The sequence below is a fragment of the Flintibacter muris genome (assembly GCF_943192995.1).
Lineage (GTDB): Bacteria > Bacillota > Clostridia > Oscillospirales > Oscillospiraceae > Lawsonibacter > Lawsonibacter muris.
Genome location: NZ_CALPCP010000005.1, coordinates 56,940 through 113,599, shown reverse-complemented (window position 1 = coordinate 113,599; position 56,660 = coordinate 56,940). Strand labels below are relative to the sequence as shown.

The 56,660-nt window shown below is 60.0% G+C and carries 58 protein-coding genes (2 of these 58 cut by a window edge); 50 read left to right on the top strand and 8 right to left on the bottom strand.

What is annotated here, in order from left to right; all coding sequences use genetic code 11:
* The 47 genes from NFS22_RS06840 to spoIVA all read left to right on the top strand — a co-directional run.
* Positions 1–675, top strand: the 3' portion of a protein-coding gene (locus tag NFS22_RS06840; protein WP_251316969.1) for a metallophosphoesterase. 12 nt of this gene lie to the left of the window's left edge; 675 of the gene's 687 nt are visible here — the last part of the coding sequence; the start codon falls outside the window, past its left edge; it ends in the stop codon at positions 673–675.
* Positions 676–1,061: 386 nt separating this feature from the next.
* A complete protein-coding gene (tig, locus tag NFS22_RS06835; protein WP_251316968.1) occupies positions 1,062–2,438 on the top strand; it encodes a trigger factor in 1,377 nt (458 codons plus the stop codon).
* Positions 2,439–2,553: 115 nt separating this feature from the next.
* The gene (gene clpP / locus NFS22_RS06830; RefSeq protein WP_251316967.1) at positions 2,554–3,135 is read left to right on the top strand and encodes an ATP-dependent Clp endopeptidase proteolytic subunit ClpP; all 582 of its coding nucleotides are present in this window, start codon (positions 2,554–2,556) and stop codon (positions 3,133–3,135) included.
* A gap of 26 nt (positions 3,136–3,161) precedes the next feature.
* Complete coding sequence (gene clpX / locus NFS22_RS06825; protein WP_251316966.1) at positions 3,162–4,484, top strand: ATP-dependent Clp protease ATP-binding subunit ClpX; 1,323 nt, start codon at positions 3,162–3,164, stop codon at positions 4,482–4,484.
* 119 nt (positions 4,485–4,603) lie between these two features.
* Entirely contained in the window at positions 4,604–7,036 is a 2,433-nt protein-coding gene (gene lon, locus NFS22_RS06820; protein WP_251316965.1) for an endopeptidase La, read from the top strand.
* A gap of 9 nt (positions 7,037–7,045) precedes the next feature.
* Positions 7,046–7,639: a ribosome biogenesis GTP-binding protein YihA/YsxC gene (gene yihA, locus NFS22_RS06815; RefSeq protein ID WP_251316964.1), complete on the top strand. Its 594-nt coding sequence runs from the start codon at positions 7,046–7,048 to the stop codon at positions 7,637–7,639.
* Between the two features lie 374 nt (positions 7,640–8,013).
* On the top strand, positions 8,014–8,808 hold the full coding sequence (locus tag NFS22_RS06810; RefSeq protein WP_251316963.1) for a segregation and condensation protein A: 795 nt from the start codon (positions 8,014–8,016) through the stop codon (positions 8,806–8,808).
* 41 nt (positions 8,809–8,849) lie between these two features.
* The gene (scpB, locus tag NFS22_RS06805) at positions 8,850–9,491 is read left to right on the top strand and encodes an SMC-Scp complex subunit ScpB (RefSeq protein WP_251316962.1); all 642 of its coding nucleotides are present in this window, start codon (positions 8,850–8,852) and stop codon (positions 9,489–9,491) included.
* The gene (locus NFS22_RS06800; RefSeq protein ID WP_251316961.1) at positions 9,488–10,138 is read left to right on the top strand and encodes a DUF2953 domain-containing protein; all 651 of its coding nucleotides are present in this window, start codon (positions 9,488–9,490) and stop codon (positions 10,136–10,138) included. Before scpB ends, NFS22_RS06800 begins: the two co-directional genes overlap by 4 nt.
* Positions 10,139–10,141: 3 nt before the next feature.
* Entirely contained in the window at positions 10,142–10,570 is a 429-nt protein-coding gene (locus tag NFS22_RS06795; protein ID WP_251316960.1) for a GerW family sporulation protein, read from the top strand.
* A 76-nt stretch (positions 10,571–10,646) separates the two neighbouring features.
* A complete protein-coding gene (locus NFS22_RS06790; protein WP_251316959.1) occupies positions 10,647–11,765 on the top strand; it encodes a D-alanyl-D-alanine carboxypeptidase family protein in 1,119 nt (372 codons plus the stop codon).
* Positions 11,766–11,798: 33 nt separating this feature from the next.
* Positions 11,799–12,521, top strand: a complete 723-nt coding sequence (locus tag NFS22_RS06785) for a pseudouridine synthase (RefSeq protein ID WP_251316958.1) — start codon at positions 11,799–11,801, stop codon at positions 12,519–12,521.
* Positions 12,522–12,626: 105 nt separating this feature from the next.
* Positions 12,627–13,490, top strand: a complete 864-nt coding sequence (locus NFS22_RS06780; RefSeq protein ID WP_251316957.1) for a MurR/RpiR family transcriptional regulator — start codon at positions 12,627–12,629, stop codon at positions 13,488–13,490.
* Entirely contained in the window at positions 13,487–14,761 is a 1,275-nt protein-coding gene (locus NFS22_RS06775) for a BaiN/RdsA family NAD(P)/FAD-dependent oxidoreductase (RefSeq protein WP_251316956.1), read from the top strand. The genes NFS22_RS06780 and NFS22_RS06775 overlap by 4 nt, the downstream gene beginning before the upstream one ends.
* Positions 14,762–14,787: 26 nt before the next feature.
* On the top strand, positions 14,788–15,009 hold the full coding sequence (locus NFS22_RS06770; RefSeq protein ID WP_251316955.1) for a helix-turn-helix domain-containing protein: 222 nt from the start codon (positions 14,788–14,790) through the stop codon (positions 15,007–15,009).
* A gap of 162 nt (positions 15,010–15,171) precedes the next feature.
* Positions 15,172–15,849, top strand: coding sequence for a (d)CMP kinase (gene cmk / locus NFS22_RS06765; RefSeq protein ID WP_251316954.1), 678 nt, complete (start codon positions 15,172–15,174; stop codon positions 15,847–15,849).
* Entirely contained in the window at positions 15,846–16,508 is a 663-nt protein-coding gene (locus NFS22_RS06760) for a lysophospholipid acyltransferase family protein (RefSeq protein WP_251316953.1), read from the top strand. The genes cmk and NFS22_RS06760 overlap by 4 nt, the downstream gene beginning before the upstream one ends.
* Positions 16,505–18,466: a bifunctional 4-hydroxy-3-methylbut-2-enyl diphosphate reductase/30S ribosomal protein S1 gene (locus tag NFS22_RS06755; protein ID WP_251316952.1), complete on the top strand. Its 1,962-nt coding sequence runs from the start codon at positions 16,505–16,507 to the stop codon at positions 18,464–18,466. Before NFS22_RS06760 ends, NFS22_RS06755 begins: the two co-directional genes overlap by 4 nt.
* A gap of 162 nt (positions 18,467–18,628) precedes the next feature.
* Positions 18,629–19,363 (top strand): stalk domain-containing protein, encoded by a 735-nt coding sequence (locus tag NFS22_RS06750; protein WP_251316951.1) that lies wholly within the window; start codon positions 18,629–18,631, stop codon positions 19,361–19,363.
* 208 nt (positions 19,364–19,571) lie between these two features.
* On the top strand, positions 19,572–20,048 hold the full coding sequence (locus NFS22_RS06745; RefSeq protein ID WP_251316950.1) for a CarD family transcriptional regulator: 477 nt from the start codon (positions 19,572–19,574) through the stop codon (positions 20,046–20,048).
* A gap of 113 nt (positions 20,049–20,161) precedes the next feature.
* A complete protein-coding gene (locus tag NFS22_RS06740) occupies positions 20,162–20,446 on the top strand; it encodes a hypothetical protein (RefSeq protein ID WP_251316949.1) in 285 nt (94 codons plus the stop codon).
* Positions 20,446–21,198 (top strand): 2-C-methyl-D-erythritol 4-phosphate cytidylyltransferase, encoded by a 753-nt coding sequence (gene ispD / locus NFS22_RS06735; RefSeq protein WP_251316948.1) that lies wholly within the window; start codon positions 20,446–20,448, stop codon positions 21,196–21,198. Before NFS22_RS06740 ends, ispD begins: the two co-directional genes overlap by 1 nt.
* Positions 21,195–21,665, top strand: a complete 471-nt coding sequence (gene ispF / locus NFS22_RS06730; RefSeq protein ID WP_251316947.1) for a 2-C-methyl-D-erythritol 2,4-cyclodiphosphate synthase — start codon at positions 21,195–21,197, stop codon at positions 21,663–21,665. The genes ispD and ispF overlap by 4 nt, the downstream gene beginning before the upstream one ends.
* Before the next feature lie 975 nt (positions 21,666–22,640).
* On the top strand, positions 22,641–22,853 hold the full coding sequence (locus NFS22_RS06725; protein ID WP_251316945.1) for a hypothetical protein: 213 nt from the start codon (positions 22,641–22,643) through the stop codon (positions 22,851–22,853).
* A gap of 84 nt (positions 22,854–22,937) precedes the next feature.
* On the top strand, positions 22,938–23,192 hold the full coding sequence (locus tag NFS22_RS06720) for a putative Se/S carrier protein (RefSeq protein WP_251316941.1): 255 nt from the start codon (positions 22,938–22,940) through the stop codon (positions 23,190–23,192).
* The gene (locus NFS22_RS06715; RefSeq protein ID WP_251316940.1) at positions 23,189–24,316 is read left to right on the top strand and encodes an aminotransferase class V-fold PLP-dependent enzyme; all 1,128 of its coding nucleotides are present in this window, start codon (positions 23,189–23,191) and stop codon (positions 24,314–24,316) included. The genes NFS22_RS06720 and NFS22_RS06715 overlap by 4 nt, the downstream gene beginning before the upstream one ends.
* A gap of 184 nt (positions 24,317–24,500) precedes the next feature.
* A complete protein-coding gene (gene cdaA, locus NFS22_RS06710) occupies positions 24,501–25,394 on the top strand; it encodes a diadenylate cyclase CdaA (protein WP_338147946.1) in 894 nt (297 codons plus the stop codon).
* The gene (locus tag NFS22_RS06705; protein ID WP_251316939.1) at positions 25,391–26,614 is read left to right on the top strand and encodes a CdaR family protein; all 1,224 of its coding nucleotides are present in this window, start codon (positions 25,391–25,393) and stop codon (positions 26,612–26,614) included. Before cdaA ends, NFS22_RS06705 begins: the two co-directional genes overlap by 4 nt.
* A 12-nt stretch (positions 26,615–26,626) precedes the next feature.
* Positions 26,627–27,049, top strand: coding sequence for a SoxR reducing system RseC family protein (locus NFS22_RS06700; RefSeq protein WP_251316937.1), 423 nt, complete (start codon positions 26,627–26,629; stop codon positions 27,047–27,049).
* 12 nt (positions 27,050–27,061) lie between these two features.
* Complete coding sequence (locus tag NFS22_RS06695; RefSeq protein WP_251316936.1) at positions 27,062–27,925, top strand: DUF5685 family protein; 864 nt, start codon at positions 27,062–27,064, stop codon at positions 27,923–27,925.
* Entirely contained in the window at positions 27,925–28,515 is a 591-nt protein-coding gene (locus NFS22_RS06690; RefSeq protein WP_251316935.1) for a DnaJ domain-containing protein, read from the top strand. Before NFS22_RS06695 ends, NFS22_RS06690 begins: the two co-directional genes overlap by 1 nt.
* Complete coding sequence (locus tag NFS22_RS06685; RefSeq protein WP_251316934.1) at positions 28,516–29,046, top strand: hypothetical protein; 531 nt, start codon at positions 28,516–28,518, stop codon at positions 29,044–29,046.
* A 14-nt stretch (positions 29,047–29,060) separates the two neighbouring features.
* Positions 29,061–29,939, top strand: coding sequence for a YicC/YloC family endoribonuclease (locus tag NFS22_RS06680; RefSeq protein ID WP_251316933.1), 879 nt, complete (start codon positions 29,061–29,063; stop codon positions 29,937–29,939).
* Between the two features lie 18 nt (positions 29,940–29,957).
* On the top strand, positions 29,958–30,221 hold the full coding sequence (locus NFS22_RS06675; RefSeq protein ID WP_251316932.1) for a DUF370 domain-containing protein: 264 nt from the start codon (positions 29,958–29,960) through the stop codon (positions 30,219–30,221).
* On the top strand, positions 30,218–30,823 hold the full coding sequence (gmk, locus tag NFS22_RS06670) for a guanylate kinase (RefSeq protein ID WP_251316931.1): 606 nt from the start codon (positions 30,218–30,220) through the stop codon (positions 30,821–30,823). The genes NFS22_RS06675 and gmk overlap by 4 nt, the downstream gene beginning before the upstream one ends.
* A gap of 70 nt (positions 30,824–30,893) precedes the next feature.
* Positions 30,894–31,103 carry a DNA-directed RNA polymerase subunit omega gene (rpoZ, locus tag NFS22_RS06665; RefSeq protein WP_251316930.1) on the top strand — a complete coding sequence of 70 codons (210 nt, stop codon included), beginning with the start codon at positions 30,894–30,896 and terminating at the stop codon, positions 31,101–31,103.
* Between the two features lie 100 nt (positions 31,104–31,203).
* The gene (priA, locus tag NFS22_RS06660) at positions 31,204–33,672 is read left to right on the top strand and encodes a replication restart helicase PriA (protein WP_251316929.1); all 2,469 of its coding nucleotides are present in this window, start codon (positions 31,204–31,206) and stop codon (positions 33,670–33,672) included.
* Between the two features lie 15 nt (positions 33,673–33,687).
* Positions 33,688–34,221, top strand: a complete 534-nt coding sequence (gene def, locus NFS22_RS06655; protein ID WP_251316928.1) for a peptide deformylase — start codon at positions 33,688–33,690, stop codon at positions 34,219–34,221.
* Positions 34,218–35,141 (top strand): methionyl-tRNA formyltransferase, encoded by a 924-nt coding sequence (gene fmt, locus NFS22_RS06650; protein ID WP_251316927.1) that lies wholly within the window; start codon positions 34,218–34,220, stop codon positions 35,139–35,141. Before def ends, fmt begins: the two co-directional genes overlap by 4 nt.
* Positions 35,141–35,509: a hypothetical protein gene (locus NFS22_RS06645; RefSeq protein WP_251316926.1), complete on the top strand. Its 369-nt coding sequence runs from the start codon at positions 35,141–35,143 to the stop codon at positions 35,507–35,509. Before fmt ends, NFS22_RS06645 begins: the two co-directional genes overlap by 1 nt.
* An 89-nt stretch (positions 35,510–35,598) precedes the next feature.
* Positions 35,599–36,927: a 16S rRNA (cytosine(967)-C(5))-methyltransferase RsmB gene (gene rsmB, locus NFS22_RS06640; protein WP_251316925.1), complete on the top strand. Its 1,329-nt coding sequence runs from the start codon at positions 35,599–35,601 to the stop codon at positions 36,925–36,927.
* A 5-nt stretch (positions 36,928–36,932) separates the two neighbouring features.
* Entirely contained in the window at positions 36,933–37,958 is a 1,026-nt protein-coding gene (gene rlmN / locus NFS22_RS06635; protein ID WP_251316924.1) for a dual-specificity RNA methyltransferase RlmN, read from the top strand.
* 33 nt (positions 37,959–37,991) lie between these two features.
* A complete protein-coding gene (locus NFS22_RS06630; RefSeq protein WP_251316919.1) occupies positions 37,992–38,711 on the top strand; it encodes a Stp1/IreP family PP2C-type Ser/Thr phosphatase in 720 nt (239 codons plus the stop codon).
* A 61-nt stretch (positions 38,712–38,772) separates the two neighbouring features.
* A complete protein-coding gene (gene pknB, locus NFS22_RS06625; protein ID WP_251316916.1) occupies positions 38,773–40,833 on the top strand; it encodes a Stk1 family PASTA domain-containing Ser/Thr kinase in 2,061 nt (686 codons plus the stop codon).
* On the top strand, positions 40,830–41,723 hold the full coding sequence (gene rsgA, locus NFS22_RS06620) for a ribosome small subunit-dependent GTPase A (RefSeq protein ID WP_251316912.1): 894 nt from the start codon (positions 40,830–40,832) through the stop codon (positions 41,721–41,723). The genes pknB and rsgA overlap by 4 nt, the downstream gene beginning before the upstream one ends.
* Positions 41,724–41,725: 2 nt before the next feature.
* Positions 41,726–42,892: a tRNA uracil 4-sulfurtransferase ThiI gene (gene thiI, locus NFS22_RS06615; RefSeq protein WP_251316908.1), complete on the top strand. Its 1,167-nt coding sequence runs from the start codon at positions 41,726–41,728 to the stop codon at positions 42,890–42,892.
* Between the two features lie 278 nt (positions 42,893–43,170).
* Entirely contained in the window at positions 43,171–44,649 is a 1,479-nt protein-coding gene (gene spoIVA, locus NFS22_RS06610; RefSeq protein WP_251316907.1) for a stage IV sporulation protein A, read from the top strand.
* 365 nt (positions 44,650–45,014) lie between these two features.
* Here spoIVA and NFS22_RS06605 read toward each other — a convergent pair whose 3' ends face one another.
* The 3 genes from NFS22_RS06605 to NFS22_RS06595 form a co-directional block, all read right to left on the bottom strand.
* Entirely contained in the window at positions 45,015–45,875 is an 861-nt protein-coding gene (locus NFS22_RS06605; RefSeq protein WP_251316906.1) for an AraC family transcriptional regulator, read from the bottom strand.
* A 16-nt stretch (positions 45,876–45,891) separates the two neighbouring features.
* Positions 45,892–47,721: a DNA helicase RecQ gene (gene recQ / locus NFS22_RS06600; RefSeq protein ID WP_251316905.1), complete on the bottom strand. Its 1,830-nt coding sequence runs from the start codon at positions 47,719–47,721 to the stop codon at positions 45,892–45,894.
* Between the two features lie 133 nt (positions 47,722–47,854).
* On the bottom strand, positions 47,855–49,186 hold the full coding sequence (locus tag NFS22_RS06595; protein WP_251316903.1) for an MATE family efflux transporter: 1,332 nt from the start codon (positions 49,184–49,186) through the stop codon (positions 47,855–47,857).
* A gap of 277 nt (positions 49,187–49,463) precedes the next feature.
* Between NFS22_RS06595 and NFS22_RS06590 the strand changes: the two genes are divergently transcribed.
* Positions 49,464–50,291 carry a hypothetical protein gene (locus NFS22_RS06590; protein ID WP_251316902.1) on the top strand — a complete coding sequence of 276 codons (828 nt, stop codon included), beginning with the start codon at positions 49,464–49,466 and terminating at the stop codon, positions 50,289–50,291.
* A complete protein-coding gene (locus NFS22_RS06585) occupies positions 50,288–50,881 on the top strand; it encodes a metallophosphoesterase family protein (RefSeq protein ID WP_251316901.1) in 594 nt (197 codons plus the stop codon). The genes NFS22_RS06590 and NFS22_RS06585 overlap by 4 nt, the downstream gene beginning before the upstream one ends.
* Positions 50,882–50,926: 45 nt before the next feature.
* Here the strand turns inward: NFS22_RS06585 and NFS22_RS06580 are convergent, their stop codons facing one another.
* From NFS22_RS06580 to NFS22_RS06565, 4 genes are all read right to left on the bottom strand, one after another.
* Positions 50,927–51,250 carry a helix-turn-helix domain-containing protein gene (locus tag NFS22_RS06580; RefSeq protein WP_251316900.1) on the bottom strand — a complete coding sequence of 108 codons (324 nt, stop codon included), beginning with the start codon at positions 51,248–51,250 and terminating at the stop codon, positions 50,927–50,929.
* A 119-nt stretch (positions 51,251–51,369) separates the two neighbouring features.
* Positions 51,370–53,514, bottom strand: coding sequence for a hypothetical protein (locus NFS22_RS06575; protein WP_251316899.1), 2,145 nt, complete (start codon positions 53,512–53,514; stop codon positions 51,370–51,372).
* Positions 53,511–55,259 (bottom strand): Hsp70 family protein, encoded by a 1,749-nt coding sequence (locus NFS22_RS06570; protein WP_251316898.1) that lies wholly within the window; start codon positions 55,257–55,259, stop codon positions 53,511–53,513. Before NFS22_RS06570 ends, NFS22_RS06575 begins: the two co-directional genes overlap by 4 nt.
* Before the next feature lie 96 nt (positions 55,260–55,355).
* On the bottom strand, positions 55,356–55,514 hold the full coding sequence (locus NFS22_RS06565; protein WP_338147945.1) for a helix-turn-helix domain-containing protein: 159 nt from the start codon (positions 55,512–55,514) through the stop codon (positions 55,356–55,358).
* 153 nt (positions 55,515–55,667) lie between these two features.
* Here NFS22_RS06565 and NFS22_RS06560 point away from each other — a divergent pair, with 153 nt between their 5' ends.
* Positions 55,668–55,823: a hypothetical protein gene (locus tag NFS22_RS06560; RefSeq protein ID WP_251316897.1), complete on the top strand. Its 156-nt coding sequence runs from the start codon at positions 55,668–55,670 to the stop codon at positions 55,821–55,823.
* A gap of 675 nt (positions 55,824–56,498) precedes the next feature.
* On the opposite strand, the gene NFS22_RS06555 is transcribed toward NFS22_RS06560, so the two are convergent.
* Positions 56,499–56,660 carry the 3' portion of a hypothetical protein gene (locus tag NFS22_RS06555; RefSeq protein WP_251316896.1) on the bottom strand. It continues 30 nt past the right edge of the window, so 162 of the gene's 192 nt are visible here — the last part of the coding sequence; the start codon falls outside the window, past its right edge; it ends in the stop codon at positions 56,499–56,501.

Here is a 56,660-nt window from a genome sequence, read left to right as displayed (position 1 = left end):
GTCATTGGAGACACCCACCTGTCTCTGGCCTCGGACAAGCCCATGGACGTGTTCGGGGGCGGATGGACGGGCTATGTGGACAAGCTGCGGGAGGGCTTTCAAATTGTGTCCCCGGAGGACACCGTGGTGGTCTGCGGAGATATTTCGTGGGGCATGAGCCTGGAGGAGGCCCGGGAGGACTTTGCCTTTCTGGATGCCCTGCCCGGAAGACACAAGCTCCTGCTCAAGGGCAACCACGACTACTGGTGGACCACCGCCAGCAAGATGAAGACCTTTTTTGAGGAGAACGGATTTTCCACCCTGGACATTCTGCACAACAACTGCCATTTTTACGGGGACACCGCCCTGTGCGGCACCCGGGGCTGGTTCTACGAGGAGGACCGGGGGGAGCACTCCACGAAAATCTTCAACCGGGAGCTGATCCGCCTGGAGGCCTCATTGAAGGCGGCGGGGGAGAGGGAGAAGCTGTGTTTTCTCCACTATCCGCCCCTGTATCAGGGTTACCGCTGCCAGGAGATTATTGACCTGCTGGAGGGATACAAGGTGAAGCTGTGCTGCTACGGCCACCTCCACGGGGGAAGCCACCGCCTGGCCGTCACCGGCCGCCAGGGGACAGTGGACTACCGCCTGGTGGCCGCCGACTATGTGGGCTTTAGGCCGGTGTGTATCCTGTAGGAGCAAAAAAGCCTCCCTTCGCAAAGGGAGGCGTCATTTGCGAAGCAAATGACAGAGGGTTTGCTCCAATGGAAATGCGCCCGTTTTCGTTAAGAATCCCCCCACCCGGCTGCGCCGGGAGCCCCCTTTGTGAAGGGGCCTTAGAGGAGGCTTTCGATGGGAGCCCCTCTCTGCAAAGAAAACCTTTTGGGGCGCAATTTCGAAGCTGTCCCCGTCAAAATGCCTGATTCCAGGGTTCACAGAAAGTGAATCAGGAAAAAATCTGGAAAATTTCAAAAAAAGACTGTTCAAACCGCCGCATATCTGATAGAATATCGTGGCGAAAGTAAAAGGGCCCCTCCGCCGGCCGTTTCCGGAGGCGGGACCGACAGGAGGAAATTGTACAAATGAAGGTCACCAGTGTTGAGAAGAAAGAGAAGAGCACCGTAGAGCTCACCATCCAGGTGGAGGCCGAAGCTTTTGAGGCCGCCGTCCAGAAGGTCTATCTGAAAACCCGCGGGCGCATCAACGTCCCCGGCTTCCGCAAGGGCAAGGCTCCCCGGAAGATTATTGAGGGTATGTATGGCTCCGGCGTGTTCTATGAAGACGCCATCAACGACGTCTACCCCGCCGCCTATGAGGAGGCCGTGAAGGAACAGGGCCTGGACGACGTGGGCTACCCCAAGATGGAGGTCGTGGAGGTGGGCAAGGAGGGCTTCACCTTCAAGGCGCTGGTCTCCGTCCGTCCCGAGGCCGTGCTCAGCGAGTATAAGGGCCTGACCGCCCCCAAGGAGGAGGCCAAGGTCACCGACAAGGATATCGACGAGGAGCTCAAGCCCTATATCGACCGGGCCACCCGTCTGGTCAGCGTAAAGCGCAAGGCCAAGAAGGGCGACACCGCTGTCATTGATTTTGAGGGCTTTGACAACGGCACCCCCTTTGAGGGCGGCAAGGGCGAGAACTACGACCTGAAGCTGGGCGCGGGCATGTTTGTCCCCGGTTTTGAGGAGCAGGTTGTGGGCATGAAGGCTGGAGAGGAGAAGGATATTGACATCACCTTCCCCGAGGATTACCACGCCGACCTGGCCGGCAAGGCCGTGGTCTTCCATGTGAAGGTCAATGAGGTAAAGGAGTCCCAGGCCCCCGAGGTGGACGACGAGTTTGCCAAGGACGTGTCTGAGTTTGAGACTCTGGCCGATTTCCGCAAGGATCTGGGCGACAAGCTGCTGGAGCGGAAGAAGACCCAGGCTCAGGCTGACTTTGAGAACGCCGTGATGGAGCAGCTGGTGGAGAACATGGAGTGCGAGATCCCCGACGGTATGGTGGAGAGCCAGACCGACCGGCTGATGGACGACTACGCCATGCGCCTGCAGAGCCAGGGCATCCCCATGGACCAGTACATGTCCATGATGGGGATGACCCCTGAGATGATGCGCGCCTCCGCCAAGCCCGCCGCCCTGAAGCAGGTGCAGATGGAGCTGGCCCTTACCGCTGTGGCCAAGGCGGAGAATATTGAGGTTTCTGACGAGGAGTATGAGGCGGAGATCGCCAAAATGGCCGAGCAGTACAACATGGAGGCCGACCAGGTGAAGGCCATTGTCCCCATGGACGGCTTGAAGAAGGACTTGGCTCTCCAGAAGGCCCACAAGCTGGTAATGGACAACGCCAAGGAGGGCAAGGCCAAGAAGAAGGCCGCCCCCAAGAAGGACGGCGAAGAGGAAACGGGCGAGGAAAAGCCCAAGCGCACCCGGAAAAAGAAGACTGAGGAGCCTGCTGAGGAGTAAACAGATACACGTCCCGGGGCGGCTGCGACCGCCCCGGGCGTACGAATATCCCAAGGAATGAATTTCCGCTCCAATGGGTATAATCAGGTATCCCAACTGAAAAAGGAGTATGATTATGAGCTTAGTTCCCTATGTAGTAGAACAGACCAACCGAGGCGAGCGGTCCTATGATATTTTCTCCCGCCTGCTTAACGACCGTATCGTCATGCTGTCAGAGGAGGTCAACAGTACCACTGCTTCCCTCATTGTAGCCCAGCTGCTGTATCTGGAGGCTCAGGACCCGGACAAGGAGATCCAGTTCTACATTAACAGCCCAGGTGGTTCTGTTACTGACGGCATGGCCATTTACGACACGATGCAGTATATCAAGTGCGACGTGTCCACCATCTGTATCGGCATGGCCGCCTCCATGGGGGCCTTCCTGCTGTCTTCCGGAGCCAAGGGCAAGCGGCTGGCCCTGCCCAACGCCGAGATTATGATCCATCAGCCCTCCGCCGGCACTCAAGGCCAGATTACCGATATGGCTATCCACCTGAAACGGCTGGAGATTGTCAAGAGCAGAATGAACCGCATCCTGTCTGAGAATACCGGCAAGCCCATTGAAATTGTCACCGCCGACACAGAACGGGACAACTTTATGAGCGCCCGGGAGGCTCTGGAGTACGGCCTGATCGACAAGGTGATTGAAAAGCGGTAATTTTCCCAAGAAATTGAGGTGTATCCATGGCTAACAACGACGAGAGAAAGGTCCGCTGTTCCTTCTGCGGCAAGCACCCGGACCAGGTGCAGCGGATGATCGCCGGTCCTGGAGTCTATATCTGCAACGAGTGCGTCAACCTGTGCATGGAGGCGATGGGGGCCGAGCCCCTGCTGCTGGACGACCTGGACCAGTTCCCCGGAGAAATCCCCGACGCCATCCCCACCCCCAAGGAAATTCACGCCGTGCTGGACCAGTATATCATTGGCCAGGAGAAGGCCAAGGTGGCCCTGTCGGTGGCGGTGTACAACCACTATAAGCGCATCTACTTCGGCGGGGCGGAGGACGTGGAGCTGCAAAAGAGCAACATCCTCCTTATGGGCCCCACCGGCTGCGGCAAGACCCTCTTCGCCCAGACCCTGGCCCGGGTGCTGAAGGTCCCCTTCGCCATTGCCGACGCCACCACCCTCACCGAGGCGGGCTACGTGGGCGACGACGTGGAGAATATCCTCCTGCGCCTGGTTCAGGCCGCCGACTACGACATTGAGCTGGCCGAGCGGGGCATCATCTATATCGACGAGATGGACAAAATCGCCCGGAAAAGTGAGAATACCTCCATCACCCGTGATGTGTCCGGCGAGGGCGTGCAGCAGGCGCTGCTGAAAATTTTGGAGGGCACCGTTGCCAACGTCCCCCCCCAGGGCGGACGGAAGCACCCCCATCAGGAGTTTATCCAGATTGATACCCACAACATTCTGTTCATCTGCGGCGGAGCCTTCGACGGTATTGACAAAATTATCGAGCACCGTCTGGACAAGCGCTCTCTGGGCTTCGGCGCTGAGATCAAGAGCAAAAAGGAGCGCAATGTGGGTGAGCTGATGAATGAGATCCAGCCCCAGGATCTGCTGAAGTACGGCATCATCCCCGAGCTGGTGGGCCGTATGCCCGTGGTTACTACCCTGGAGTCGCTGGACCGGGACCAGATGGTGCGCATCCTCACCGAGCCCAAGAACGCCCTGGTGAAGCAGTACCAGGTGCTGCTCAACTACGACGAGGTGGAGCTGGAGTTTACCCGGGAGGCCCTGGAGGCTGTGGCCGACCGGGCGGTGGCCCGGGAGATCGGAGCCCGCGGCCTGCGGGCCATCCTGGAGGAGGTCATGAATCAGATCATGTACGACATCCCCTCCGAGCCCACTATTGTCAAGGTGACCATCACCGGCGAGTGCGTCCGGGACGGCGCGCCCCCTGAGCTGATCCGGGACCCGGAGCGGACCCAGCGGCCTAAGCTGGGCAGGGCCAGCTTGCAGCTGGAGCAGCCCCGGCGGCGGGACCACGGTCGAGCGGGTTGACATAATAAGAATCAGGCGCCCCGCGGCGCCCCCACAGCGGGGCACGGGGCGTCTGTCCTGCTTCGAAAGCCTCCCTCGCTGAGGGAGCCTTATATTGTTCTAGAAGGGAAGTGAAAACCATGTCAAAAGAATGGGATATCCTCCACACCACTACTATGCCAACCATCGCCCTGCGGGGGCTGACGGTGTTTCCCAATGTGCTGATTCACTTTGAGGTGGCCCGGGAGGCCTCGGTGAGGGCGCTGGAGGCGGCTATGACCGCCGGGAGCCCGGTATTCCTGGTGGGGCAGAAGGATATTGCGGTGGAGGAGCCCGGGCTGGACGACCTGTATCAGGTGGGCACCATCTCCAACATCCGCCAGATTCTCCGCATGCCGGGGGACAACGTGCGGGTGATGGTGGAGGGGGTAAGCCGGGGCAGGGTGCTCCAGCTGCTGCGCACCCAGCCCCATCTGGAGGCGGAGGTGCAGGAGATTGCGGTTCCCGCTCCTCCGGCCCGGGGAAGCGCCAAAACCGAGGCGCTGATGCGTGCCACCTACGACCTGTTTCAGGACTATGCGGAGCTGTCTCCCAAGCTGTCCCCCGATCTGATGATCCACGTGCTGGCCAGCCAGGACCCGGGGCATATCGCCGACTATATCGCCCAGAATATCCCCATGCGCAACAGCGACAAGCAGTCCATTCTGGAGGAGCTGCGCCCCGCCAGGCGGCTGGAAAAGCTCCACCGCCTGCTGGAGCGGGAGGTGGAAATTCTCTCCCTGGACCAGGAGATTCAGGAGCGGGCCCGGGAGCAGATGAACGACCACCAGCGGGACTACTACCTCCGGGAGCAGATGAAGGCAATCCAAACCGAACTGGGGGAGGAGGCCGACGAAATTGAGGAATACCGGGAAAAGATCGCCCAGGCCAAGCTCCCCGACGAGGTGAGGGAGAAGCTGAACAAGGAGCTGGGCCGGCTGGCCAAGCAGCCCTACAGCTCCTCGGAGAGTACCGTTCTGCGCAGCTATCTGGATATCTGCCTGGAGCTGCCCTGGGGCAAAACCACTAAGGAAAAGGTGAACGTTGCCGCCGTACAGAAGGTACTGGACCAGGATCACTTCGGCCTGGACAAGGTGAAAAAGCGGGTGCTGGAGTTTGTGGCCGTCCGCCAGCTGGCCCCCGAGCTGAAGGGGCAGATTATCTGCCTGGTGGGTCCGCCGGGGGTGGGCAAGACCTCTATCGCCATGTCCATGGCCCAGGCCATGAACCGGAAGCTGGCCCGTATCTCTCTGGGCGGCGTCAGCGACGAGGCCGAAATTCGAGGCCACCGGAAGACCTATGTGGGGGCCATGCCCGGCCGCATCATCTCCGCCATCAATCAGGCCCAGAGCTGCAATCCTCTCATCCTCCTGGACGAGATCGACAAGCTGGGCCGGGACCACCGGGGGGACCCCTCCTCCGCCCTGCTGGAGGTGCTGGACGGGGAGCAGAATGCCACCTTCCGGGACAATTTTTTGGAAATCCCCTTTGACCTGTCCCAGGTGATGTTCATTACCACCGCCAACACCACTGACACCATCCCCCGGCCCCTGCTGGACCGGATGGAGGTTATTGAGCTGTCCAGCTACACCGACGAGGAGAAGGTGCAGATTGCCAAAAAGCACCTGCTGCCCAAGGAGCTGGAGCGTCACGGCCTGTCCAAGGGGCAGCTCAAGGTGTCTGACGGGGCTGTGCGGGAGGTAATTGCCTCCTACACCCGGGAGTCAGGCGTCCGTGTGCTGGAGCGCCGTCTGGCCGCCATCTGCCGCAGGGCGGCCATGAAGGTGGTGGCTGAGGAGGCGAAAGCTCTCAAGGTCACCGATAAGGATCTGGAGGAATATCTGGGCGTGCCCAGATACCACCCCGAGCGCCAGGCTCTGGAGGAGCGGGTAGGGGTGGTCAACGGTCTGGCCTGGACCTCTGTGGGGGGCGAGTTGCTGGAGGTGGAGGTCAATGTGGTCCCCGGCTCCGGCAAGGTAGAGCTCACCGGCAACCTGGGGGACGTGATGAAGGAGTCGGCCCACGCCGCCCTCAGCTTCATCCGCAGCCGGGCCAGCCAGTTGAACGTGCCCGACAGCTTCTACAAGGAGAAGGACATCCATGTCCACTTCCCGGAGGGCGCGGTGCCCAAGGACGGCCCCTCCGCCGGCATTGCCATTACCACTGCCATGGTGTCCGCCCTCACCGGGGTGACTGTACGCCGGGGGATCGCCATGACCGGAGAGGTCACCCTCCGGGGCAGGGTGCTGCCCATTGGCGGGCTGAAGGAGAAGACCATGGCCGCCTTCCGCAGCGGGATCAAAACTGTAATCATCCCCGCTGACAACGCCAAAGACCTGGAGGAGATCGATCAGACTGTGCGCAAAGCCCTCCAATTTATCCTGGTGGAGCGGGCGGACCAGGTGCTGTCCAACGCGCTCAACCGCTCAGCCGAGGCCCCTGCCGTTCGGAAACGGGGCCGCCCCAAAAAATCGGAGGCGCTGCCCCCCGTCCCGCCTGAGCAGGACAGCGGCGGCTCCCTGCTGCGCCAGTGAGGAGAGGCTATGACTGTCAATTTGCAGAAGGCGGAATTTGTGCTGTCCGCCGTCTCCCCCAGGAACTTTATTCAGGACGGCCTGCCTCAGGTGGCCTTTGCCGGGCGTTCCAACGTGGGCAAATCCTCCGTCATCAACCGTCTGCTCAACCGGAAGAACTTCGCCCGGGTGGGGGCCGCGCCGGGGAAGACCGTCCATGTGAACTATTTCAATATCGACAGAACCTTCTACCTGGTGGACCTGCCCGGCTACGGCTACGCCAAGGTGTCCAAGGCGGAGCGGGACCGGTGGGGGCGGCTGATGGAGGACTACTTCGCCCGTCCCGACCTGCTCACTTTGGGGGTGATGATTGTGGACTCCCGCCACAAGCCCACCGCCGACGACTGTACTATGTTCCGTTGGTTCCGGGACACGGGCTGTCCCCTGATTATCGTGGCCAACAAGCTGGATAAGCTGAAAAAGCGGGAGGTTGAACCCAATTTACAGCTCATCCGGGACACCCTGGAGCTGCGAAATGAGGACCGGCTGATCCCCTTCTCCGCCGAGAAGGGCACCGGCCGGGAGGAGCTGCTGTCGGCCATCCTGACGGGGATTGAAAGATGAACGCCTCGCCCTTGACAGGGAGGCGGCCGGGTGGTAAAATAAAATTATAAAAGGGTGCCGCAATAAAGTGGTCAACCCTTTAAGCGAAGGATTATTTTAAGTAACAACCGTCACCGTGCAGGGTGGCGGTTGTCCCTTTTTACCTTGATGGTGATGGTAAAACTACACCAATGCCAGGTAATGGTAAGGGGCATATGCACACCCCCTTTCGGATGGTGTGGCTGACCGCCATGAAGACGAAACTTTTATTGTGACACCCAGTCCCTTTTGGGGCTGTTTTTATTGTAGCAGAAAAGGGAAACATTTGCTTGTCTTTTGCTCCACAAACTGGTATAATAAACAGAAAGATGAATCTAAAATGGGGAGGTGGGCCCTTGGAGGCACCCATTTACCACCTGGAAGGGGTGGTGAAGGCAAAAGAGGAAGCCATGGAGGACTTTGTGGGGCCGCTGGACCTGATTCTCCATCTGCTGAGCAAAAACAAGCTGGAGATCAAGGACATTCAGATTGCCCTGATTCTGGACCAGTACATGGAGTGGATGAATCAGCGGCGTGAGCTGGACCTGGAGGTTGCCAGTGACTTTGTGACCATGGCCTCCCACCTGGTTTACATCAAGACCAGAATGCTGCTGTCCATCAACGACGAGGAGGCCATGAGTGAGATGGAACAGCTCATTGCCACACTGGAAGCCCACCAGCGCAACGAAAATTATCTTAAAATCAAAGCGGTTGCCCCCGCCCTGGACAGCCGCTATCAAATTGGCCGGGATTACCTGACCAAACAGCCCGAGGCGGTTCAGCCTGACAAAATATACCGCTATGTCCACGATAAGGCTGACCTGCTCAAGGCCATGAACGCCGTGCTGAGCCGGCTGGACAACAAGTTGCCTCCGCCGGTATCGGCGTTTCAGGGGATTGTGGGCCGGGAGCCCTACCCTGTGGCCGACAAGGCGGGGGAGATTGTGAAAAGACTGGTCCGCTTTGGCGTCACCCGGTTCCGGGCGCTGTTCAAGGGCAGCCGCAGCCGGTCTGAGGTGGTGGCCACCTTTCTGGCTGTGCTGGAGCTGTGCAAGGCCCGCCGCCTGCTTCTGGCGGGCACTGAGTCAGACTGTACCGTCACCTGTACTCAGGAGGAGGGGGCGGTGGAGTTTACGTCGGAAAATTATTAGCCTCCCTCAAGGAGGGGGCCAAGGGCAGAGGGGGTGAGGTCATGGAAATCAAAGAGCTGGAATCCGCCCTGGAAGGGGTGCTGTTTGCCGCCGGGGAGCCAGTGCCGGTGGAGCGGCTGTGTCTGGGTCTGGAGGTGGACAGGCCCACGCTGGACGCGGTGGCCCAGCGGCTGATGGACCAGTACAGCTATGACCGCCGGGGTATCCGGCTGGTAAAGCTGGACACCAGCTATCAGCTGTGCTCCGCACCGGAGTTTGCCGGATATATCCGAAAAACCCTGGAGAGCCGCAAGCCTGCCCGGCTGTCCCAGCCGGCGCTGGAGGTGCTGTCCATTATCGCCTACTACCAGCCTGTGACCCGGGCCTATGTGGACCAGGTCCGGGGGGTGGACAGCTCATACACCATGGGACTTCTTCTGGAGCGGGAGCTCATTGAGGAGGCGGGCCGCCTGGCGGTGCCCGGCAGGCCGGTGCAGTTCAAGACCACCAAAAATTTCCTGCGCTCCTTTGGCCTGTCCAGCCTGGACGAGCTGCCTGAGCTGCCCAACCAGTCCCAGGAGGGCAGCCAGCTCACCCTGGAGCTGGAGGCCAGTCTGGCTCGTCTGCGTGAGGCAGAGACGCTGGAGGAGGGCGAAGGGGAAGCTCAGCCCGAGCCGCCGGAGTTACCGGCGGAGGGACCGTGAAGGCCCTGTTTATCCTGGCCGTCGTTGTGCTGATTCTGCTCCTGATCGGGCAGGTCCGGGTGGGCGGCCGGGCGGAGTTTAACAGGTCGGGCTTCTTTTTGCGGGTGAGGCTGGGGAAATTTTGGGTCAATATTCTCCCCATGAAACCCAAGGAGGAAAAAAAGCCTAAAAAAGCTAAAAAGCCCAAGGCGAAAAAGGAGCCCAAAAGACCAAAGAAGGAGAAACCTCCCACCCCGCTTCCGGAGAAGCTTGGGGGCGCTTTGGAGTATGCCAAGGCCCTGCTGCCTGTGGCCCTGGAGGCCGCAGGAGGAATGTGGCGCGGCCTGCGGGTGGACACACTGGAGCTGGAGCTGACCGCCGGCGCGCCCGATCCGGCGGATGCGGCTATGCTCTATGGACAGGCTAACGCCGCCCTGGGGGCGCTGTGGTATCCGCTGACAAAGGCCTTCCATGTGAAGGACGGCTCGGCCCGGGTGAAGCTGGATTTCGACGCCCCGGGTATGACGGTGTACGGAACTGCGGAGCTGTCCATTAAAATTGGAACAGTGGTCTGGATTGGCCTGCGGGCGGGCTGTAAGGCGTTATTCGGAGCTCTTGCCGCACGAAAGCGGCTGAAACTAAAACGACGGCAGAGAAAGGCGGCATGACCTATGGAACAGGAGAAGAAAAACTCTCTCGGTGAGCTGATGAAGATTACTATGGAGCATATTAAGGCAATGGCGGATGCCAACACCATCATCGGTACCCCCATCCAGGCGGAGGGCGTCACGCTCATCCCCGTGTCCCGGATGTCCTTCGGTATGGGGGGCGGCGGCACTGAGTTTACCACCAAGGCGGGAGCTCTAAAGGACGGCTTCGGCGGCGGCAGCGCCGCCAGCGCCAAGCTGGAGCCGGTGGCCTTTCTGGTGGTCCGGGAGGACGGCAGTGTGAAGCTGCTCCCCGTAGCCCCGCCCCCTGCCACCACCGTGGACCGGGTTATTGAGACGGTGCCCGAGGTGGTGGATAAGGTCACCGGTTTTATCGAAAAACAGCAGGAGAAGAAGGGCCGGAAGGAATCCGGGGAGGACTTCGCCGAATAAAACAAAAATTTACCTGGAAAAACGGGACAAAAGCCGCAGTATACTAATACCATCGACTGAAAAGAAGGTGGCAAGGATGAAGCGGCTTTTTTCTATAGTGCTGACAGGACTTCTTTTGTATAGGGCGCTGCCCGCTGTTCGGGCGGAGGGGGCGGCCCCGCCCCAAATTTCCGCCGCCAGCGCGGTTTTGATGGACGCCGGCACAGGGCGGGTACTGTATGAAAAGGACAGCCATACCCACCGGCTTATTGCCAGCACTACCAAGCTGATGACCGCCCTGGTGGCCCTGGAGTCGGGGCACAGCCTGGACGAGACGGTCACCGTCGCCTCTGAGTGGGCGGGGGTGGAGGGCTCCTCCATCTATCTGAGCCCGGGGGAGGAAATTTCTCTGGAGGCGCTGCTCTACGGTCTTCTGCTGCGCTCAGGCAACGACGCCGCCCTGGCCATTGCCGGTCACTGCGGCGGTACGGTGGAGAACTTTGTGGCTCAAATGAACCGGAAAGCCGGGGAGCTGGGGATGGCGGACAGCGGCTTTGCCAATCCCAACGGCCTGGACGCTGAGGGGCACTACTCCTGCGCCTATGACATGGCCCTTTTGGCCGCGGCCTGCCTGGAGAACGAGGAGCTGGCCAGGATTGCGGCCACCAAGTCCATCACCCTGGGGACTCGAACTTTTACCAACCACAACAAGCTGCTGTGGCGGTATGAGGGCTGTATTGGCATGAAAACGGGCTATACCGAGCATGCGGGGCGCACCCTGGTGTCTGCGGCCCGGCGGGACGGCGTCACCCTGATCTGCGTCACCCTCAACGCCCCCAGCGACTGGGCGGACCACACCGCCCTTTTCGACTACGGCTTTGCTGAATATCAGGCCTGTCCGCTGACCCGGACGGGGGAGAGGGCCGGCCAGCTGCCCGTGTACGGCGGACTGGAGCCTGTCTGTCCCATTGAGATGGCGGAGGACCTGACCGCCGCTCTGTCCGCCGGTGAAAGGGCGGAAGTGAGCTATGAGCTGACACAGACCACGCTCACCGCCCCAGTGTCCGCCGGGACACAGGTGGGGGAGGCTGTTTATTATGTAAACTCGGTGGAGCTTGCCAGGGTTCCGCTGGTGACGGGGAAAACTGTCCCCTGCGATTTGGCGGAGCCCTCCAGTCTGCTGGGCAAGATTTGGGAGCGGATAACCGGGCTGTAGTTTGCCCACAGGGGGAGAGAGGAGGAGTGGCCTGTGGAGGAACGTCTGCAAAAATTGATTTCCGCCTGCGGGCTGGCCTCCCGGCGGGCGGCGGAGGAGTGGATTGCCGCCGGGCGGGTGACGGTCAACGGTGAGAAGGCCCACCTGGGGGACCGGGCGGACCTGGACCGGGACACAGTCCTGGTGGACGGAAAGCCGCTGAGACCGGGGGGAGGACGGACCTACCTGATGCTGAACAAGCCCCGGGGATATGTGACCACCCTGTCCGACGAGAAGGGGAGGAGGACCGTCTCCGATTTGACGGCGGACTGCGGGGCCCGGGTGTGGCCGGTGGGCCGGCTGGATATGGACTCGGAGGGCCTTCTGCTGCTTACCGACGACGGCGCCCTTACCCACCAGCTGCTCCACCCCAGCCATCAGGTGGAAAAGGAGTATCTGGTGTGGGTGACGGGCAATGTGAACAAGGCCCTGCCCATCCTGTCCGCCCCCATGGTACTGGACGGGGAGGAGCTGGCCCCCGCCCGTGTGCGGCGGGGCCGGGACAGCGGGGGCGTGCATCAGCTCTCTATCACCATCCACCAGGGAAAAAACCGCCAGGTGCGGCGGATGTGCGCCCAGGCCGGACTGGAGGTCCTGCGGCTCAGGCGTATCCGGGAGGGGGCTGTGTTTCTGGACCGCTCCCTGAAAGCGGGGCAGTGGAGGCCTCTCACCGACAAGGAACTATTGGAGCTTACCAAACCTTTAAGTGACACTTGAGAGATTTTTGTGGGAGAGGTACGAAGCTCCCGCAAAAATCTCTTGCATTTTGTCCTGGAATCGGGTATGATGAAGAATGTTGAATTGACCGGAGGGATGGGAGTCATGAGCCGAGATATTTTGACCAAAATCCAGGACAATCTGCATACCTTTTCCAAGGGACAGCGGAAGATTGCCAGCTTCATCCTGGAGTCCTATGACAAAGCCGCTTTTATGACGGCCAGCCGCCTGGGCAAGCGGGTGGGGGTCAGTGAGTCCACTGTGGTCCGCTTCGCCTTTGAGCTGGGCTATGACGGTTACCCGGATATGCAGCGGTCTTTGCAGGAGATGATCCGCAACCGGCTAACCACCGTCCAGCGCATTGAGGTTACCAAAGACCGCCTGGGGGACCAGGATCTGCTGTCTGTGGTGCTCCAGTCGGACATTGATAAAATACGCCTGACGCTGGAGGAGCTGGACCGGGGGAGCTTTAACAGCGCGGTGGACGCCATTGTGTCCGCCCGGAAGATTTATATTATCGGCGTGCGCTCCTCTGCGGCGATCGCGTCCTTTCTGCATTTCTATTTTAATCTCATCTTTGACAATGTGGTGCTGGTGTCCGCCAGCACCGCCAGCGAGATTTTTGAGAGCCTGCTCCGGGTGGGGGAAGGGGATGTGGTAATTGGCATCAGCTTTCCCCGGTACTCCAGCCGCACTGTCCAGGCCATGAGCTTTGCACGGGACCGGGGAGCTACCACCGTAGCCATCACCGACAGCGAATCCTCCCCTCTGGCCCCCATCTCCCGCTGTGCCCTGATGGCCCGCAGCGATATGGCCTCCTTTGTGGACTCCCTGGTGGCCCCGCTGTCGTTGGTGAACGCCCTGCTGGTGGCGGTGAGCCAGCGGAAGAATGAGGACCTAGCCCATACCTTCCACACGCTGGAGAAAATCTGGGACGAGTACGGCGTGTATGAAAAGGTGCAGGAATGAGTGATATAAGCGATATTGTGGTTGTGGGCGGCGGAGCCGCCGGCATGATGGCGGCCATCACCGCCGCCCAGCTGGGGGCGTCCGTCACGCTGATTGAGCGCAATCAGAAGGTGGGCCGCAAGCTGTATATCACGGGGAAGGGCCGCTGCAACGTGACCAACCACTGCTCCCCGGAGGAGGTCCGGGCCGCTGCACCCCGGAACGGAAAGTTTTTATACAGCGCCCTGGAGCACACCCCACCCGCCTGGGTGGAGGAGTTTTTTGAGTCTCTGGGGGTTTCCTTGAAGGTGGAGCGGGGGAACCGGGTGTTTCCCGCCTCGGACAAGTCTATCGATATCATTGACGCCCTGTTTCGAGAGCTGAAACGCCTGAAGGTGACTATGACCACCTGGCAGCGTGTGTCCAGTGTGTCCTTGAAGGACGGAGCGGTATCCGGTGTGGAAATTGGTACAGCCGGGGACAAATGGGGTTGGAGAGAGCCCTGCAAGGTGGTTATCCTGGCCACCGGCGGGCTGTCCTACCCCGCCACCGGCTCCACCGGGGATGGTCTGTGGATGGCGGAGGAGCTGGGACACACCGTCGTGGACCCGAAACCCTCTCTGGTGCCTCTGGAGTCCCCGGATGCTTTCTGTGCTCAAATGCAGGGGCTGGCCCTTAAAAATGTGGCGCTGACGGTAAAAAACCAGAAAAAAAAGCCGGTTTTCCAGGAGCAGGGGGAGCTGCTGTTCACCCATTTCGGCCTGTCCGGTCCGCTGGTACTGTCGGCCAGCGCCCATATGCGGGACTTTGAAAAGGATCAATACACCTGCGCCATTGACTTAAAGCCCGCCCTGGATGAGCCCACCCTGGACGCCCGTTTAGTCCGGGAGCTGACAGCCGGGGCCAACAGGGACATGGACAATCTTCTGGGGGCGCTGGCCCCCCGGCTGCTGGTGCCTGTCCTGCTGGAGCGTGCGGGCATCCCGGGGGACAAAAAGGCCCACGACCTGACAAAGCAGGGGCGCCGCCGCCTGCTGGAGCTGTTCAAGTGCTTCCCTGTGGCGGTGTCCGGCCCCCGGCCTATCGACGAGGCTATCATCACCTCCGGTGGGGTGAAGGTGTCTGAGGTGGACCCCAAAACCATGCAGTCCAAAAAGGTGCCCGGCCTGTTCTTCGCCGGGGAGATGCTGGACGTGGACGCCTATACCGGCGGGTTCAACCTCCAGATCGCCTGGGCCACCGGCCGGGCGGCGGGAGAGGGGGCGGCGGCCTTTATACATGACATTTTGTGACATGTCAAGGGGTTGAAGAAATTTTTATGGAAAAAGAATTTTTAGCAGGATTTGGGAATCGACTCAAGGAGCTGCGAAGGAGAAAAAACTTGACACAGCAAAATATGGCTGACGCAATGGGGATTACTATGCGTAATTATCAGCGCTATGAATATGGAAAGATAAACGTCCCCGCTACGACGTTGAACTTCTTCGCCGATTTCTTCGGCGTGACTACCGACTACCTCCTGGGTCGAGGAGAAGAATAAAGGCCCCCTTCGCAAAGGAGGCTCCCGGCGAAGCTGGGGGAGGGTTTTCTCCTAACAGAGATAAACGCGTTTCGGGAGGGGAAAACCCTCCGTCACCGCCTTCGGCGGTGCCACCTCCCTTTGCGAAGGGAGGCTTATGAAGCAAGGAACGGAGCGATCAGCATGAGGTTTAAAAGTGTTGCCATTGACGGCCCTGCCGGGGCGGGGAAGAGCACTCTTGCCCGTCAGCTGGCCCAAAGGCTGGGGTATTTGTATGTGGACACCGGGGCCATCTACCGCACGGTGGCGCTGGCCGCCCTGCGGGCGGGAGTTGACCCGGCGGACCCGGCCCAGGTGGTCCCTTTGCTGGGCGGGCTGGATATTCAAATGGGATACGGTGATGACGGCGTCCAGCGCATGTATCTGGCCGGGGAGGACGTGAGCGGGGCCATCCGGGAGCACCGGATATCCGGTGCGGCGTCCAAGGTGTCTGCCATCCCGGAGGTGCGGGCCTTTCTGCTGGACTACCAGCGGGGGCTGACGGACTCCCACAGCATTGTCATGGACGGGCGGGATATTGGCACGGTGGTGCTGCCCGGCGCGGACGTGAAGGTTTTCCTCACTGCCGCCCCGGAGGCGAGGGCCAGACGCCGCCTGCTGGAGCTGGAGCAGCGGGGCCAGGAGGCGGACTTTGAGACGATTCTGCAAGACATCCGAGAGCGGGACCGGCAGGATGAGACCCGCCCTGTCGCCCCCCTGAGACAGGCGGAGGACGCCATGCTGCTGGACACCACCCAGCTGAATCTGGAGCAGAGCCTGGAGGGTCTGCTGTCCCTGGTAAAGGAGAAGATTGCCCTGTGAGTGAAGAAACAGCTGTCAAGTCAGAAAAGAAGACGAAAGAGACGCCTGAGCAGCGGAAAAAGCGGATGGACTGGTTTTTCCACCTGCTGTATATTATCGTCTGGCCTTACTTTCGGCTGATCCACCCGGTTTACGCCGTAGGCCGGGAGAACATCCCCGACGGTCCGGCGGTCATCTGCCCCAACCACACCACTGCCGGCGACCCGTTCTATGCCGTTTTTGCCTTCGGCTACAGGTGGCCCATGCGGGCCATGGCCAAGGTGCAGATTATGCGGGTGCCCTTTATTGGCTGGATTTTGAGCAAGGCGGGGGTATTCGGCGTGGACCGGGACACCACCGACGTGCGGGCGGTGCGCACCGCCATGAAGTTTTTGAAGGAGGGCGACAAGCTGCTCATGTTTCCCGAGGGTACCCGGGTTCACGACGGGGAGGACGTCCAGGCCAAGGTGGGGGCGGCCCTGTTTGCCACCCGGACGGGAGTTCCCCTGCTGCCGGTGTACATACAGCGGAAAAAAAGACGGTTTCGGCGTAATACTGTGGTAATTGGGAAACCCTATTATCCGGAGTATGAGGGGCGAAAGCCCTCCTCAGAGGAGCTCCAGGTGATGGCCCAGGACCTGATGGACCGTGTCCAGGCTCTGGGGGAGGGCGTGGGATGAGGCTGGTGCTGGCAAAATCCGCCGGCTTCTGCTACGGCGTGCGCCGGGCGGTGGAGCTGGCCCAGGAGAAGGCCGCTCAGGGCGTCCCCTGCGTCATTCTGGGCTCCATCATCCACAATCGGGATGTAATGGACCGCCTGGCCGCCCAGGGCCTGCGGGCGGTGGAGAGACCGGAGGAGGTCCCTGACGGCTGCGCCGTCATCATCCGCTCCCACGGGGAGGGGAGGGCCGTCCACGAATATTTTGCCCGGAGGGGGACGGAGGTCTTCGATGCCACCTGCCCAAACGTCACCCACATCCATAACATTGTGGCCCAGGCGGAGAACCAGGGCCGCCAGCCTGTGATTGTGGGGACGCCCGACCATCCGGAGGTGCTGGCTATCGCCGGATGGTGTAAGGCTCCTGTGGTGGTTTCCGGGGAAAAAGATTTAGAAAAATGGCTCGCAGATGGGGAAAATCGTAACAATTTGCCTCTCACATTTGTTTCTCAAACCACCTCCACTCAGAAAATTTGGGAAAAATGCGTGAAAAAAGCAAAAAAACTATGTACAAACGCAGAATTTTTTGATACAATATGCGGAGCGACGTCCAAACGCCAAGAGGAAGCCCGCCAGCTGGCCGCGCAATGCGGACTGATGGTGGTGGTGGGCGACAGGCAGAGCTCCAATACCAGGCGGCTTGGGGAAATCTGCCGGGAGTCCTGTCCCGAAGTTCTGCTCGTCGAGCGGGCGGAGGACATCGATCTCAACCGGCTGCCTCAAGCGGATATGGTCGGCATCACGGCGGGCGCATCGACACCCGCGTGGATAATAAAGGAGGTCATTGACAAAATGAGCGAAGAAATCTTAGAGATGGACAAATCCTTCCAGGAGATGCTGGAGGAGTCGTTCAAAACTTTAAATAATGGAGATAAGGTTACCGGCACCGTTGTGGCCATCACGCCCACCGAAGTCCAGGTTGAGCTGGGCATCAAGTACCCCGGCTACATCGCCCTGACCGAGTTGAGCGACGATCCCACCGTGAAGGTGGAGGACCTGGTGAAGGTGGGCGACGAGATCGAGTCCATCGTCATGCAGGTCAGCGACCGTGACTGCATGGTCAAGCTGTCCAAGCGCCGCCTGGACATCAACAAGGGCTGGGAGGAGATCGAGGAGGCCCGGGAGAACGAGACCGTGGTAGAGGGCTTTGTCACCGAGGACAACAAGGGCGGCGTGGTCGTCTCTGTCAAGGGTGTTCGGGTGTTCGTCCCCGCCTCCCAGACAGGCCTGCCCCGTGAAACTCCCATGAGCGAGCTGCTCAAGCAGAAGGTCCGCCTGGTTATCACCGAGGTCAACCGTGCCCGCCGCCGGGTGGTGGGCTCCATCAGCCGGGTCACCCGCGCCGAGCGGGCTGCCGCCGCCGAGAAGGTTTGGGCCGAGATCGAGGACGGCAAGCGCTACACCGGCACCGTCAAGTCCCTCACCTCCTACGGCGCCTTTGTGGACATCGGCGGCGTGGACGGCATGGTCCACATCTCCGAGCTGTCCTGGAGCCGCATTAAGCACCCCTCCGAGGTGGTCAAGGTGGGCGACACCGTGGACGTGTACGTCATCTCCGCCGACAAGGAGAAGAAGAAGATCTCCCTGGGTATGAAGGACCACAGCCAGGACCCCTGGACCGTGTTTACCACCACCTATCAGGTGGGCGACACCGCCAATGTGCGCGTTGTCAAGCTGATGACCTTCGGCGCCTTTGCCGAGGTAGTCCCCGGGGTGGACGGCCTGATCCACATCTCCCAGCTGGCCGATCACCGGGTGGAGAAGCCCGGCGACGTGGTGGCCGAGGGCGACAAGGTGGACGTGAAGATCACCGACGTGGACATGGAGAACAAGAAGATTTCCCTGTCCATCCGCGCCCTGCTGGAGGCTCCCGCCTACGAGGAGAGCGAAGAGGAAGAGGCCCCCACTGAGGAGGCGTAATCCCAAATCATCAACGGCCGCCCCACCGGGCGGCCGTTTTTGTAACTTTACGGTTGCAATCTCTGGAGGAATGTTGTATAATGATCCAAGAAGAGCGCTCTTCTTACCTTTTGCTTGCAAAAGGTAAAGGCGTTCCAGACAGTAAAATCAGGAGGAATCAACATGAAAAAGAAAACCCTGGCTCTCATCCTGACCCTGTGCATGACCTTGACCGCTGTGGTCAGCTTTACCGCCGGAGCGGCGGCGGCCGGCGGTCTCCAGGAGATCAAGGCCTACCTCAACTCCAGCATTACCATCAAACTGGACGGCGAGGAGAAGGTCATCACCGACGCCAACGGGGTGCGCACCTACCCCATCAGTTACAACGATACCACTTACCTCCCCGTCCGCTCCATTGCCAATCTGCTGGGCGTTGAGGTGGGCTGGGACCAGGCAACCCAGTCCGTCCTGTTGGGCAAGCGGCCCAGCGGCGTGGACCTGATTGAGACCTACAGCATTTATCATAGGCTGCTGGGGAACGCTTCCTTTGGAGGGCAAGTTACCACTGCGGATAATAGAACCGAGACTATTGGGGGTGTTACCAAATCCCATTGGATCTTTTTGAACTGCGGCTGGTGGGAGGAAAACGAGATTTCGTACAATTTGTTGGGCAAGCACGACACGCTGACATTCAGCTACTACTCCAGTGAGGATGGCTACTTGTGGGTCAAAGGGGACGACGACGCTCTCTTGGGCAAATTCGCCGTCACCGGGGGTGCGGTTCCCAAGACCGTCACGGTCCCGCTGTTTAAAACCAACGAACTTAAGTTCGGGGTATCGCCAACAGAGGTCTGGGGGCAGGATGGGACGACGAGTCCGAAAGTCAGAATCTTTGACGCCTATCTGGACGTAGAGTAATAATCATCCATACAAAAAACTGCGGGGGCATGAGGCCTCCGCAGTTTTTTGTGCCCGGCGGGAAAAAACCTGGAAAATTTCGGAGAAAAATTTTTCTGCGGCTGGATTTTCTCTTGCAAAAATAGGATAAAATTGTTATAATACAAATAGTTTAATAAGATAGAAATGGAAAAGGCCGAACGTCGGATGAGAGAAAGTGAGGTAGCAGGTGTACCAAATCGGGGATAAGGTGGTCCATCCCATGTATGGGGGCGGAGTGGTGGAGAGCATCGTGCAGAAGACGGTGGACAATGTGGCGCGTGATTATTACATCCTGCAGCTGCCCAACCGGTCTATGGTGGTGATGGTCCCTACAGAGAACTGTGAGGAGATCGGTGTGCGCCCGGTGGTGAATGAGGAGCAGGCCGACAGGGTCCTGGCTGCCATCCCGGAGATTCAGGTAGAGATGACCGCCAACTGGAATCACCGTTACCGGGAGAATATGGAGCGGATGAAGAGCGGCGACCTGATCGAGGTAGCCCGGGTCATCAAGGGCCTGACCATCCGTGACCAGAAGCGGGGGCTGTCCACCGGCGAACGAAAAATGCTCCATTCCGCCAAGCAGATCCTCATTTCTGAGCTTGTGCTGTCCAAAAGCGCCAGCTATGAGTCGGTAGAGGAGGAGCTGAACACCGCGCTGGCTTAATCATGTTAAAATTTTGGACGGCTTTTCTGTTCTGGGAGGGAAGGAAGGGCCGTCCTGTTTTTGTGCTTTTCCCCACTATGTTTCTGTGCTATAATCAGGGGGGAGGGGATGCTATGAATGTCTACTACTGGGCCTGTCCCAACGGGACGCTGCTGCTGGATTTTAGTGACCCTCTGGAGGAGCAGGACTGGAAGCAGTGGCTGGATGTTCAGGATGTGGTGGACCCGGATCTGGATATTTATGACGATATCGATCTGGAGCGGTTTGGAGAGGACGGCCTAATCTATTTCAGGACCTCCAGTGCGGAAGATGGGACGCGGGGGGAATTGACCTTTCCGATAGAACAGGCGCTGGTTCTGGTCCGGGCCAAAAAATTGACATGCAAGGAGCGAGGATAATGGGTCTGCTGTCTCTGTTCAAGAGAAAGAAAACATCTGAGGAGCCCAGGTGTTCTGCGGTGATTGTGTCCGCCGGGCTGGCCCGGAGGATGGGGGGGATCGACAAGGTGCTGGCCCCCCTGGGGGAGCTGCCCGTGCTGGTACATACTCTATATGCCTTTCAGGATTGCCCGGTGATCCATGAGATTATCGTGGTGGCCCGGGAGGACCTGGTGGTGGAGGTGGGCCGGCTGTGCAGGGAGTACAGCCTGGATAAGGTGCGCAAGGTGATTGTGGGGGGCCAGGAGCGTGTCCAATCCGTCCAGGCCGGCCTGGGGGAGGTCGATCCGGAATCTACCCTCATTGCCATTCACGACGGCGCCCGGCCCCTGGTGCCCCAGGAGGTCATCCGGGACGCTGTGACCCGGGCCGCCCTCACCGGAGCCGCCGCCCCGGCCATCCAGCTCACCGATACCATCAAGCGCACTGAGGACGGCCTGGCGGTAGAGACGGTGGACCGCTCCCAGCTTTGGGCGGTGCAGACCCCCCAGGTGTTTGAGGCCAGCCTGATTAAGGCGGCCACCCAAAAGGCCATTGACGACGGCGAACTGCTCACCGACGACTGCGGCGCGGTGGAGCGGCTGGGCATGAAGGTGACCCTCACCAGCGGAAGCCGGGAGAACATCAAAATCACCACCCCCCTGGACCTGATTCTGGGGGAGGCCATCCTCCAGGCCAGAGTGGAGGAGAGCGAGTGGAGGTGCAAGGAATGAGAATCGGCCACGGCTACGACGTCCACCGGCTGGTGGAGGGGCGAAAGCTGATTCTGGGCGGAGTGGACATCCCCTGGGAACGGGGGCTGCTGGGCCACTCCGACGCCGACGTGCTCACCCACGCGGTGATGGATGCCTTGCTGGGGGCGGCGGGCCTGGGGGATATCGGAAAACACTTTCCGGATACCGACCCCGCTTACGCCGGGGCGGACAGCCTGAAGCTGCTGGCCCATGTTGCGGCGCTGCTGAGGGAGAAAGGCTTTTCTGTGAGCAATGTAGACGCCACCGTTCTGGCCCAACGGCCCAAGCTGGCTCCCCACATCCCCCAAATACGGGACAACCTGGCCCGGGTGATGGGGGTGGCTCCTGATCAGGTCAACGTGAAGGCCACCACCGAGGAGGGATTGGGCTTCACCGGCTCCGGAGAGGGCATGGCCGCCCATGCGGTGGCGCTGATTGAAGGATAATGTAAAGCCCGGCGTGTATACGCTGGGCTTTTGTATTTGTAGGGACAGGTGAAATATGGTATGATTTTAGACAAGGTACCGCTGTTAAGCAGGCGGTCGGGCCCTCCAGACTGGGAGGGTGCTTCCAAAGCCTCTTCCACAAGGAGAGGGGGTGATTTGATGCCTACTTACTCAGAGTTATTCCGGTTTTGTCTGGTGATTCTTGGTGTCATTAGTCTGGTTATCCAGATCATCAATAATAAAAGGAAGTAACCGTCCCAGCTCTCCCAAGTTGGACGGTTACTTCTTTTCACAAGCAATCAGGTAGAGTCCGCCATCAGCGGCGGCACCTTCCTTATTTTCATTATACCAGCTTTCACCGCCTTGTCAAAGGCGGTTTTATTTTTAGAAGTGTTCTATTGTGCATTTTACAGCAATCATCAGGATTGGTGTGATCTGTAGGGGCGGCCTTTGGCCGCCCCTGCGTTAGAATCTGCGAAAGGGACATTCCCTTTATTTTTCCGCAGAAGACAATTTTGCCGTTGTAGGGCGCGACGACCTAGGCGCGCCGTTGGAAAAAGCTGCCGACCAACGGCGGGCCGGGGTCGTCCCGCCCTACGAATACGGCTGGATTTTATGAAAATTGATTTTTGTATTTGGCAATTCCGGTCCGTATAACTATAATATCCATTGTGAGGACCGTATAGGTGGTGAAGCAATGTCCCCAAGACCAAAATCCGAGAACTCCAAGCAATTACGCTTTGAGATGCGAATGAGTGCACAGACTGCTGAAAAGTTAGAGTACTGTGCTGAAAAGCTAGGGATCAGCAGAGCGGCAGTTATTGAGAAGGGTATTGACTTGGTGAAAACGGAGTTGGAGAAAAAATAAGAGTTTCGGGCACCCTTTCCAAAACGCACCGAAACTCTTTACACCACACCCAAAGGAATGGCAAATCTATTATGCCACAGCTCCGGGTGAAAATCAAAGAGGAAAATATGGATCAGAATGACCTGTTGATGGAGCTGGAGGAAGTTTTGTGTCGTTTCACCTGGGGGCTGAACGCCATTGAGCTGATGGCTCTGGGTCTGGCCCGAACCGGGAATCCCTATTCCGGCGGGTTTCAGGCGGTGTGGCTCTACCTGCAAGAGACAAGCGCGGAGGCAAAAAGCCTGTTGGACCAGGTATCAACCCTGCGAACAACCGCATAAGCTGGTTACGAGAGGGGAACGCCGGTTCCCCTCCCGGCTATTTCTGCGGGGCGGGACACGCCGCCTCAGGAAAGGAACCATGCCATGCTCTATTATCTGATTGTATGCCGCTCGCTGACCTACGCCCAGCGCACCGCCGCAGCGCTGGAGCGGGCGGGCATCACCGCCCGGGTGCTGCGCTCCCCCAAGAGCATCTCAGGCGAGGGGTGCAGCCACTCGGTGAAAATTTCCCAGCGGAATCTCCCCGACTCCCTGCGTATTCTCCAGCGGGCGGGGCTGAGTCCCAAACGGGTCTATATCACCGCCGGGGACGGAAGCTACCAGGAGGTGGCCCTGTGATCTATCTGGACAGCGCCGCCACCACCCTGCAAAAGCCCGCCGCCGTGGCTACTGCCAGCGCCTGGGCGGTCAACCATCTGGCCAGCCCCGGACGGGGCGGCCACAAGCCCGCTATGGCCGCAGCGGACAAAGCCTTTGCCTGCCGGGCGGCGGCCTCCCGGCTGTTCCATGTGGACGATCCGGAGCGGGTGGTGTTCACCTTCAACGCCACCCACGGGCTGAATATTGCCATCAAAACTCTGGCCAGGCCGGGCAGCCGGGTGGTCGTCTCCGGCTATGAGCACAACGCCGTCACCCGCCCCCTCAGCGCTCTGGATGTGAGCCTGAGGGTGGCCCGGGGGGCCCTCTTCGACCAGGGGGCCTCGCTGGAGGCCTTCCGCCGGGAGCTGGACCGGGGGGCCGACCTGGCTGTATGTACCCATGTATCCAACGTCTTCGGGTTTATCCTTCCCATTGGGGAGATTGCCCGGCTGTGCCGGGAGCGGGAGGTGCCGCTGATTATCGACGCCTCCCAGTCCGCCGGCGTACTGCCTGTGGACTTTGAGGCGCTGGGCGCTTCCTTTATCGCCATGCCCGGCCACAAGGGACTGTACGGCCCCCAGGGCACCGGACTGCTGCTGTGCGGCACAGACCCCGCGCCGCTGCTGGAGGGGGGCACAGGCAGCGAGTCCAGGCGCCAGTCTATGCCGGACTTTCTCCCCGACCGGCTGGAGGCGGGCACCCACAACATTGCCGGAATTGCCGGCCTGCTGGAGGGCCTGCGCTTTTTGGAGCGGCGGGGGATAGAGAATATCGCCGCCCATGAGAGAACCCTCATCTGCAAAATGGGGGAGGGGCTGAAAACCATCCCCGGAGTGGAGCCCTTCCTGGCTTCAGACCCGGTTGTTCAGGCGGGAGTGCTCTCCTTCCGTGTGAGGGGCAGGGACTGCGAGGAGGTGGGCGACGTTCTGGGCAGCCGGGGCGTGGCCCTCCGGGCCGGGCTCCACTGCGCCCCCCTGGCCCACGAGACCGCCGGTACCCTTGAGACCGGCACCCTGCGCGCCAGCGTCTCCGCCTTCAACACAGGCCGGGAGATTGAACGGTTTCTCCTGGCTGTCCGGGAGATTACGGCGCAAAACAGATGAAAATTTTGCCCTGGAGCGAGGCGGCGTCCGGCCGTCCTCCGCTTCGGGGCATTTTTGGACGGGAGAACGTTCATAAAATTTTTATCTTGGAATTGGTCTTTTCGGTTGCCAAACCGCTGGAAATATCGTATAATACCATGATGAAGTATTCTGCGCCGCCTGCGCGGAGATGAGGTGAGCCCCTGTGACAGAACTGATCCACAGCATTCAGATGTTTATGCAGTCCAATTTTCCCCTGTTGCAGATCCAGCTGACAGATATTCTGGATATTGTGATCCTGTCCTTTATTATCTATAAGCTGCTGTGGATTCTGCGCAAAACCAGCTCGGGACGTCTGCTGTGGGGCGTTTTGATTTTAATGATGGCCATGTTCCTGTCCTCCCGCTATGTGTTCTCCCTCACCGCCACCAGCTGGCTGCTGGATAAGCTGGTGCAGTGGGGGGTTCTGGTGCTGGTGGTGCTGTTCCAGCCGGAGATCCGCCGCTTTTTGGAGCGGATGGGCAGCGGCCGTCTGGGCTTTGTCTTCGCCTCCGCCAAGGAGCCCGGCCAGGATATGGAGACCGCCATCACCCAGACCACCGAGGCCTACACCGACCTGTCCCGGGACAAGGTGGGCGCGCTGATGGTCTTTGAGCGGCAAAATCTGCTGGACGACGTGATCAAAACGGGCACCGCCCTGGACTGCGGCGTATCCAGTGAGCTATTGAAGAACATATTTTGGAACAAGGCCCCCCTCCACGACGGGGCGGTTATCGTCCGTGACGGCAGGATTGTGGGCGCCGGATGCATGCTCCCTCTGTCGGGCAATGTGAACCTGAGCCGGGACCTGGGGATGCGCCACCGGGCGGGCATCGGGATGAGCGAGCACTCCGACGCCGTGGTGGTGATTGTCTCAGAGGAGACGGGGTCTATCTCCGCCGCTATGGGCGGAATGCTCAAGCGCCACCTGGCTCCGGAAACCCTGGAGCAGCTGCTGCGCAACGAGCTGCTCAACGACAAGCAGGAGGAGAAAAAGAGCGTCCCCCTGGTAGGGCTTCTGCTGGGCGGAAGCAGAAAGGAAGAGGGTGACGGGCTATGATGGCGCGGCTGAGAGAGAGCCGGTGGGTCTATATCCTGTTGTCCATCGTGCTGGCCATTATCTTCTGGTTTTATGTCCGGTCCGCGGTGGACCCCAACGGGACGGTAAATATTCACAACGTGCGGGTGGAGGCCGGCGGAACCAGCGTACTCACCAGCCAGGGGCTCACCGTGGCTGACATTGACCCCCAGGTGGTGGAACTGAGGGTAGAGGGCCCTACCAGCGCCCGCACTGAGCTGCTCCGCAACCGAAGCGGCCTGTATGTGCGGGTGGACGTGTCCAGCTGTGTGGAGGGGGTAAATACCCTGCGCTACCGCCCGGTCTGGCCGGAAAATGTCAATGTAGATGACCTGACGGCGGAGACCTCCACCGTTATTGTGACAGTGGAAAAGCTGCATACCAAGACCTTTGACGTGCAGTTCCAGCTGGACGGCAAAGTGGCCGAGAACTACCAGATGGGCACCCCGGCCATTGAGCCTGTCTCTGTTGTTGTAGGCGGGCCGGTGGAACAGGTGAATCAGGTGGACAAGGTGGCGGCCATTTTAAAGAGCGAGGAGCTGAGCGAGCGCTTTGCCGGCGACCTGCCCCTGGTCCCGCTGGACAAGGAGGGCAACCCCCTCACCGATCTGGAGATCACCCTCAGCGCCGAAACGGCCTATGTGGTGGTGCCGGTGGTGGTGATGAAGGAGGTGCCCCTTGCCATAAACCTCCTGCCCGGCGGCGGCGCCACAGAGGATGACGCCAAGTGGAATATCGAGCCGTCAACCATTATCGTCTCCGGCTCCGAGACGGACCTGGCGGGCCTGGAGGAGATTTCCCTAGGCAGCGTCAGCCTGTCCAACGTGGTGGGCACCAAGGACTTTACCTTCCCCATCACCCTGGACCCCAGCCTGACCAACGAGAGCGGACTGACCACAGCCACCGTCACCGTAACCGTGGAGGGGCTGGACACCGAGGTCTTTGCCGTGTCCAATATCCGTACGATCAATCCTCCCGACGGCTATCTGGTGGATGTGGTGACCCAAAGCGTTCTGGTGACTGTACGGGGACCGGCGGAGGATTTGGAAAAAATCGACGCAAGCCAGATCAGGGTGGTGGTTGACCTGTCCAACATAACCACCCAGGGCACCCAGCTGGTGACCGCCCGGGTCTATCTGGACGGGACAAGTACTGTAGGTGTGGTAGGAAGCTACCCCATTTCCGTGAATATAAGCAGATAAGCGAGGCACATCATGGTTCAAAACGCGATTGTCAAAAAAATTGTCCGGGAGGGTGTGGCGGAAGTCTCCCTTCTGCGGCAGATGGAGTGCGGTCTGCACTGCGACGGCGCCTGCGCCGGCTGCTCCGCCAAACCGCCTCAGGAGATATTGGCCCTGGCCTCCAATGAGATTGGGGCCAAGCCTGGGGACTTTGTGGAGGTGGAGCCCGCCGGGGTGGGCAATATCAGCGTTTCGGCGGCGGTGTTCCTGCTGCCCTGCCTGGGACTGGGAATCGGCTATGGCCTGGGGGTACAGCTGCTCCGCCTCGGCGAGGTTGCCGCCCTGGTGACGGCCTTTCTTGGGCTGGCCGCGGGCTTTGTCCCCGCCCTGCTGATGGACCGGGCCATCACAAGGAGAAACGCCCCGGAGTTTGCCATCCTGAAGCAGCTGCGCTGAGGGAGGGGACGGATGTTCGGCTATGTGCGCCCTCTCCGTCCGGAGTTGAAATGCAGGGATTTTGACCTGTATCGGGCCACCTACTGCGGTTTGTGCCGGTGTTTGAGGCGGCGGTACGGGCTGACAGCCCCCATGCTTCTCAATTTTGATTTTACCTTTCTGGCCCTGCTGCTGTGGGAGCCGGAGGAGGGGTTTACCCCCTGTTCAGGCCGGTGCCACGCCAACCCGCTGCGCAAGCTGCCCATGTGCCCCGACAGTCCGGCCCTGGAGCTGGCCGCGGACGAGAGCGTTATTCTGGCCTGGTGGAAGCTGCGGGACGGGGTGGAGGACGAGGGCTTTTGGAAGGGCCTGCCCGCCCGGACGCTGTCCTGGATAGTTTGGCCCGCCTACAAAAAGGCGGCCCGCCGCTGCCCTGAGTTTGACCGGACAGTGAAAAACTGCCTGGAGGAGCTGTCCGCCCTGGAGGGGGAGAACTGCCGCTCTCTGGACCGGGCGGCGGACACCTTTGCCCGCCTGCTCCAGAGTGCCGCCCCCGGGGAGGGGGAGCGGGGACGAATCCTGTCTCAGTTGCTGTACCATCTGGGCCGGTGGATCTATCTGGCCGACGCCAGGGACGACCTGGAAGAGGACAGGCTGGCCGGCCGCTACAACCCGCTGGCCGCCCGTTACGGCCCCTCCGGGGACGACGAAGCCCTGCGGCTGACCATGGACCACTCCCTGGAGCTGATGGGGGCCGCCCTCCAGTTGGGGGATTTTGGATGCCGTCGGCCGGTACTGGAAAACATTGTCTATCTCGGCCTGCCCCTAGTGGAAAAGGCTGTGTTTGACGGAAGCTGGAACGAGATAAAAAAACAAAAGATTTGGAGAAACGACTGATGAGAGACCCGTACACTGTTCTGGGCGTGAGTCAGAGCGCCAGCGACGACGAAGTGAAAAAGGCCTACCGGGAGCTGGCCCGGAAGTACCATCCGGATAACTATCAGAACAATCCTCTGGCCGACCTGGCCGAGGAAAAAATGAAGGAGATCAACGAGGCCTACGATACCATCACCAAGCAGCGTGCCGGCGGCTACGCAGGGAGCTCCTCCGGCGGCTATCAGCGCGGCGGGTACACCTCCGCCTCCGCCAACCCCACCTATGCCCGGGTGCGCAATCTGATTAACGCGGGGGACCTGGCTCAGGCGGAACAGCTGCTTTACGAGGTGGGCCAGAAGGACGGGGAGTGGTACTTCCTGTCCGGAAGCATTGCCTACCGCAAGGGCTGGCTGGACGAGGCCATGCAGAACTATACCCTGGCCGTTCAGATGGAGCCGGGCAATATGGAATACCGCCAGGCCCTGACCCTGATGCAGCGGGGCTCCATGGGGGGCTACCGGCCTGCGGGCTACGCCACGGGGATGGATGCTATGGACTGCTGTACCACGTTGATGTGCCTCAACTGCCTGTGTGGGGGAGGCCGTTGCTGAATGGCGCGAAGTGATCGGACGCAGCCTGCCGGCACGGCGTTGGGGGGCGTGATGGCCGCAGGCAGTTTTGTGTTGCTGTGGTTGGCCTGCGTGGCCCCCTCGGGCAGGGCGGGCCTGACGGCTGCGGCTGGGCTGTTTCCCATGCTTGCCGCCCTGTATGCCGGATGGGCGGCGGGCTGCCTGTGTTGGCTGGCCGCCTCCCTCCTGGGGCTGCTTTTGCTGCCGGACAAGGGTGTCGCAGTGATGTTTTTGGCCTTTTTGGGCCTGTATCCTATAGTCAAAGGCCGGCTGGAGGCCCTTGGGCGGCTGTGGCTGGAGTGGTGCCTCAAGCTGGTGTTTTTCAACGGGGAGCTGACCCTGTTCTGGTTTTTCCTGCGGGCTTTTTTCATGCCGGACCCGCCTGTATGGCTGGCGGATCATCTGGCCCTCCTCTATCTGGGGGGCAATGGGGTCTTTGTCATCTATGATGTGGGGTTATCCCGACTTATTACCCTCTTTCGCACCCGTCTGGTCGGCGGGAGAGGACATTAAGGAGAGTGAACGACATGGTCAAAAGTATGACCGGGTATGGCCGGGCGGAGGAGTCCTTCAACGGCTGTACCATTACTGTGGAGCTTCGCTCCGTAAACAACCGCTATCTGGACTGCAACATTCGCATTCCCCGGCTGTATCTCTTCGCGGAGGACGCCATCAAGTCCCGTGTGCAGGGGATGATTTCCCGGGGAAAGGTGGATGTTTTCGTTACCCTGGACAGTACAGGCGCTGACAGGGTACAGGTGTCCGTGAACAAGCCGGTGGCGGACGGTTATTTTGCCGCCCTGCGGCAGCTGGCCCAGGACTACGGGCTGTCGGGGGACATTTCGGTCTCACTGCTGTCCCGGTTCCCGGAGGTTCTGCTGGCCGAGAAGGCGGAGGAGGATGTGGAGCAGATGGTCAAGGATATCTGCTGTGTGCTGGACCGGGCTTTAGTGGATTTTGACCAGATGCGCCTGCGGGAGGGCGAGCGGCTGAAAGAGGATATTTTGTCCCGGGCCGCGGTGATTGAAGAAAAGGTGTCCAGTGTGGAGCAGCGCTCCCCCCAAACGGTGGCGGAGTACCGCTCCAAGCTGGAGGCCAGGATGAACGAGGTGCTGTCCAACACCCAGCTGGACCCCGCCCGTATCCTCACCGAGGCGGCCATCTTTGCCGACAAGGTGGCGGTGGACGAGGAGACTGTCCGCCTGCGCAGCCACATCGGCCAGCTGCGGGAAATGCTGGCCCGAGGGGGCGCCACCGGAAGAAAGCTGGACTTTCTGATTCAGGAATTTAACCGGGAGGCCAACACCATCGGCTCCAAGTGCAGCGACATTGAGATTTCCGCCCAGGTGGTGGATATCAAGGCGGAAATCGAGAAGATCAGAGAGCAGGTCCAGAATATTGAGTAAGAGTTGGGAGGCGGTTTGTTGAAGCTTATCAATATCGGCTTTGGCAGTTTGGTGTCCGCCGGCAGGCTGGTGGCGGTGGTCAGCCCTGAGTCCGCCCCCATCAAGCGTATGACCCAGGAGGCCCGGGAGCGGGGCATCCTGATTGACGCCACCTATGGCCGCAAGACCAAGGCGGTACTGATTATGGACAACGACCATCTGGTGCTGTCCGCCCTCACCCCCGGGGTCATTGCCGGCCGTCTGGAGGGGGAGGAGCCGAATGGCAGGGAGGAGGAGCCATGAAAAAGGAGAAAGGCCAACTGATTGTACTGTCCGGACCTTCCGGGGTGGGCAAGAGTACGGTGATTGCCGAGCTGTTCAGCCAGCGGGAAAATATCTATTTTTCCGTGTCCTTTACCACCCGGCAGCCCCGGGTGGGGGAGCAGGACGGGGTGAATTACAACTTTGTGGACCGGGCCGAGTTTGAGCGGATGATTGCCAACCAGGAGCTGCTGGAGTACGCCGAATATGTGAACAACTACTACGGCACCTCCCTCAAGGCCATCCAGGACAAGCTGGACGCGGGGGTGGACGTGCTGCTGGACATTGAGGTCCAGGGAGCGGCCAAGGTGCGTTCAAGATGCCCCGACGCCCTGTTTATCTTTATTATCCCGCCCTCCTTTGAGGAGCTGTCCCGCCGCCTCCACCGCCGGAATACCGACAGCGAGGATGTGATCGCCGGCCGCTTGGAGAAGGCCCGGGTGGAGTTCCGGGAGATTCCCAACTACGACTATCTGGTCATCAACGACAAGGTGTCAGGGGCGGTGGCGGAAATTGAGGCCATCCTCAGAGCCGCCGAGTGCCGGGTGGACAACAGAAAGTCTATTTTGGCGCAGTTTGCGTAACAATATCCTGTAGAGGTGGCCGCAGACCGCCTCTGCGAAGCAATTATGAGACAAGTAAGGAGTTTTCATTATGATGCTGTATCCCGCAATGAAGGACCTGCTGGAAAAGGTGCCCAGCCGCTATGAGCTGGTGAATGTGGTGGCCTGTCAGGCCAGACGCATCGCCCGGGAGGCCGAGATGGCCGGAGAGCCGCTGGACGAAAAACCGGTGAGCATTGCCATCCAGGCGGTGGCGGACGGCAAGTTGGAGGAGAAGAGCGAGAATCTGGAACAGGAATAAGAGAGGGGCGGCGCCCTCGCCGCCCCGTTTTATCGGGTTACCCTGATAAAGCGGGCCGCCGGGGGCGGCGGCCCCTGCATTTTGGGTGAGGTGAGCGGCCATGGGCAGAAAAATCGCAAAGGTGGCCGTGGCCAAGGCTGTCTACGCCATTGACAGGCCCTATGACTATCTGGTTCCCACCGAACTGGAGGAGCGCCTGATACCCGGCATGCGGGTGCTGGTGCCCTTCTCGGCGGGCAACCGGGGGTCGGATGGGCTGGTGCTGTCCATCTGTGAGGCCCCCTCCGCCGGTGAGGCCCTGAAATCCATCCAGGCTGTTTTGGACGAGGAGCCGGTGCTGGACACAAAGGCCGTCCAGCTGGCCCTGTGGATGCGGGAGCGGTACTTTTGCACCGTTTACGACTGCGTCAAGGCTATGCTGCCAGCGGGGCTGTATTTCTCCCTGCGGGATCAGGTGGTCATCCGGGAGGGGGTGGACCGGGAGGCGAGCTACGCCGCCGCCCAAGGCGCTCCCACAGCTGTTCAGCTGCTGGACCTGCTGTGGAGCTGGGGCGGCAGGGGGGATATGGAGCAGATCCGCCTGGCCTTCGGGGCCAGAGACCCCAACCCCGCCATCCGCCGTCTGCTGGACAGCGGCACAGCCGTTCTGGAGACGGGGGCCCAGCGGGCAGTGTCCGACAAGACAGAAAAGCTGGCCGTGCTGGCCGTATCCACGGAGGACGCCATGGCTATGGTGTCCCCCCGGCGGAAAACCGCCCCCCTGCGCTACGCCGTGACCGAGCTGCTGTGCGCTCTGGGCGCGGCCTCGGCCAAGGAGCTGTGCTACTTCACGGGAGCCTCGTCCCAGACGTTGAAATCTCTGGAGAAAAGCGGCATCCTCACCCTGGAACGGCAGGAGGTGCTGAGAAGGGTGCCTTTGGAGGATGTGGAGCCGGCAGAGCCGCCCATCCTCAACGGGGAGCAGCAGGCGGCCTTTGAGGGGCTGGCCGCGCTGGCCCGGCAGGAGGGCCCTGCGGCCGCACTGCTCTACGGCGTGACAGGCAGCGGCAAGACCCAGGTGTACATCCGCCTGATCCAGGAGACCCTGAACCGGGGACGGACGGCCCTGGTGCTGGTTCCGGAAATTGTGCTTACCCCCCAGTTACTGCGGATTTTTGCCTCCCACTTTGGAAAGCAGGTGGCGGTGCTCCACAGCTCCCTCCGGGCGGGGGAGCGGTACGACGAGTGGAAGCGGGCCCGCCGGGGCGAGGCCCAGGTGGTGATCGGCACCCGGTCGGCTGTCTTTGCCCCGCTGGACAGGCTGGGCCTGATTATACTGGACGAGGAGCAGGAGAGCAGCTATAAGTCAGAAAATGTCCCCCGTTACCACGCCCGGGACGTGGCCAAGTACCGCTGTGTTCAGAATAACGCCCTGCTGGTGCTGGGGTCGGCCACCCCGTCGGTAGAGACCATGTACCAGGCGGAGGAGGGGCAAATCGGCCTGTTCCGGCTGAAAACACGGTACAACCAAAAGGCCCTGCCCCAGGTGCTGATCGCTGATTTGAAGGAGGAGCTGCGCCAGGGCAATGCCGGGGCGGTGAGCTCCGTGCTGCGGGTTGAGCTGGAGGAAAACCTGAGGCGGAAGGAGCAGGCGATTTTGTTCCTCAACCGCCGGGGGGCCAGCCGGATGGTGTCCTGCGGGGAGTGCGGCCAGGTGCCCGAATGTCCCCGCTGTTCGGTCAAGCTGACCTATCACTCGGTAAACAACCGGCTGATGTGTCATCACTGCGGGTTTTCCCGGGCTCTGCCTCCGGCGTGCCCCTCCTGCGGGGGACTGCTCAACTTTGTGGGCACCGGCACCCAGCGGGTCCAGGAGGAGCTCCAGGACCTGTTCCCCTGGGCGGAGGTGCTGCGGATGGACACGGACACCGTCTCCGCCGCCCACCCCCACGAGGAGCTGCTGGACCGCTTCCGCAAGGAGCGCATCCCCATTCTGGTGGGCACCCAGATGGTGGCCAAAGGATTGGACTTTGAAAACGTGACCCTGGTGGGGGTGGTGGCCCCCGACCTGTCCCTCTATGTGGACGACTTCCGGGCGGGGGAGCGGACCTTTTCCCTCCTGACCCAGGTGGTGGGCCGGGCCGGCAGGGGGGAGAAGCAGGGGAGAGCGGTGATACAGACCTTTACCCCGGACAACGACGTGATCCGCTGTGCCGCCCGCCAGGACTACGACGGCTTTTACAGGCAGGAGATTGAATTGCGCCGGCTGCGCCATGACCCCCCGTTTGCCCAGCATGTGGTGGTGACCGCCTCCGGGCTGGAGGAGGGGGCTGTGCTGCGCTGCTGCACCCGCCTGCGGCGCACGCTGGAACAGTGGCTGCCCCAAATCCCAGGCCAGTGGCAGCTTCTCGGCCCTGCCCCCGCTGCCGTGGCCAGGGTAAATAACCGATACCGATACCGCCTTACCTTGACCGGCCAGCCCGGCAGGGAGTTTCGGGCTCTGATGGCCCGTCTGCTCCAGGCGGCCCATAGGGATAAGGAAAATAAGGGGATATCCGTCTATGCGGATGTGAACCCCTATAACAGCTAGTAAGGAGAAAAAAGTATGGCAATCAGGACGATTTTGACCCAGGACGACCCGGCACTAAACAAGGTGTGCCACCCGGTGACCAGATTTGACGGCAGGCTGGCCGATCTGCTGGACGATTTGAAGGAGACATTGGCGGATGCCGATGGCGCTGGACTGGCGGCGCCCCAGGTGGGCATTCTGCGCCGGGCGGCTATCGTTGTGCCTGACCCGGAGAGCGATGAGATGATCGAGCTGGTCAACCCGGAGATACTGGCGCAGGAGGGGGAGCAGGACGGCTGGGAGGGCTGTCTGTCCCTGCCCGGCATGTGGGGCAAGGTGAAGCGCCCCAACTGGGTTCGGGTGCGGGCTCAGGACCGGTACGGGAACTGGTTTGAAATCGAGGGGACTGAGATGGCTGCCCGGTGCTACTGCCACGAGCTGGAGCACCTGGATGGTCACATGTACGACGAACATACCGACCGCCTCTACACCGCTGAGGAGCTGGACCAGATTATGTCCCAGGAGGAGAAGGAGGAGAACGCCAAGCGGCGCAGGAGGAGAAGAAGATGAGAATTGTCTTTATGGGCACGCCTGAGTTTGCCGTCCCCTCTTTGGAGGCGCTGATCGGGGAACATCAGGTGGTGGGTGTGTTCTGCCAGCCGGACAAGCCGGTGGGACGCCACCACAATAAGCTCCAGCCCCCGCCAGTGAAGGTGTGCGCCCAGGCCCACGGTATTCCGGTGTATCAGCCGGAAAAGCTACGGGACGGCTCTGCCCTGGCCGTTTTGAGAGAGCTGGACCCGGAGCTGATTGTGGTGGCGGCCTACGGCCGCATTCTCCCTGACGACATCCTGGCCCTGCCCCCCAAGGGGTGTATCAACGTCCACTCCTCCCTGCTGCCCAAGTACCGGGGGGCCGCCCCCATCAACTGGGCCATCCTCAAGGGGGAGGCGGAGACCGGCGTCACCATCATGCACATGGCCTCTGAGCTGGACGCGGGGGATATTATCCTCCAGCGCGCTACCCCTATCGGGGAGGCAGAGGACGCCGCCGCCCTCTATGACCGCCTTGCCAGGCTGGGCGGTGAGCTGGTGGTGGAGGCCGTGGCCCGAATCGAGGCCGGGACTGCCTCCCGCACCCCTCAGGACCACACAAAGGCCACCCTGGCCCCTATGCTGTCCAAGTCCCTGTCCCCAGTGGACTGGAGCTGGAGTGCCCAGGAGATTTTTAACCAGCTCCGGGGCCTGTACCCCTGGCCAGGGGCGTCTACAGACGTCATCACCGGCGAGCCAATGAAGCTGTGGGGCGCCCAGGTGGTGGAAAAATACACCGACGCCATCCCCGGCACCATTATCGCCGCCAGTAAAGCCGGTATCGATGTGGCCTGCGGCGATTTTCATGTTCTGCGTATTCTGGAGCTCCAGCCCCCCGGCAAGAAGCGTATGACCGCCGCTGCCTATCTGGCAGGGAATCCGATTCAGGTGAAGTGATGCAGGATTTTTCCAGCTATGGCCGGGTGCTTGCCTCCAACTTGATTATAGAGCGTTTCCGTGACCGCTATGTGGACCGAAAACGGATGACCCGCGTCATACTGATGTGGAACTCATTTTTGCCCCAATATAAGCCCCGCTGTTTGCCAACCGAAGAATTGTCAAACTTAAATATTCCAGGAGATAAGCGAGTGTTTTTTTACCGGGAACCAGAAAATCTTTTGTACAAAACCACGTTTTCTGCGGTTGTGGAGTATGTTTGTCAGTTAGAACCCTGGGAAAGTGTTGACGCTTATGTGTTTGACGGAACTATGGACTGGGTCATTGCAATTACTCATGAGGATGCGATTCTCTGTCTGGGATTGTAGAGGAAAAACGAAGTTTTTCCAGAAAGTTTTTTCTTTTGGTTCTTTTCTTTTTTCAAAAAAGAAAAGAATTAGAAAGGCCGGTGAGAAGTATGGATGCCCGGGAAGTATCGCTGCTGGCGTTGAACGATTGCCAGCGGCAGGGGGGATGGTCGGACGCCATCCTGAAAAAGCGGCTGGCCTCCGCTGGACTGGACAGCCGTGACAGGGCGCTGGCCACTCAGCTGTGCTTCGGTGTGCTCCAAAACCGGCTGCTGCTGGACTTTTACCTGTCCCATTTTTCCAGCCTCCCCTTGAAGCGGATGGAGGGCAAGGTGGTGGAGGCCCTGCGGCTGGGGGCCTACCAGATGTTGTTCCTGGAAAAAATCCCCCACAGTGCGGCGGTGAACACCTCGGTGGAGCTGACCCGGAAGCACTGCAAAAACCCCCGGGCGGCGGGGATGGTCAACGGCATCCTGCGCAGTCTGGAGCGAAATCTGGAGCAGCTGCCCGCCATTCCGCAAACTGAACCGGCAGCTTATCTGTCTACCCTCTATTCCCACCCGGAGTGGTTGGTGCAGGAGTTTCTGACCGCTATAGGCACGGAGGAGACGGCCAGACTGCTAGCCGCCAACAACACTCAGGCCCCCATCACCGCCATGGTGAACACAACAAAGACAACCGTGGAGAAACTGGCCGAAGCCCTGGAGGGGGAGGGCGTCCAGACCCAGCCCCACCCCTGGCTGGCGGACTGCCTGATTCTGTCCAAAACGGGTAATCTAGAGCGGCTGGCCGCCTTTCGGGAGGGCCTGTTCTACATCCAGGACCCGGCCAGCAAGCTGGCGGCGCTGGCACTGGACCCTCAGCCTGGAATGCAGGTGCTGGACTGCTGCGCCGCCCCCGGCGGCAAGAGCTTTGCCTGCGCCATTCAGATGGAGGACAGGGGAGAGGTGATTTCCTGCGATCTCCACCCCCATAAGAAGAAACTGATCCAGGCGGGAGCGGACCGGCTGGGACTGACCGGCATTACCCCCATGACCGCAGACGGGAAGGTGTTCCGTCCGGAGTGGGAGAGCTCCTTCGACCGGGTACTGGTGGACGCCCCCTGTTCCGGTTTGGGGGTCATCCGGAAAAAGCCGGACATCCGCTACAAGGACCCGTCCCCGCTGGCCGGCCTGCCCGGCGTGCAGCGGGCCATTCTGGACAACGCCGCCCGGTATGTCAAGCCCGGCGGAGCGCTGGTCTACTCCACCTGCACCCTTCTCCGCCGGGAGAATGAGGACGTGGTTCGAGGCTTTTTGTCGGACCACCCGGAATACAGGACGGAGGCGTTTCGCCTGCCTGAGCATGTGGGGGACGGAGGAGTGGGAATGCTCACCCTCTGGCCTCACCGCCAGGGGACGGACGGATTTTTCATCAGTAAACTGCGCAAAGAGGAGTGAACTCTTTGGTTGACATAAAATCAATGACTCCGGAGGAACTGGCCGCCTGGCTCAAGGACCAGGGGGAGCCCGCCTTCCGGGCCAAACAGGTTTTTCAGTGGCTGTACCGGGGGGTCACCTCCTTCGGGGAGATGACCAACCTGCCCAAGGCCCTGCGGCAGAGGCTGGAGGAGACCGCCCTCCTGGCCCCGCCCGCCGTGGCCAGAAAGCAGGTGTCCGCTCAGGACGGCACCATCAAATATCTGTGGCGGCTGGCCGACGGCAACTGCGTGGAGTCGGTGCTCATGCGTTACCAGCACGGCAACTCGGTGTGCATCTCCTGCCAGGTGGGGTGCCGCATGGGGTGCGCCTTCTGCGCTTCCACCGTTGCGGGCAAGGTCCGGGACCTGACCCCGGCGGAAATGATCGATCAGGTATTATTTACCCAGATCGACAGCGGAGCCCCCATTTCCAATATAGTTTTAATGGGAATTGGGGAGCCACTGGACAATTTTGACACAGTTTTGCGCTTTTTGACCCTGGTAAACCACCCGGATGGGCTGAATATCGGGATGCGGCACATCTCGCTGTCCACCTGTGGTTTAACGGAACAAATTGACAAACTGGCCCAACATGAGTTACAATTAACTCTATCGGTTTCTCTCCACGCCCCCGACGACGATACCCGGTCTCAAATTATGCCGGTGAACACAGGCGTCGGGGTGGAGAAATTGATGGAGACTTGCCGCCGGTATTTTGAAAAAACCGGGCGGCGTATCTCCTATGAGTACGCCATGATTGACGGGGTGAACGACTCCGACCAGCAGGCCGACCTGCTGGCCAGACGGCTGAAGGGCGCCCCGGCCCATGTAAATCTGATCCCTCTCAATGAGGTGGAGGAGAGCCCCCTTAAGCCCAGCCGCCGGGTTGCGGCCTTTCAAAAGCGGCTGGAGGGGCACGGCGTGACGGTGACGGTCCGGCGGAAGCTGGGCGGCGACATCGACGCCTCCTGTGGACAACTTCGCCGCAAGGCGATGAGAGAAGAGACATAAGCCGGTTTTTCGGCGGAAACGAGGTTGAACGCTATGCAGGTATGGGGAGTGACCGACCGCGGCGCGGTACGCCAACAAAATCAGGACGCCTACGCGGCCAGGGTGCTGGAGGACGGCAGGGTGATCGCCCTGGTGTGCGACGGCATGGGCGGCGCCCGGGCGGGCAACGTGGCCAGCACCATGGCTGTGGAGCTGTTTATGGAGGAGTTTCTCAAGCCGGGCCAGGACGGCCCCGTGGAGGAGCGGATGGGCCACGCCGCCTCGGTGGCCAATCAGGCGGTGTTTGACCGCTCTATCCATGACGAGGCCTGCACAGGCATGGGTACCACCCTGGTAGCGGCGCTGGCCGGGGAGCGGGAGGCTGTCATCCTCAACGAGGGGGACAGCCGGTGCTACCACATCAACACCGAGGGCATCATTTTGATTACCAGGGACCACTCCCTGGTGGAGGACCTGGTGGAGCGGGGGGAGCTTACCCGGGAGCAGGCCCGCACCCACCCCCACAAGAATCTGATTACCCGGGCCCTGGGGGCGGAGCCCATCCTCATGGCCGACTGCTTCCGTCAGTCCCTGGCCGAGGGGGACTATCTGCTGCTGTGCAGCGACGGCCTGAGCAACGTGGTCAATGAGCAGGAGATGCTCTATGAGGTCATCCACGGCGGCGGGGAGGAGCAGTGCTGCCAGCGGCTGCTGAGCATTGCCCTCAGCCGCGGCGCGCCGGACAACGTGACGGCGGTGTTAGTCAAACGCTGATAGACCGCCCCGCACCAGCTGCGGGGATGGGATATCCTGAATGATAAGGAGGATATTTACCATGGATCACTACATCGGTAAATTACTCGATAATCGATATGAAATTTTAGAGCTGGTGGGCACCGGGGGTATGGCCAAGGTCTATAAGGCCAGGTGTCACCGGCTGAACCGGCTGGTGGCCATCAAAATCCTGCGGGAGGACCTGTCCCAGGACGCTGAGTTCCGCCGCCGCTTCCATGATGAATCTCAGGCGGTGGCCATGCTGTCCCACCCCAATATTGTGGCCGTGTACGACGTGAGCCGCTCCTCCGAGCTGGAGTATATCGTCATGGAGCTGATCGACGGCATCACCTTGAAGCAGTACATGCAACGGAAGGGCAACAAGCTTAACTGGCGGGAGGCCCTCCACTTTATCACCCAGATTACCAAAGCCCTGGGCCATGCCCACAGCCGGGGGATCATCCACCGGGACATCAAGCCCCACAACATCATGGTCCTGCGGGACGGCAGTGTGAAGGTGGCCGACTTCGGAATCGCCCGGGTGGCCTCCGGAGGACACAGCACCCTGACCCAGGAGGCACTGGGCTCTGTCCACTATATCTCCCCTGAGCAGGCCAGGGGCAGCCATATTGACAGCCGCTCCGACCTGTACTCCGCCGGCGTGGTTTTGTACGAGATGATTACCGGCCGCCTGCCCTTTGAGGGGGACACCCCTGTGTCGGTGGCCATCCAGCACATCAATTCCATACCCCTCTCCCCCCGGGAGCTGGACCCCACCATCCCCGAGGCCCTGGAGGTTATCACCATGAAGGCCATGGCCCCCAACCCGGACAACCGCTATCTGTCCGCCGATGAGATGCTGGCCGACCTGGAGGAGTTCCGCAAAAACCCCAACATCAATTTTGACTATAATTCCTCTGAATTTGACCCCGAGGAGGTCCCTGAGGACGAATATACTCAGATCCGTCCCATCCATACCTCCGGGCGCTCCGTCCCGGAGCGCCGCTATGACGACGGCTATGAGGATGACTACCCTCCCCAGCGCCGCCGTGACCGCCGCCGCTACGAGGAGGAGGATTATCAGGACTATCCCCCCCAGCGCCGCCGGTATGAGGATGAGGAGCCGGTCCGCCGGCGGGGGGCAGTGTGGCCCATTTTTCTGGCGGTGGCCGCCGTGCTGCTCTTTGTGGGGCTGGTGTTCTACTTCCTTTGGAACACGATTTTTGCCGGTCTGCTGGCCCCGCCGGAGACCCACACTGTCCCCAGTCTGGTGGGCAGGGTCTATGAGGAAATCAAGGACGACACCGAACTGCTGGCCGGCTTTACCCTGATTGAAGGGGATACTGTCGCCAACGACGCTGACCCCGGCACCATCATTGACCAGGAGCCCAAGGGGAATAAAGAGGTGGGGGAGATTATCACCGAGATTACCGTCACCCTCAGCGGCGGGCCGGAAATTATCCCCATGATCTCCCTGGATGGAATGAACTTCCAGGATGCCTCCACCGCCCTGCGGAATATCGGCTTGAAGCCCGGCGTGCCGGAATATGCCTTTGACGAGACCATTGAGCAGGGCTATATCATCTCTTACACCCCAATGGAGGGGGTGGAGCTGCCCCCCGGCACCGAGGTTCAGATGGTGGTGAGCAAGGGACCGGAGACCAAGCCGGTGGAGATGCCCAAGCTGGTGGATATGACTCTGGAGCGGGCGCAGCGCACCATTGACCAGCATAATCTGGGGCGCGGAAAGGTGGACCACGACTATGACCCGGAGATTGAGGCCGGCAGAGTAATCAGTCAGTACCCCGCAGAGGGTACTGAGGTGCCGGAGGGTACCGAGGTCAACCTGATTATCAGTGATGGCCCCGACCCCGCCACCCAGCAGCCTGATCCTCCTGTCTCCACAACCGGAACCAAAACGGTCACTGTCCCTCTGGACGGCTATGAGGGCGAGGTCGTTGTACAGCTGTTTATGGACGGCGGAGAGGTAGGCAAAGAGACGGTGGATGCCACCATGGACGCGGCTGTGACCTTTACCGTGTCCGGAACAGGCTCCAAATCGCTGACCTACTATATCAACGGCGTGGCTATAGGCACCATTCCGGTGAATTTTGACGAATGAGCGAGGGGATTATCTGTAAAGCCCTCAGCGGCTTCTATTACGTGGACAGTGGCCAGACCGTTGTGGCCTGTCGGGCCCGGGGTAAACACCGCCACGCTAAAATTACCCCACTGGTGGGGGACCGGGTGCGTTTTACCCCTCTGCCCGGCGGTGATGGAGCTCTGGACGAGATTCTCCCCCGAAAAAATGAATTTTACCGCCCTGCGGTGGCCAACATAGACCTTCTGGTGGTGGTGGCCTCCCAGGCGGTACCCATCACTGACCCGTTTCTCATTGACCGGGTGGCCGCTATCGCCCAAAGCCGGGGGTGTGAGACGCTGGTCTGCGTCAACAAGTGTGACCTGGAGCCGGGGGAGGACCTGGCCCGCATTTACCAGCAGGCCGGTTTTCCCACCATTCGAATGAGCGCAGAGACAGGGGAGGGCATTGACCAGCTGCGCCAGGCCATCACTGGAAAGGTGTGTGCCTTCACTGGAAACTCCGGTGTGGGCAAGTCCAGCATTCTCAATGCTCTGGAGGCCGGTTTTGACCTGGCCACCGGTGAGGTCAGCGACAGGCTGGGCCGCGGGCGGCATACCACCCGCCATGTGGAGCTGTTCCGCCTGTCCTGCGGGGCGCTGGCGGCGGATACCCCAGGCTTCTCCTCCTTCGACGTGGATAAAATGGAGCTGGAGCGCAAAGAGAAGCTGCAATACGCCTTTCGGGAGTTTGCCCCGTATCTGGACAAATGCCAGTTTCAGGACTGCGCCCACGTAAAAGAGAAGGGCTGTGCCGTCCTTGCGGCGGTGAAGGCGGGGGAGATCCCCAAGACCCGCCACCAGAGCTATGTCCGCCTGTATGAGCAGGCGAAAGCGGTCCCGGACTGGGAACGAAAGAAAAATGAGGAGTAGCTATGAACGAAATGATTCTCCTCAAGCTGGGGGAGATGGTCCTGAAGGGCCTGAACCGCCGCAGCTTTGAGGATAAGCTTCAGGCCAACATCTACCGCCGCCTGAACAACCTGGGCCAGTTCCGGGTGTATACCCGCCAGTCCACTACCTATGTGGAGCCTATGGACGACGGCTGTGACATGGACAGGGCCTGGGAGGCGCTGACCAAGGTTTTCGGTGTGGTGGGCCTGTCCCGGGCCAGGGCCTGTGAGAAGGACAAGGATGCCATCTTGGCCGCCGCCCGGGAGTACCTGGACAATAAGCTGTCCACCGCCAAAACCTTTAAGGTGGAGACCAAACGGGCGGACAAGACCTTTCCCATGACCTCCATCCAGCTCAGCCAGTATGTGGGGGGTGAGCTGGACGAGCTCTACCCAGATTTGAAGGTGGATGTCCACAACCCCGAGCTCACTGTCCACGTGGAGATTCGGGACTACGCCGCATTTGTCCACGCCGACCCGGAGCCGGGTGCGGGAGGACTGCCTGTGGGCATCAACGGTCGGGCGGTATCACTGCTGTCCGGGGGGATCGACTCCCCGGTGGCCTCCTGGATGATTGCCAAGCGAGGGGTGGCCCTGGAGATGGTCCATTTCTTCTCCTACCCCTACACCTCCAACGAGGCCAAAGAGAAGGTCCTCGACCTGGCTCGGCTGCTCACCCCCTGGTGCGGTCGGCTTACCGTCCATGTGGTGCCTTTCACCGCCATCCAGGAGGAGCTGCGCCGGTCCGTCCCCCAGGAGCTGTTTACTTTGGTCATGCGCCGGTTTATGATGCGGATATCCCAGAAGGTGGCCCTGAGGTGCGGGGCCAAGGCCCTGGTCACCGGCGAATGTCTGGGCCAGGTGGCCAGCCAGACCATGGAGGCTATGGCCGTTACCGGAGCGGTGGCGGAGCTGCCCATCCTTCGCCCGGTGGTGGGGATGGACAAGGAGGATATTGTGAAAATCTCCCGGAAAATCGGCACCTACGATACCTCCATCCTCCCCTATGAGGACTGCTGCACCGTCTTTACCCCCCGGCACCCCCGCCTGCGCCCCACTGTGGAGGAGCTGGAGGCGGCGGAACAGGTTCTGGATATCGAAGGCATGGTCCAGGCCGCTGTGGAGGGTATTGAGCGGGTACAGGTATAAGAACCTGTATTCACAGACGTTGAACGCCGTCTGGCCGGGTCTTTAGCTGCCCTGCCGCGTTAAAAAATCTTGAAATACATCCAGTATTCCTGCGATTTTTTGCCTTGCAGGCCGGCAAAATCCCTCGTCCATCCGGTATCCTCCGCCTGTGAATACAGGTTCTAAAATAACTCCCTCGCTTGGTGGAGCGAGGGAGTTTATTTCTGTCATAATCCCCAGCCTGTCTCATACACTGTAAGGAACAAATACCGGCTCACACAGCCGAAGGAGGAATTGCAGTGGAAGATCGCAAAATCTATGAGGATATTGCGCTCCGTACCGAGGGCGATATCTACATCGGCGTGGTAGGGCCGGTCCGGACAGGAAAATCCACCTTTATCAAGCGTTTTATGGAGACGCTGGTCATCCCCAACATTGAAAATGTCTACCGCAGGGAGCGGGCCCGCGACGAACTGCCCCAAAGCGGCTCAGGCCGTACCATTATGACAGCGGAGCCCAAGTTTGTTCCCGAGGAGGCGGTAGCGGTTACTGTAGACGGCGGTGCGGCCTTTCAGATGCGGATGATCGACTGCGTGGGCTACATGGTAAACGGTGCAGTGGGCCAGCTGGAGGGAGAAAATGAACGGATGGTCACCACCCCCTGGTTTGAGCACGAGATTCCCATGGCGGAGGCGGCGGAGATTGGCACCCGAAAAGTGATTTCAGAGCACTCTACCATTGGCATTGTGGTGACCACCGACGGCACGATTACCGACATCCCCCGTGAGGATTACCTGGAGGCGGAGGAGCGGGTCATTTCTGAGCTGAAAGAGCTGGGCAAGCCCTTTGTGGTCCTTCTCAATTCCGCCAACCCCGGCTCTGAGCGGGCCCGGGCCATCCGGTCTGATATTGCCCAGCGGTATGACGTGACCTGTGTGGCGGCTAACTGCCTGGAGCTGGATCAGGAGGAGATCAACGCCATCTTGAAAAATGTGCTCTATGAGTTCCCGGTGAAGGAGCTGGATCTGTTCCTGCCCCCCTGGGTGGACGCCCTGCCCCAGGAACACCCCATCAAGGCGGCGCTGTATGGGGCCATCCGGGAGGGGAACGCCCAGCTCTATCGGGTCCGGGATGTGGACAGCGCGGTGTCCTCCTTCCGGGACTGCGAGGTGGTCAGCGACGCCCGCATCGCCAACATCGATCTGGGCACCGGAGTGTCCGCCGCCTGCCTGGAGCTGCCCCGGGCTCTGTTTTATAATACGCTGTCCCAGCAGTCCGGGTTCGAGATTGGGGACGACGGCGATCTGATGGCCCTGCTTACCCAACTGGCTGCGGTAAAAAAGTCCTACGACAAGGTAGCCGACGCCCTCCAGCAGGTGGAGGAGACCGGCTACGGCATTGTAGTGCCTCCTATCGACTCCCTGGTGCTGGAGGAGCCGGAGATTATGAGGCAGGGCGGCCGGTACGGCGTCCGTCTGAAAGCCAGCGCCCCTTCCATACACATGATTCGCGCCGATATTGAGACGGAGGTCTCTCCCATTGTGGGCGGCGAGAAGCAGAGCGAGGACATGATCCACTACCTGCTCCAGGAGTACGAGGGGGACTCCAGCCGCATCTGGGAGGCCAACATTTTTGGAAAATCCCTCCATGAGCTGGTGAACGAGGACCTGAACGCCAAGATTAACCGCATGCCTGAGGACGCCCGTACCAAGCTGCGGGAGACCCTCCAGCGCATCATCAACGAGGGCTCCGGTGGACTGATCTGTATCATCCTATAAATAGCAGGCTACCGCCCAATAGTGGTGTCCGATAAAGAACAGGAGAAAATCTGTAATTGATTGGGTAGTCACTTATAGCAATCTTCAAAATAGTGCCCCTGCAAATCGTCTGTAGGGATCGGCCCCCTGGACGACCCGTTTGTCAGGATTTTGACGTTTGCTACAAAAGCCCAACCCTTTGTGACAAAATTTAACAGCATGAAAAAAACGCCGCAGATTTTTTCAAAATTTGCGGCGTTCGCCGGGGCGCAGAAACGGGCGATGTCTTGCTGACATCGCCCGTTTTCTGCTGCTCTTAAAAAACACCGATTTTACTGGGGTTGCTTATGTTTTCTTATAGCAACGCTCTTGAGACAGGAGCATTTTTATACCCGTTTTCGTTTGATCTGATGCTGTGCCCGCCACTCCCGGGGGGACAGGCCGTAGCGCTTGCGGAAGGCCCGGGAGAAGTGGAGCTGGTTGGGGTAGCCGCACTGGGAGGCAATCGCGCCGATGGAGTTGCCTGTCCCCTTCATCAGGTCGGCGGCCTTGGAAAGCCGCAGGCGGATGAGGAACTCCTGGGGCGGACAGCCCATATTTTCTTTAAAAATCTTGCTGAAATAACTGCGGTTGAGCTTGCAGACGTCGGCCACCTCCTCCACGGTGATCTCCCGGGAGTAGTTGTGCTCCATAAAGGTGATGGCCTCCTGGATATAGAAGTCCTTCAGCTGTCCGCCGTGGAGCTCACGGCGGGCGGCTGAGCTCTGGATGAGACCATCCAGAAACAAACACAGGTGGCCCACCAGGTGGAGGGGGGACGCCTCGGAGTGGTCGGCGATATAGACCATGGTATTCCCCACCTCCTGGCCCTGCTCTGGGGTCAGGGGACGGTAGATGGGCTGGCTCAGGCTCAGCCCGGCGCTGTCCACATACTCCGCCACCCGCAGGCCGTCGAACTCCAGCCAGGTGTATTTCCAGGGGTCGCCCTCGTGGGCGCTGTAGGTGGTCACCTGGCCGGGGAAGACCAGAAAGCCCTGGCCGGGCCCGATTTTATATTTGTGGCTCACCCCGTTCTCGTCAGCGGCATCCAGCTGTCCCCGGCCTGAGAGCACATAGTGAAACAGGTAGTGGTTGCGCACAAAGGGGCCGAAGGAATGCAGCGGCGCGCACTGTTCCCAGCCGTACTGATACAGCCGCAGATCTAAAAAATTCTCGTTGGGAAAAATGGAAAAGGAAAAATCGTCCACAGGGGAACACGTCCTTTCAGTTCTCGCTGCATTCCTTGATGACACGTAAAAATGCCTCGCCATATTTGGCGGCTTTCACCCTGCCCACCCCGGATACCTCCAGAAACTCCTCCATGGTTCGGGGGGCCCGGAGGGCCATATCAGCCAGGGCAGCGTTGGAGAAGACTATATAGGCGGGGACCCCCTCCGCCTGGGCCAGCCGGGAGCGCAGCCCCTGGAGTGCGTCCAGCAGCCGTCCCGACTCAGATGCCGAGGGCGCAGGCCGGTCTTTGCCGGGCTTTTTCTCTTGCACCCGGTCCTTGCGCACAGGCATAGACAGTGTCTGGCCCTCAAAAAGAACCTGCCTCGCCTGCCCGGCGGGCTCCAGAGTGGAGTGGAGCGGGTTGACCCGCAAGCAGCCCTCCAGCTCCAAAAATTCCATCAGCTCCCGCACCCGCCCGGCGGACAGCCGGGCCATCAGACCGTAGGTGGACAGCTTGTCCAGCCCCAGCTCCAGCACCCGCTGGTCCCTGCTTCCCCGCAGGACCTGGGTAATGAGCGTCTTGCCCACATAGTAGCCCAGCCGCTCCCGCACCCGGACCACACAGGACAGGATCATCTGGGCGGGGACGGTGACATCCTCCTCCACAAAATCCCCCTGACAGTTGCCGCAGTGGCCGCAGGGGCCGTCCTGCCGCTGGCCGAAGTAGCTCAGAATGTGGCCCCGCAGGCAGCCGGCTGTCTTGCAGTAGTCCACCATAGCGTTGAGCCGCTCATAGTCGTGTTTGCGCACCGCCTCCCGCTCCTCCGGGGACAGCTCCTCATTTCCGCCGTTTTCAATGAGAAACTTGGCGGTGGTGATGTCCCCCGCCGAGTAGAGCAGGATGCAGTCTGCCGGCTCTCCGTCCCGCCCGGCCCGGCCTGCCTCCTGATAGTAGGCCTCCAGGCTTTTGGGCATGTTGCAGTGGATGACAAAGCTCACGTTTGACTTGTCAATACCCATGCCAAAGGCGTTGGTGGCCACCATCACTGTCTTGCGGTCAAACTGAAAGTCGTCCTGGTTTTGCTGGCGCTCCTCCGGCTCCAGGCCGGCGTGGTAGCGGGTGGCGGGGATGCCCCGGTCCTCCAGGGCCTTGCACACCTTCTCCACTCCGCCCCGGGTGGAGCAGTATATAATGCCGCTGCGGCCGGAGCGCTCCTCCACCAGCTTTGTCAGAGCCGCCATCCTGCTTTTGGGGTGGCGCACGTCGAAAAAGAGGTTGGGCCGGTCAAAGCCGGTGACCTCCCGTACCGGGTCTTGCAGGGCCAGCAGCTGGACAATATCCTCCTGAACCGTTGCTGTAGCGGTGGCGGTAAAGGCGGCCACCACAGGGCGGACGGGCAGGGCATCCAGAAAGGTGGAAATTTTCAAATAGCTGGGCCGAAAATCCTGGCCCCACTGGGAGATACAGTGGGCCTCGTCTACGGCCAGCAGAGCGATCTCCAGCTCCCGGACCAGCTCGGCAAAGCCCTCGCCCTCCAGCCGCTCCGGGGCCACATAGAGCAGCTTGTAAGCCCCCTTCCGGGTACGGCTGTACACGGTGCGCAGCTGCTCCAGGGTCAGCGAGCTGTTGATATACGCAGCGGACACTCCCGCCTCTTTCAGGGCGGCCACCTGGTCCTTCATCAGAGAGATCAGCGGGGAGATCACCAGCGTCACCCCAGGCAGCAGCAGGGCCGGGACCTGGTAGCACAGGGACTTGCCTCCGCCGGTGGGCATAACGCCCAGCACATCCCGGCCCGCCAGAATGGCGTCGATCAATCCCTCCTGCCCCCGGCGGAAGGCGCTATGTCCAAAAAAGTGTTTCAACACCTCATATTTATCCATGTTATCACCGCTGGAATGGTATAATATGCCATCTGTGCGGCTATTATATCATAGTTCCAAGAAAAAGCAATGCTAACTTCAATAAAAATACCGCAAAATCCAAAGATTTTGCGGTATTTTATAAATTTTTCAATCAGGTAAGCCGGTTTATCTCCCTGCCGGCCAAAATACTCCAGAAGGTGACCACCCCAACCCAGCCCAGGCCGGTGGCCAGCGCCACGGCGGGCAGGCCCATCACGGGGGCCAGGAGGAAGGACAGCACCACCCGCAGGGAGATGTGCCCCGTGGCGCCGATAACAGGGATGTTCACCCGCCCCCTTCCGCGGAAATAGCCGGCCTGACCGCTGCCCAGGAAGTTGAACAGGTAGAAGCAGGCCACCAGTCTAAGATAGGCCATAGCGGGCCTCAGTCCGGACTCATTGCCCTTGGGGAGCACCAGTCTGAGAAAGGGCTCCGCCCCCAGTATCATCACCAGAGACATGCACAGACCAAAGGCAAACAGCAGCTTCTGCCCCTGGCGGAAGCCGTCCCGGACCCGGCTGTTGTTCCCCGCCCCGGTGTTCTGGCCTGTAAAGACGGCCACCGCCGCCGCGCCGCTGTCCCCAAATGAGTTGGCAAAGCCCTCCACCCGGGTGGCGGCGGTAAAGGCAATGATGGCGTCCTCACCCAGGGAATTTACCGTCCCCTGGACCAGCAGTTTGCCAATGTACAGGTTACACATGTGGAGGGCGGTCACAAAGCTGAAATGGACGGTGCGCCTGAGCAGCGGGATGTCCATCACCATGTCCTCTGTGTGGAACATCAGCTCAGGGAAGCGCAGGCGCAGATAGGCAGCGCACAGCCCGGCGGCCAGGGCCTGGGCCAGAACCGTGGCCAGCGCCGCCCCGGCCACCCCCATGGCCAGCCCGGCCACAAAGGCTAGATCCAAAGCCAAGTTGACCCCCATAGACAGCGCCAGGAAAAAGAGGGCCGCCCGGGTATTGCCCACCGCCCGCAGCACACCGGAGGACAGGTGGTAGGCAAAGGCGGCGGGAAAGCCCAGAAAGATAATCCGCAGATAACCGGCGGCATAGACGGCCACCTGCTCCGGTGTCTGGAGCACTGTCAGCAGAACCGGCAGAACCGCCAGTCCCAGCGCGGTGAGCACCAGCGACGCGCCCGCGCCAAAGACGCCTGACAGGTAGAAATCCCGCCGGAAGGTCTTCCCGTCCTCCGCCCCATAGAACTGGGACAGCAGCGTACCCACCCCGTCGCAGCCGCCGCTGATTAGAAAGAGAAACAGGTTCATAACCGAACCGGCTACCCCCACCGCTCCAAAGGCGCTGTCCCCCACAAACCGGCCTACAATCACCGCGTCTATCGTATTATAGAGCTGCTGGAGTATGTTGCCCATCAGAAGGGGCGCGGACAACGCAATCAGCTGACGGCCAATGGGCCCGCCGGTCAGGTGTTTCATGCCGGCCATAGAAGCTCCTCCCCTCAAAAGGTTATAGTCAAAGTACTTCAGATGCACTTTTTCAGGTGTGTTGACTGCACCACCAGTATAATAGGAAGAGATCATAATGTAAAATGCTGTTTTTATCTCTTTAACATAACTGAACTATTATATTTTTATCTACTCAACTGTGGAAGAATGGGCCTTCCTCCGCCTAAGGTTTGTTGGTATTTCCCCTTGCGGCGGTACGGCTTGCTGTGATATACTCACTCAAACTGAAAGTCTTCCATTTCAGGAGGTATTTCCCATGTATTTAGAGGAATATCGCAAGGCCCGGCAAATGGGCCAGAAGGAGGCCAAGCGCTCCCAGGCCCGGGGCGGCTCTCCCTATCTGCCCGTTTTGGATGAGATTCTGGCCGTAGAAACCACCTGCGGCGAGGTGGACCTGGGTCTGGCTGAGATCCCCATTGAGCTGATTGTAGGCACCCGATCCGCCGGGCGCAGCAAGGCCTTTTCCCACTCCTTCCTGCCCCTGATGGAGGAGGATTCCGAATTCTGCCACAAGTGGACCTCCCTGTGCAAGGCCCATATGGATTCCGGCATCACCGACCCCATCAAGGTCTATGAGTACATGCACACCTTCTACGTGGTAGAGGGCCACAAGCGGGTGAGCGTGCTGCGCTGGTTCGGCGCTGTAAGCGTCCCCGCCGAGGTCACCCGTATCCTCCCGGCCAAGGACGGCTCCAGGGCCAGCAACATCTACTATGAATTTGTGGACTTCTATCAGTTGTCCAAAATCAACTACCTGTGGTTCAGCGGCACAGGCCGGTTTGCCCGCCTTCAGGAGGCGGCAGGCAAGGCCCCGGACGAGGTCTGGACCGACGACGAGCGCCGGAAGTTCTACAGCTTCTACTCCCGCTTTTCCGCCCTGTATGGCGATAAGGAGTCCAAGGAGCTGTCCACCCGCCTCACCGTGGCCGACGCTATGCTACTCTATCTGGAATTTTTCGGCTACGACCAGGTAAAGTCCTTCACCCAGTCCGAGCTGAAGGACGGCTTCCTCCAGCTCCACAAGGCATTCTCCGTAAAAAAGAGCCAGGGGCTCAACCCGCTGAAAGGATTGCTGAATCGATGAAGATTTTGGCGTTGTCCGACCAGGAGTGTCCCTGGCTGTGGGACTATCTGGACCGTCGCCGCCTGGAGGGGATCGACCTGATCCTCTCCTGCGGCGATTTAAAGCCCCAGTATCTGTCTTTTATTGTCACCTTTGCCCACTGTCCGGTACTCTATGTCCACGGCAACCATGACGACCGGTATGCCCAGACGCCGCCTGAGGGCTGCATCTGTATTGAGGACAAGCTGTACACCTACCAGGGCGTGCGTATCCTGGGGCTTGGGGGCTCCATCCGCTACAAGCCGGAGGGAGAGCACCAGTACACCCAGCGCCAGATGGACCGGCGGGTACTGCGCCGCAAGCTGGACCTGTACCGCCAGGGCGGGGTGGATATCCTGCTGACCCACGCTCCCGCGCTGGGCCTCAACGACGGCGAGGACCTGTGCCACACCGGCTTTGATGCCTTCAACGGCCTGATGGACAGATACAAGCCCCGCTACTTCATCCATGGCCATGTCCACATGAGCTACGGCCAGGATATCCCCCGGCTGGACTGCTATAAAACCACCAAAGTTATCAACGCCTACGAAAGTTATACGTTTGAATATTAAAAACCCACCGGACAACCGGTGGGTTTGTCTTGTTATCACACTGTTTCAGGCGCTGGGGGGATTTTTCTCAGCCAGAAACTCCATAAAATCCATCACAGTTTTGCGGTCCGCCGCAGACAGGCTCCGGTAAGTACCGCACAGCTTTTTCAGCGAATCCTCTTCCCGCAGGTCAGAATAGCCCATCAGGTAGTCCAAGCTCACCTGAAACAGGCCGGCAATCCGCTTGAGGATAATCTCATCTCTTGGAAAATGGTTTCCGCTCTCATAAAAGCTGATCATTCTGGGAGATATATCAATCGCACGACCCAAAACCGACTGGGTCATTTTTTTCTCCTGCCGCAGCTGCCGGAGTCTATCGCTGAACGTCACAAAAATCACCTCTGCCTCATTATGACGGTGATGTGTTACAAAATCATGAATTTTCATGAAGTTTGCTGAAAATTCTTGAAACAGCAGAATGGTTACCATAATGCCTGGCAGAACCCGGTTCAGTTGACCTGCAGCCAGGGATAAAACAGGTTGACCACCCCTAAATTGTCCCCCCAATGGAGCAGCCGGTAGAAATTGATCTGTTCCTCGCTGTTTCCCGTCTCCCAGAAATTGCCCGGCACGCAGTAAATATTGCTGGTCTCCAGGTCCACATAATACTCCACTGCCACCGCGCCGGACTCATTCAGGCCAAAGAGCTTGTAACAGTTTTTCCCCTTCATTTGGGCCGTGCCCTCGTTGGTCAGGGTATAGTGTTCCCCATCTTCCCGAATAAAATCCCAGTCCAGCTCCAGTTCACGGATCAACTGGGCACAGTAGGAGTGGGCAAAGGAGGTCTCATACAGCTCCCGGACCCCTTCCGCGTCAAAGGCCCCGTCTTCCGGGTGCCAGCGGAAAAGAATCAGCCGCCCCTCTATCATCTGCCTGCTGCAAAGCACCAGCTCACACTGGGGTGTCTGGACCTGATACCACTGTTCCTGAGACAGCTCCTCCAGCAGTTCCCCCAGATCGGTGATAACCTCTCCCGCTCCGTCTGCAGGCAGGGTAATCACAAAGGTGCCGCCGGTCTCCCACCGGTTCAGCTTCTGGTCCCGGTCTACGGAGTCTACATTATATATTTTCCTCTGATAGGCAAAATCTTCCAGAGCCCAGAGCATCATCATCTCGGGGAAATTGGTGGTGTAGCCGGGCTGTCCGTTTTTCACATCCCGGTCTCCATCCGGGCCGGCAAGGAACTGCTTATTGTTGGGGTCGCTGTCCAGATAGAACACGTTGCTGTAGGTGTCGCTGGCGTAATAGGCGCTCATGTTGTACAAAGAGCCCATCTTTTCGCCGAAATCCTGCTCCATGTAGCGGCTGGTCTGCTCTCTAGGGTCCCTGGTGAGCAGCTGTATATTCACCCTGTTCCACAGACTGGGACCCTTGGTAATCAGCAGCGCCGTCAGCCCTATCAGCACAACGCCGGCCACCAGACGCAGCAGAGTTTTCCGCCTATCCAGCCGCCCGCCCGCAGGCTTGAACCAGCCCTTGGCCAGCCCAATCACGCCCAACGTCAGTATAATAATGAAACCGGGCAGAAGTCCGGAGTCCAAAACAGGCCCGATGGCGAACAGGAGGGCAATGTCGATTAAAACTGCCCAAAACACAATCTTCCAAGGGAAACCTTTGGCCTTTTTCTCCGCCTTCCAGGCGGGGAGGAGCATCTGGTACAGGGGCCGCAGCTCCGGGCGGGATACCCCCTTGTCAAAGCCATAGGCCATAAACAGGGCAAACTGCACCTCTCGGGACAGGCTCTTGGTGCTGACAAAGTCCTCCAGCCCGAAAATCACGTCCAGGCTGTTTTTGTTCTGCTGGAACATGGGACTTTGGAAGAATTTCTGCCACGCCTCCAGCCCGGCCCTGGCGTTGTACATCATCTCAACGGTGTGGAGGATGGTCTCGGTATTCTGCCATCGGTCCTCCTGCTGGCGGTACTGGTCCCAGCGCTCCCGGTCATAGGTGCTCCGCTGTTCCTGGCGCTGCCACTGCTCCCGCTTTTGGGTCCAATCCTTCGCCTTCTGGCGCTCCCGTGCCCACGCCTGGGACTGAGCCTGGGCACGCCGGCGCTCCTCCGCCCGGCGGCGGCGGGCCTCCGCCCGTTCCGCCTCACCCTCGGCGAAGAGGCGGTCAAAGTCGAAGTCCTGTTCCTCCTCTTCCTCCTTGTGGAGATGGGGCTGTTCGCCCTCCTCCCGGAGCAGTTCATCATAATCAAAGTCCTGCTCCTCATCATCCTCCCGGGGGCGGCGGGGCTGTTCGCCCCCCTCCTGAAGCAGTTCATCATAGTCAAAGTCCTGCTCCTCATCATCCTCCCGGGGACGGCGGGGCCGTTCGCCGCCCTTCTCCAGCAGCTCGTCGAAGTTGAATTTCTGCCTCTCTCCTGGGGGCGGAGCGGGACGCTCTATCTGGGGCTCAGGCGGCGTGACCCCCTCCCGGCGCTTCTGCTGGCGGGCCATACGGCTGGCCAGCTGGTAGGCGGAGTGGAGGCGCTGAAACCCCTCCGGGTCCTCCTCGGGGTGGGTGGTTTTCAGCTTCTCGGCGTAGGCGTGGCGCACCTCAGACAGGTCTGTGGGACCGGGCAGGCCCAGCTGACTCCAGGGCCAGCTCATGTCTCCTCCTCCTCGTCTTCGTCGTCATTGGCCAGGGGATCCAGGTCCAGGGGCGGCAGATCGCCCACCCCGATATAGGCCTCCGCCTGGTCAAAAAACTTCTCAATCCGGCGGCTTGCCTTGGCCACGCGCAGATTTTCCTGGGTGGACAGCTGCATCTGATACCAATCCAGCATATAGGCCACCTGGTCCCGCATGTGGCCCACCGTCATAGCGTACAGCCGCTCTCCACGGGCAATCAGGGTACGGGGCCCCTCCTGGTCTCTGGGGTGCATTTTCAGCCCCTCCAGCTCCCGCAGGCGCTGTTCCACCTCTTCCTCGCTCATCCCTGAGCCCTGGAGAACCAGACGGCCTGTCTGGCCATCCTTGGCCACCACATCCACCTCCAGAAGGCCGTTGATGTCGTAAGTAAAGCGCACACGGACATACTGCTGCCCCCGGGCCGCTGGGGGCACGGACACCTCCACATGGCCCAGATAGATGTTATCGTCGCAGTAGCGCTGCTCCCCCTGGTACACCTTGATGTCCAGGGAGCGCTGGTTGTCGTAGGCGGTGTAGTAGGTGCCCTCCTTGCTGGTGGGCAGTACGCTGTTGCGCTCAATGATGGGGGACATCAGATCCTTGTTCTGCTCCGCCCGGTTGAGCACATTGACCCCAAGGGTGAAGGGACACACATCAGTGAGCACCAGCTCCCGCAGGTCGCCGGCCCGCGCCTTCATTCCGGAGCAGATGCCCGCCCCCATGGCGATCGCGGTGTCAGGCCGGGCCCCGGCGGCGGGCTCCCGGCCCAGGGCCTTGGCGATGTAGCGGCGCACCGCAGGCATGTGGCTGGAGCCGCCCACCATCACCAGCTCGTCCAGCTCGTCCGCTCCCACCCCGGCGTCCATAAACACCTTGCGTACCGGGGCCAGCATCCGCTGGAACAGGGCGCTGCTCTTGCGGATGACCCACTCGTGGGTGAGGGCCAGGGAGGCGGAAATTTCATCGTCAGACACCGCCATAATCACTGGCTCCTGGGTGGTAAGAGCCATTTTACAGGTCTCCGCCTGACGGATCAAGGTCTCCTGCCGCTGGCGGGACAGGTTGTCAAAGTTGAGCTCACAGTCCTGGCAGAACCCCCGGGCGATCAGCTCGTCAAAGTCTCTTCCCCCCAGATAGTTGTCCCCGCTGACGGCGGTTACGCTGACCACGTTGTCAAACCGTTCCACCAGAGACACGTCCAGGGTGCCACCGCCGAAGTCGAAGACCAGGCACACCTTGTCCTCCTCACCTTCGCCGATATGGCCGGCCACTGCGGCGGCGGAGGGCTCGTTGACCAGACGTTCCACTGTCAGCCCGGCCAGGGCCCCCGCCCGCTTGGTGGCGGAGCGCTGGGCCTCGGCAAAATAGGCGGGCACGCTGACCACAGCCTCGTCCACCACCTCGCCCAGATAGCTCTCCGCGTCCTCCCGCAGGCGGCGCAGGACAAAGGAGGACAAATCTTCCGCCGTGAAAACACGGCCTCCCAGCTCATACCGGCGGCTGGTGCCCATGTTCCGCTTGAAGCCGGCGGCGGTGCGCTCCGGATGGGAGATAAGCCGGTCACGGGCCGCCGCCCCCACCAGAATGGAGCCGTCGTCGTCCACACTGACCACGCTGGGGGTGAGGTACTCCCCCAGGCTGTTAGGAATCAGCTCGCTTTTCCCGTTGCGCCACACCGCCGCCAGACTGTTGGTGGTGCCCAGATCAATTCCAATGATAGCCATATATGTCCACCCGCTCTCGCCGCCCCATGGCGGTTTTTCTCTATATTATAATGCGGTCTAAGAAAAAAATCAACAGGAGCACTTCTAAATCCTTGTTTAGAGATGCTCCTGTTCTGTGTCATCCGGAATATATTCCATAATGTCCTCCACCCGGCAATTTAATATCTGGCAGAGGTTGTCAATCGTATCTGTTTTGATGACCATATTCTTCCGCAGCCGATGCAGCTGGGCGTTCTCAACCCCGTAATCCCTCATCGATTTGTACTGGCTAATATGTTTCTCCTTCTAAAGTAACCCAAAAACGGTCGTATTTTATCATTCGTGCCACTACCTTTTTCTTGCATTTTACCCGGTTGTGGCTTATAACTTCCTCGTGCGTATACGCACGATAAAAAGGAGGCGGCTGATATGGAGCTGGATTACTTTAAAGACAAGCTGTTTGATATTTTGAACGAAACTGACGAATTGGACATCACCGATATCCTCACAGGGGACAAAAGCAGCCTGCTCACCGGCGCTATCGCCGGCGGGAACGCATTTGAAATCGTGTGCCGGCAGATCTGATGAGTATAGCAGACTTGAAAATTGCTGATACCGGCTCTGTAGGGGCGGACAAAGGCCGCCCCTACAAATGGTAGCAATTCTGATGATTGCTATAAACCCCCGTCCTCCCGCAGGGCCTTGGGCCCTGGGGCGGCGAAAGGGGGTTGAGAGTTTGAAAAAACACTCCCGCCTCAGGTGGGTACAGATAAGGAAGCACCCAACAAACCCACCCACAGCCGAACCCTAAAACCGAAAAGACAGGGAGCCGACCCCGGCCCCCTGTTTTTTCATGTTCCCGATAGACCGCACCGTTTCCCGCAAGGAAATGCGAGAGCGTCAGCGGGTCGCATCAGAGCGACGGCAATTCCCACGGGTGCCAGCCTCCCCCATACCGCCAGCCTATCGGCGGGGAATTGCCATGGAGCGGAACCAACCTTTGACCCCGCCTTGCTCCCAGCCGCCGACAACCGCCCAGCCGCCAGCCGTGGCGGGCCACCCAGCCGCCGTCACCCCAGCAACGCCACGTTCAATACAAAATCTTGTCTTTTAGCGACATATATTAACACACCTTTCAGCCACAATTCTCCGTTGCAGATAATATATGACAACATTGATATATATACAAACTAAGAGAGCATGGCACACTCATAACAAAATAAGGCCCCAGCACGTGAAGTGCTGGGGCCTGTCGGCATATTACTGGTTCCAACTTGCGTTGTACTCGGCCTGCATCTCATCAAGCATACGCTGGAGGTCTTCCTCGGATACCTTATTGAAGCCGGAATTCTTGTCCTGCTCGGCTTGCCACTCATCTGGGTAAAACTGCTTGAAAGAGTTATTCTCAAACAAAACGTCATT

Bases quoted from the DNA above. Each gene is read 5' to 3' on its own strand.
- NFS22_RS06790 (WP_251316959.1), top strand. From the start codon at position 10,647: ATGAAGCGGCTTTTTTCTATAGTGCTGACAGGACTTCTTTTGTATAGG.
- ispD (WP_251316948.1), top strand. From the start codon at position 20,446: ATGGGTCTGCTGTCTCTGTTCAAGAGAAAGAAAACATCTGAGGAGCCC.
- NFS22_RS06685 (WP_251316934.1), top strand. From the start codon at position 28,516: ATGGCGCGAAGTGATCGGACGCAGCCTGCCGGCACGGCGTTGGGGGGC.
- NFS22_RS06695 (WP_251316936.1), top strand. From the start codon at position 27,062: ATGTTCGGCTATGTGCGCCCTCTCCGTCCGGAGTTGAAATGCAGGGAT.
- cmk (WP_251316954.1), top strand. From the start codon at position 15,172: ATGAGGTTTAAAAGTGTTGCCATTGACGGCCCTGCCGGGGCGGGGAAG.
- NFS22_RS06585 (WP_251316901.1), top strand. From the start codon at position 50,288: ATGAAGATTTTGGCGTTGTCCGACCAGGAGTGTCCCTGGCTGTGGGAC.
- NFS22_RS06700 (WP_251316937.1), top strand. From the start codon at position 26,627: ATGGTTCAAAACGCGATTGTCAAAAAAATTGTCCGGGAGGGTGTGGCG.
- NFS22_RS06595 (WP_251316903.1), bottom strand. From the start codon at position 49,186: ATGGCCGGCATGAAACACCTGACCGGCGGGCCCATTGGCCGTCAGCTG.
- NFS22_RS06560 (WP_251316897.1), top strand. From the start codon at position 55,668: ATGGAGCTGGATTACTTTAAAGACAAGCTGTTTGATATTTTGAACGAA.
- NFS22_RS06720 (WP_251316941.1), top strand. From the start codon at position 22,938: ATGCTCTATTATCTGATTGTATGCCGCTCGCTGACCTACGCCCAGCGC.
- NFS22_RS06770 (WP_251316955.1), top strand. From the start codon at position 14,788: ATGGAAAAAGAATTTTTAGCAGGATTTGGGAATCGACTCAAGGAGCTG.
- lon (WP_251316965.1), top strand. From the start codon at position 4,604: ATGTCAAAAGAATGGGATATCCTCCACACCACTACTATGCCAACCATC.
- gmk (WP_251316931.1), top strand. From the start codon at position 30,218: ATGAAAAAGGAGAAAGGCCAACTGATTGTACTGTCCGGACCTTCCGGG.
- NFS22_RS06590 (WP_251316902.1), top strand. From the start codon at position 49,464: ATGTATTTAGAGGAATATCGCAAGGCCCGGCAAATGGGCCAGAAGGAG.
- NFS22_RS06755 (WP_251316952.1), top strand. From the start codon at position 16,505: ATGAGGCTGGTGCTGGCAAAATCCGCCGGCTTCTGCTACGGCGTGCGC.
- NFS22_RS06750 (WP_251316951.1), top strand. From the start codon at position 18,629: ATGAAAAAGAAAACCCTGGCTCTCATCCTGACCCTGTGCATGACCTTG.
- pknB (WP_251316916.1), top strand. From the start codon at position 38,773: ATGGATCACTACATCGGTAAATTACTCGATAATCGATATGAAATTTTA.
- yihA (WP_251316964.1), top strand. From the start codon at position 7,046: ATGACTGTCAATTTGCAGAAGGCGGAATTTGTGCTGTCCGCCGTCTCC.
- clpX (WP_251316966.1), top strand. From the start codon at position 3,162: ATGGCTAACAACGACGAGAGAAAGGTCCGCTGTTCCTTCTGCGGCAAG.
- NFS22_RS06705 (WP_251316939.1), top strand. From the start codon at position 25,391: ATGATGGCGCGGCTGAGAGAGAGCCGGTGGGTCTATATCCTGTTGTCC.
- recQ (WP_251316905.1), bottom strand. From the start codon at position 47,721: ATGGATAAATATGAGGTGTTGAAACACTTTTTTGGACATAGCGCCTTC.
- NFS22_RS06690 (WP_251316935.1), top strand. From the start codon at position 27,925: ATGAGAGACCCGTACACTGTTCTGGGCGTGAGTCAGAGCGCCAGCGAC.
- rsmB (WP_251316925.1), top strand. From the start codon at position 35,599: ATGGATGCCCGGGAAGTATCGCTGCTGGCGTTGAACGATTGCCAGCGG.
- NFS22_RS06775 (WP_251316956.1), top strand. From the start codon at position 13,487: ATGAGTGATATAAGCGATATTGTGGTTGTGGGCGGCGGAGCCGCCGGC.
- NFS22_RS06565 (WP_338147945.1), bottom strand. From the start codon at position 55,514: ATGAGGGATTACGGGGTTGAGAACGCCCAGCTGCATCGGCTGCGGAAG.
- NFS22_RS06740 (WP_251316949.1), top strand. From the start codon at position 20,162: ATGAATGTCTACTACTGGGCCTGTCCCAACGGGACGCTGCTGCTGGAT.
- NFS22_RS06575 (WP_251316899.1), bottom strand. From the start codon at position 53,514: ATGAGCTGGCCCTGGAGTCAGCTGGGCCTGCCCGGTCCCACAGACCTG.
- NFS22_RS06725 (WP_251316945.1), top strand. From the start codon at position 22,641: ATGGATCAGAATGACCTGTTGATGGAGCTGGAGGAAGTTTTGTGTCGT.
- NFS22_RS06680 (WP_251316933.1), top strand. From the start codon at position 29,061: ATGGTCAAAAGTATGACCGGGTATGGCCGGGCGGAGGAGTCCTTCAAC.
- thiI (WP_251316908.1), top strand. From the start codon at position 41,726: ATGAACGAAATGATTCTCCTCAAGCTGGGGGAGATGGTCCTGAAGGGC.
- ispF (WP_251316947.1), top strand. From the start codon at position 21,195: ATGAGAATCGGCCACGGCTACGACGTCCACCGGCTGGTGGAGGGGCGA.
- tig (WP_251316968.1), top strand. From the start codon at position 1,062: ATGAAGGTCACCAGTGTTGAGAAGAAAGAGAAGAGCACCGTAGAGCTC.
- rpoZ (WP_251316930.1), top strand. From the start codon at position 30,894: ATGATGCTGTATCCCGCAATGAAGGACCTGCTGGAAAAGGTGCCCAGC.
- NFS22_RS06645 (WP_251316926.1), top strand. From the start codon at position 35,141: ATGCAGGATTTTTCCAGCTATGGCCGGGTGCTTGCCTCCAACTTGATT.
- fmt (WP_251316927.1), top strand. From the start codon at position 34,218: ATGAGAATTGTCTTTATGGGCACGCCTGAGTTTGCCGTCCCCTCTTTG.
- scpB (WP_251316962.1), top strand. From the start codon at position 8,850: ATGGAAATCAAAGAGCTGGAATCCGCCCTGGAAGGGGTGCTGTTTGCC.
- NFS22_RS06780 (WP_251316957.1), top strand. From the start codon at position 12,627: ATGAGCCGAGATATTTTGACCAAAATCCAGGACAATCTGCATACCTTT.
- NFS22_RS06570 (WP_251316898.1), bottom strand. From the start codon at position 55,259: ATGGCTATCATTGGAATTGATCTGGGCACCACCAACAGTCTGGCGGCG.
- NFS22_RS06630 (WP_251316919.1), top strand. From the start codon at position 37,992: ATGCAGGTATGGGGAGTGACCGACCGCGGCGCGGTACGCCAACAAAAT.
- NFS22_RS06795 (WP_251316960.1), top strand. From the start codon at position 10,142: ATGGAACAGGAGAAGAAAAACTCTCTCGGTGAGCTGATGAAGATTACT.
- priA (WP_251316929.1), top strand. From the start codon at position 31,204: ATGGGCAGAAAAATCGCAAAGGTGGCCGTGGCCAAGGCTGTCTACGCC.
- rsgA (WP_251316912.1), top strand. From the start codon at position 40,830: ATGAGCGAGGGGATTATCTGTAAAGCCCTCAGCGGCTTCTATTACGTG.
- clpP (WP_251316967.1), top strand. From the start codon at position 2,554: ATGAGCTTAGTTCCCTATGTAGTAGAACAGACCAACCGAGGCGAGCGG.
- def (WP_251316928.1), top strand. From the start codon at position 33,688: ATGGCAATCAGGACGATTTTGACCCAGGACGACCCGGCACTAAACAAG.